The organism is Aurantimonas coralicida DSM 14790 (assembly GCF_000421645.1).
GTDB lineage: Bacteria > Pseudomonadota > Alphaproteobacteria > Rhizobiales > Rhizobiaceae > Aurantimonas > Aurantimonas coralicida.
Genome location: NZ_ATXK01000005.1, coordinates 113,080 through 166,920, shown reverse-complemented (window position 1 = coordinate 166,920; position 53,841 = coordinate 113,080). Strand labels below are relative to the sequence as shown.

Annotated in this window: 66 protein-coding genes (2 of these 66 cut by a window edge); 50 read left to right on the top strand and 16 right to left on the bottom strand. The window is 63.2% G+C overall.

The window, feature by feature from the left end; genetic code table 11:
* From H536_RS0112830 to H536_RS0112805, 6 genes are all read left to right on the top strand, one after another.
* On the top strand, positions 1–41 hold the final stretch of the coding sequence (locus H536_RS0112830; protein WP_024350851.1) for a hypothetical protein. Its footprint begins 178 nt before the window's first position; 41 of the gene's 219 nt are visible here — the last part of the coding sequence; its start codon lies off the left edge, out of view; it ends in the stop codon at positions 39–41.
* A gap of 68 nt (positions 42–109) precedes the next feature.
* Positions 110–523: a hypothetical protein gene (locus tag H536_RS0112825; protein ID WP_024350850.1), complete on the top strand. Its 414-nt coding sequence runs from the start codon at positions 110–112 to the stop codon at positions 521–523.
* Complete coding sequence (locus tag H536_RS0112820; protein WP_024350849.1) at positions 520–744, top strand: DUF6117 family protein; 225 nt, start codon at positions 520–522, stop codon at positions 742–744. Before H536_RS0112825 ends, H536_RS0112820 begins: the two co-directional genes overlap by 4 nt.
* Positions 745–969: 225 nt before the next feature.
* The gene (locus tag H536_RS0112815) at positions 970–5,292 is read left to right on the top strand and encodes a strawberry notch family protein (protein ID WP_024350848.1); all 4,323 of its coding nucleotides are present in this window, start codon (positions 970–972) and stop codon (positions 5,290–5,292) included.
* Positions 5,292–6,329: a DUF7146 domain-containing protein gene (locus H536_RS0112810; protein WP_024350847.1), complete on the top strand. Its 1,038-nt coding sequence runs from the start codon at positions 5,292–5,294 to the stop codon at positions 6,327–6,329. The genes H536_RS0112815 and H536_RS0112810 overlap by 1 nt, the downstream gene beginning before the upstream one ends.
* A gap of 297 nt (positions 6,330–6,626) precedes the next feature.
* On the top strand, positions 6,627–7,550 hold the full coding sequence (locus tag H536_RS0112805; protein ID WP_024350846.1) for a DUF2493 domain-containing protein: 924 nt from the start codon (positions 6,627–6,629) through the stop codon (positions 7,548–7,550).
* A gap of 257 nt (positions 7,551–7,807) precedes the next feature.
* On the opposite strand, the gene H536_RS0112795 is transcribed toward H536_RS0112805, so the two are convergent.
* Positions 7,808–8,017: a hypothetical protein gene (locus tag H536_RS0112795; protein ID WP_024350844.1), complete on the bottom strand. Its 210-nt coding sequence runs from the start codon at positions 8,015–8,017 to the stop codon at positions 7,808–7,810.
* Positions 8,018–8,332: 315 nt separating this feature from the next.
* Between H536_RS0112795 and H536_RS24925 the strand changes: the two genes are divergently transcribed.
* From H536_RS24925 to H536_RS0112660, 29 genes are all read left to right on the top strand, one after another.
* A complete protein-coding gene (locus H536_RS24925) occupies positions 8,333–8,500 on the top strand; it encodes a hypothetical protein (protein ID WP_167522629.1) in 168 nt (55 codons plus the stop codon).
* Positions 8,501–8,643: 143 nt separating this feature from the next.
* A complete protein-coding gene (locus H536_RS0112785) occupies positions 8,644–9,087 on the top strand; it encodes a hypothetical protein (protein ID WP_024350843.1) in 444 nt (147 codons plus the stop codon).
* A gap of 556 nt (positions 9,088–9,643) precedes the next feature.
* A complete protein-coding gene (locus H536_RS0112780; protein ID WP_024350842.1) occupies positions 9,644–9,970 on the top strand; it encodes a DUF736 domain-containing protein in 327 nt (108 codons plus the stop codon).
* A 167-nt stretch (positions 9,971–10,137) separates the two neighbouring features.
* Positions 10,138–10,380, top strand: a complete 243-nt coding sequence (locus H536_RS0112775) for a helix-turn-helix domain-containing protein (RefSeq protein ID WP_024350841.1) — start codon at positions 10,138–10,140, stop codon at positions 10,378–10,380.
* A gap of 78 nt (positions 10,381–10,458) precedes the next feature.
* Positions 10,459–10,761: a DNA -binding domain-containing protein gene (locus tag H536_RS22595; RefSeq protein ID WP_070154326.1), complete on the top strand. Its 303-nt coding sequence runs from the start codon at positions 10,459–10,461 to the stop codon at positions 10,759–10,761.
* 115 nt (positions 10,762–10,876) lie between these two features.
* Positions 10,877–11,185 carry a transcriptional regulator domain-containing protein gene (locus H536_RS25500; protein WP_354320922.1) on the top strand — a complete coding sequence of 103 codons (309 nt, stop codon included), beginning with the start codon at positions 10,877–10,879 and terminating at the stop codon, positions 11,183–11,185.
* A gap of 43 nt (positions 11,186–11,228) precedes the next feature.
* Entirely contained in the window at positions 11,229–11,633 is a 405-nt protein-coding gene (locus H536_RS23765) for a DUF2285 domain-containing protein (protein ID WP_081651913.1), read from the top strand.
* A gap of 126 nt (positions 11,634–11,759) precedes the next feature.
* Complete coding sequence (locus H536_RS0112760) at positions 11,760–12,044, top strand: helix-turn-helix transcriptional regulator (RefSeq protein WP_024350838.1); 285 nt, start codon at positions 11,760–11,762, stop codon at positions 12,042–12,044.
* Positions 12,045–12,057: 13 nt separating this feature from the next.
* Positions 12,058–12,945, top strand: a complete 888-nt coding sequence (locus H536_RS0112755; RefSeq protein WP_024350837.1) for a replication initiator protein A — start codon at positions 12,058–12,060, stop codon at positions 12,943–12,945.
* A 208-nt stretch (positions 12,946–13,153) separates the two neighbouring features.
* Positions 13,154–13,792, top strand: coding sequence for a ParA family partition ATPase (gene parA / locus H536_RS0112750; protein WP_024350836.1), 639 nt, complete (start codon positions 13,154–13,156; stop codon positions 13,790–13,792).
* Positions 13,789–14,043, top strand: a complete 255-nt coding sequence (locus H536_RS0112745; RefSeq protein WP_024350835.1) for a hypothetical protein — start codon at positions 13,789–13,791, stop codon at positions 14,041–14,043. Before parA ends, H536_RS0112745 begins: the two co-directional genes overlap by 4 nt.
* Positions 14,040–14,561 carry a DUF2840 domain-containing protein gene (locus H536_RS0112740; protein WP_024350834.1) on the top strand — a complete coding sequence of 174 codons (522 nt, stop codon included), beginning with the start codon at positions 14,040–14,042 and terminating at the stop codon, positions 14,559–14,561. Before H536_RS0112745 ends, H536_RS0112740 begins: the two co-directional genes overlap by 4 nt.
* The gene (locus H536_RS0112735) at positions 14,558–15,103 is read left to right on the top strand and encodes a S26 family signal peptidase (protein WP_024350833.1); all 546 of its coding nucleotides are present in this window, start codon (positions 14,558–14,560) and stop codon (positions 15,101–15,103) included. Before H536_RS0112740 ends, H536_RS0112735 begins: the two co-directional genes overlap by 4 nt.
* Before the next feature lie 46 nt (positions 15,104–15,149).
* The gene (locus H536_RS0112730; protein WP_024350832.1) at positions 15,150–15,497 is read left to right on the top strand and encodes a DUF736 domain-containing protein; all 348 of its coding nucleotides are present in this window, start codon (positions 15,150–15,152) and stop codon (positions 15,495–15,497) included.
* Between the two features lie 3 nt (positions 15,498–15,500).
* Positions 15,501–16,262 carry a lytic transglycosylase domain-containing protein gene (locus tag H536_RS0112725; protein ID WP_024350831.1) on the top strand — a complete coding sequence of 254 codons (762 nt, stop codon included), beginning with the start codon at positions 15,501–15,503 and terminating at the stop codon, positions 16,260–16,262.
* A 244-nt stretch (positions 16,263–16,506) separates the two neighbouring features.
* Positions 16,507–18,246, top strand: coding sequence for a relaxase/mobilization nuclease domain-containing protein (locus H536_RS0112720; protein WP_024350830.1), 1,740 nt, complete (start codon positions 16,507–16,509; stop codon positions 18,244–18,246).
* Between the two features lie 25 nt (positions 18,247–18,271).
* Positions 18,272–20,257: a conjugal transfer protein TraG gene (locus H536_RS0112715; protein ID WP_024350829.1), complete on the top strand. Its 1,986-nt coding sequence runs from the start codon at positions 18,272–18,274 to the stop codon at positions 20,255–20,257.
* A gap of 9 nt (positions 20,258–20,266) precedes the next feature.
* Positions 20,267–20,698, top strand: coding sequence for a hypothetical protein (locus tag H536_RS0112710; protein WP_024350828.1), 432 nt, complete (start codon positions 20,267–20,269; stop codon positions 20,696–20,698).
* A gap of 217 nt (positions 20,699–20,915) precedes the next feature.
* The gene (trbB, locus tag H536_RS0112705; RefSeq protein WP_194248571.1) at positions 20,916–21,848 is read left to right on the top strand and encodes a P-type conjugative transfer ATPase TrbB; all 933 of its coding nucleotides are present in this window, start codon (positions 20,916–20,918) and stop codon (positions 21,846–21,848) included.
* The gene (locus H536_RS0112700) at positions 21,848–22,180 is read left to right on the top strand and encodes a TrbC/VirB2 family type IV secretion system protein (RefSeq protein WP_024350826.1); all 333 of its coding nucleotides are present in this window, start codon (positions 21,848–21,850) and stop codon (positions 22,178–22,180) included. The genes trbB and H536_RS0112700 overlap by 1 nt, the downstream gene beginning before the upstream one ends.
* Entirely contained in the window at positions 22,180–22,461 is a 282-nt protein-coding gene (locus tag H536_RS0112695; protein ID WP_024350825.1) for a VirB3 family type IV secretion system protein, read from the top strand. Before H536_RS0112700 ends, H536_RS0112695 begins: the two co-directional genes overlap by 1 nt.
* 11 nt (positions 22,462–22,472) lie before the next feature.
* Positions 22,473–24,926 (top strand): conjugal transfer protein TrbE, encoded by a 2,454-nt coding sequence (gene trbE / locus H536_RS0112690; RefSeq protein ID WP_024350824.1) that lies wholly within the window; start codon positions 22,473–22,475, stop codon positions 24,924–24,926.
* Entirely contained in the window at positions 24,923–25,693 is a 771-nt protein-coding gene (trbJ, locus tag H536_RS0112685; RefSeq protein WP_029660577.1) for a P-type conjugative transfer protein TrbJ, read from the top strand. Before trbE ends, trbJ begins: the two co-directional genes overlap by 4 nt.
* An 11-nt stretch (positions 25,694–25,704) precedes the next feature.
* Positions 25,705–26,091: a putative entry exclusion protein TrbK-alt gene (trbK-alt, locus tag H536_RS25355; RefSeq protein WP_070154328.1), complete on the top strand. Its 387-nt coding sequence runs from the start codon at positions 25,705–25,707 to the stop codon at positions 26,089–26,091.
* A 4-nt stretch (positions 26,092–26,095) separates the two neighbouring features.
* Positions 26,096–27,451 (top strand): P-type conjugative transfer protein TrbL, encoded by a 1,356-nt coding sequence (gene trbL, locus H536_RS0112680; RefSeq protein ID WP_024350822.1) that lies wholly within the window; start codon positions 26,096–26,098, stop codon positions 27,449–27,451.
* The gene (gene trbF, locus H536_RS0112675; protein WP_024350821.1) at positions 27,451–28,134 is read left to right on the top strand and encodes a conjugal transfer protein TrbF; all 684 of its coding nucleotides are present in this window, start codon (positions 27,451–27,453) and stop codon (positions 28,132–28,134) included. The genes trbL and trbF overlap by 1 nt, the downstream gene beginning before the upstream one ends.
* A complete protein-coding gene (gene trbG / locus H536_RS0112670; protein ID WP_024350820.1) occupies positions 28,131–29,180 on the top strand; it encodes a P-type conjugative transfer protein TrbG in 1,050 nt (349 codons plus the stop codon). The genes trbF and trbG overlap by 4 nt, the downstream gene beginning before the upstream one ends.
* Positions 29,177–30,397: a TraB/TrbI/VirB10 family type IV secretion system protein gene (locus H536_RS0112665; protein WP_029660576.1), complete on the top strand. Its 1,221-nt coding sequence runs from the start codon at positions 29,177–29,179 to the stop codon at positions 30,395–30,397. The genes trbG and H536_RS0112665 overlap by 4 nt, the downstream gene beginning before the upstream one ends.
* A gap of 2 nt (positions 30,398–30,399) precedes the next feature.
* A complete protein-coding gene (locus H536_RS0112660) occupies positions 30,400–30,636 on the top strand; it encodes a DUF2274 domain-containing protein (protein ID WP_024350817.1) in 237 nt (78 codons plus the stop codon).
* On the opposite strand, the gene H536_RS0112655 is transcribed toward H536_RS0112660, so the two are convergent.
* Positions 30,633–31,535, bottom strand: a complete 903-nt coding sequence (locus H536_RS0112655) for a LysR family transcriptional regulator (protein ID WP_024350816.1) — start codon at positions 31,533–31,535, stop codon at positions 30,633–30,635. The two genes, H536_RS0112660 and H536_RS0112655, sit on opposite strands and share 4 nt — an antisense overlap.
* Positions 31,536–31,748: 213 nt before the next feature.
* Here H536_RS0112655 and H536_RS23755 point away from each other — a divergent pair, with 213 nt between their 5' ends.
* Positions 31,749–32,282, top strand: coding sequence for a MarR family winged helix-turn-helix transcriptional regulator (locus tag H536_RS23755; RefSeq protein ID WP_024588022.1), 534 nt, complete (start codon positions 31,749–31,751; stop codon positions 32,280–32,282).
* Between the two features lie 18 nt (positions 32,283–32,300).
* Positions 32,301–33,278: a YeeE/YedE thiosulfate transporter family protein gene (locus H536_RS0112650; protein WP_341462710.1), complete on the top strand. Its 978-nt coding sequence runs from the start codon at positions 32,301–32,303 to the stop codon at positions 33,276–33,278.
* Here the strand turns inward: H536_RS0112650 and H536_RS25155 are convergent.
* The 5 genes from H536_RS25155 to gap form a co-directional block, all read right to left on the bottom strand.
* Positions 33,258–33,722 (bottom strand): DUF6314 family protein, encoded by a 465-nt coding sequence (locus tag H536_RS25155; protein WP_070154329.1) that lies wholly within the window; start codon positions 33,720–33,722, stop codon positions 33,258–33,260. The two genes, H536_RS0112650 and H536_RS25155, sit on opposite strands and share 21 nt — an antisense overlap.
* A gap of 11 nt (positions 33,723–33,733) precedes the next feature.
* Positions 33,734–34,240, bottom strand: a complete 507-nt coding sequence (locus H536_RS0112645) for a YkgB family protein (protein WP_024350814.1) — start codon at positions 34,238–34,240, stop codon at positions 33,734–33,736.
* A 35-nt stretch (positions 34,241–34,275) separates the two neighbouring features.
* Entirely contained in the window at positions 34,276–34,764 is a 489-nt protein-coding gene (locus tag H536_RS0112640) for a MarR family winged helix-turn-helix transcriptional regulator (protein ID WP_205620014.1), read from the bottom strand.
* A gap of 113 nt (positions 34,765–34,877) precedes the next feature.
* Positions 34,878–35,099, bottom strand: a complete 222-nt coding sequence (locus H536_RS0112635) for a hypothetical protein (RefSeq protein ID WP_024350812.1) — start codon at positions 35,097–35,099, stop codon at positions 34,878–34,880.
* A 141-nt stretch (positions 35,100–35,240) separates the two neighbouring features.
* Positions 35,241–36,248, bottom strand: a complete 1,008-nt coding sequence (gap, locus tag H536_RS0112630) for a type I glyceraldehyde-3-phosphate dehydrogenase (RefSeq protein ID WP_024350811.1) — start codon at positions 36,246–36,248, stop codon at positions 35,241–35,243.
* 257 nt (positions 36,249–36,505) lie between these two features.
* Between gap and rpiA the strand changes: the two genes are divergently transcribed.
* The gene (gene rpiA, locus H536_RS0112625; RefSeq protein WP_024350810.1) at positions 36,506–37,207 is read left to right on the top strand and encodes a ribose-5-phosphate isomerase RpiA; all 702 of its coding nucleotides are present in this window, start codon (positions 36,506–36,508) and stop codon (positions 37,205–37,207) included.
* A gap of 311 nt (positions 37,208–37,518) precedes the next feature.
* On the top strand, positions 37,519–38,013 hold the full coding sequence (locus H536_RS0112620) for a MarR family winged helix-turn-helix transcriptional regulator (protein ID WP_230450755.1): 495 nt from the start codon (positions 37,519–37,521) through the stop codon (positions 38,011–38,013).
* Positions 38,014–38,033: 20 nt separating this feature from the next.
* On the opposite strand, the gene H536_RS0112615 is transcribed toward H536_RS0112620, so the two are convergent.
* From H536_RS0112615 to H536_RS0112605, 3 genes are all read right to left on the bottom strand, one after another.
* Positions 38,034–38,795, bottom strand: a complete 762-nt coding sequence (locus tag H536_RS0112615; protein ID WP_029660571.1) for a ZIP family metal transporter — start codon at positions 38,793–38,795, stop codon at positions 38,034–38,036.
* A gap of 76 nt (positions 38,796–38,871) precedes the next feature.
* On the bottom strand, positions 38,872–39,408 hold the full coding sequence (gene msrA, locus H536_RS0112610; protein WP_029660570.1) for a peptide-methionine (S)-S-oxide reductase MsrA: 537 nt from the start codon (positions 39,406–39,408) through the stop codon (positions 38,872–38,874).
* A gap of 28 nt (positions 39,409–39,436) precedes the next feature.
* Complete coding sequence (locus tag H536_RS0112605; protein ID WP_024350806.1) at positions 39,437–40,663, bottom strand: bifunctional alpha/beta hydrolase/OsmC family protein; 1,227 nt, start codon at positions 40,661–40,663, stop codon at positions 39,437–39,439.
* 225 nt (positions 40,664–40,888) lie between these two features.
* Between H536_RS0112605 and H536_RS0112600 the strand changes: the two genes are divergently transcribed.
* The 7 genes from H536_RS0112600 to H536_RS0112570 all read left to right on the top strand — a co-directional run bounded on the left by H536_RS0112600 (position 40,889) and on the right by H536_RS0112570 (position 45,895).
* Complete coding sequence (locus H536_RS0112600) at positions 40,889–41,764, top strand: LysR family transcriptional regulator (protein ID WP_024350805.1); 876 nt, start codon at positions 40,889–40,891, stop codon at positions 41,762–41,764.
* Between the two features lie 148 nt (positions 41,765–41,912).
* Positions 41,913–42,356 (top strand): peptide-methionine (R)-S-oxide reductase MsrB, encoded by a 444-nt coding sequence (gene msrB, locus H536_RS0112595; protein ID WP_024350804.1) that lies wholly within the window; start codon positions 41,913–41,915, stop codon positions 42,354–42,356.
* A 1-nt stretch (position 42,357) separates the two neighbouring features.
* Complete coding sequence (msrA, locus tag H536_RS0112590; protein ID WP_024350803.1) at positions 42,358–42,897, top strand: peptide-methionine (S)-S-oxide reductase MsrA; 540 nt, start codon at positions 42,358–42,360, stop codon at positions 42,895–42,897.
* Between the two features lie 134 nt (positions 42,898–43,031).
* Positions 43,032–43,736, top strand: coding sequence for a glutathione S-transferase N-terminal domain-containing protein (locus tag H536_RS0112585; RefSeq protein ID WP_024350802.1), 705 nt, complete (start codon positions 43,032–43,034; stop codon positions 43,734–43,736).
* Positions 43,733–44,701, top strand: coding sequence for a magnesium and cobalt transport protein CorA (locus H536_RS0112580; RefSeq protein ID WP_024350801.1), 969 nt, complete (start codon positions 43,733–43,735; stop codon positions 44,699–44,701). Before H536_RS0112585 ends, H536_RS0112580 begins: the two co-directional genes overlap by 4 nt.
* A 94-nt stretch (positions 44,702–44,795) precedes the next feature.
* A complete protein-coding gene (locus H536_RS0112575; RefSeq protein ID WP_024350800.1) occupies positions 44,796–45,368 on the top strand; it encodes a hypothetical protein in 573 nt (190 codons plus the stop codon).
* Positions 45,369–45,445: 77 nt separating this feature from the next.
* Positions 45,446–45,895, top strand: coding sequence for a hypothetical protein (locus H536_RS0112570; RefSeq protein ID WP_024350799.1), 450 nt, complete (start codon positions 45,446–45,448; stop codon positions 45,893–45,895).
* Positions 45,896–46,000: 105 nt separating this feature from the next.
* Here the strand turns inward: H536_RS0112570 and H536_RS0112565 are convergent, their stop codons facing one another.
* The 6 genes from H536_RS0112565 to nadE form a co-directional block, all read right to left on the bottom strand.
* Positions 46,001–46,297 (bottom strand): AzlD domain-containing protein, encoded by a 297-nt coding sequence (locus tag H536_RS0112565; protein ID WP_024350798.1) that lies wholly within the window; start codon positions 46,295–46,297, stop codon positions 46,001–46,003.
* Positions 46,294–47,019 carry an AzlC family ABC transporter permease gene (locus H536_RS0112560; protein WP_024350797.1) on the bottom strand — a complete coding sequence of 242 codons (726 nt, stop codon included), beginning with the start codon at positions 47,017–47,019 and terminating at the stop codon, positions 46,294–46,296. Before H536_RS0112560 ends, H536_RS0112565 begins: the two co-directional genes overlap by 4 nt.
* 76 nt (positions 47,020–47,095) lie before the next feature.
* Complete coding sequence (locus H536_RS0112555; protein ID WP_024350796.1) at positions 47,096–48,355, bottom strand: MFS transporter; 1,260 nt, start codon at positions 48,353–48,355, stop codon at positions 47,096–47,098.
* A gap of 8 nt (positions 48,356–48,363) precedes the next feature.
* Positions 48,364–48,855, bottom strand: a complete 492-nt coding sequence (locus tag H536_RS0112550) for a DM13 domain-containing protein (RefSeq protein ID WP_024350795.1) — start codon at positions 48,853–48,855, stop codon at positions 48,364–48,366.
* Between the two features lie 3 nt (positions 48,856–48,858).
* Positions 48,859–49,332: a peroxiredoxin family protein gene (locus tag H536_RS25150; protein WP_024350794.1), complete on the bottom strand. Its 474-nt coding sequence runs from the start codon at positions 49,330–49,332 to the stop codon at positions 48,859–48,861.
* Positions 49,333–49,566: 234 nt separating this feature from the next.
* On the bottom strand, positions 49,567–50,448 hold the full coding sequence (gene nadE, locus H536_RS0112540) for an ammonia-dependent NAD(+) synthetase (protein WP_051141593.1): 882 nt from the start codon (positions 50,446–50,448) through the stop codon (positions 49,567–49,569).
* A gap of 302 nt (positions 50,449–50,750) precedes the next feature.
* Between nadE and H536_RS0112535 the strand changes: the two genes are divergently transcribed.
* The 4 genes from H536_RS0112535 to H536_RS0112520 all read left to right on the top strand — a co-directional run.
* Positions 50,751–51,356, top strand: coding sequence for a sulfite oxidase-like oxidoreductase (locus H536_RS0112535; protein WP_024350792.1), 606 nt, complete (start codon positions 50,751–50,753; stop codon positions 51,354–51,356).
* On the top strand, positions 51,349–52,095 hold the full coding sequence (locus tag H536_RS0112530; protein ID WP_024350791.1) for a ferredoxin reductase: 747 nt from the start codon (positions 51,349–51,351) through the stop codon (positions 52,093–52,095). Before H536_RS0112535 ends, H536_RS0112530 begins: the two co-directional genes overlap by 8 nt.
* A 72-nt stretch (positions 52,096–52,167) precedes the next feature.
* A complete protein-coding gene (locus tag H536_RS0112525; protein ID WP_024350790.1) occupies positions 52,168–53,181 on the top strand; it encodes an NADP-dependent oxidoreductase in 1,014 nt (337 codons plus the stop codon).
* Between the two features lie 75 nt (positions 53,182–53,256).
* A protein-coding gene (locus H536_RS0112520; protein ID WP_024350789.1) for a thiolase family protein crosses the window boundary here: on the top strand, positions 53,257–53,841 show its 5' end (the start). 681 nt of this gene lie beyond the right edge of the window; only the first 585 of its 1,266 coding nucleotides appear in the window; it begins with the start codon at positions 53,257–53,259; the stop codon falls past the right edge of the window.

Here is a 53,841-nt window from a genome sequence, read left to right as displayed (position 1 = left end):
ACGACGGTCAAGACTGGCCGTCCTGGCGGTTCGGCTACTAGCCGGACAATCTTTCGATCCTTTCCGAGCCCGGCCTAGCGCCGGGCTCTTTTCGTTTCTGGAGCCTGCCATGACCGATTTTCTGACCCGCTTTTCCTGCCTGCTCGACGTTGGCACTGCCGCCAACGCGGCGCGCGCTTTCGAGATCTACGCAACGCTGATGGCCGAGAACGCCCGAGAGGATCCGCCGGCCGAGCCGTTCCTGCTCTCCCTTTCGCCCGAATACGGATCGGCTCGCCTGTGGCTGCGCGATCCTGGCAGCGCCGACCAGCAACTCGCGATCACCTTCGTGACGCGCTGCGCCGAGGCCTTCGGCCTGACTGGACGTTGGGGATTCCAGTGGGCGAATGTTGCCTCGGCTCCCGTCATCGACGGCTTCGCCGGCGGCGCCCACCTGCTCGATCTCTCGACCGGCCGTACGCTTGAATGGATCAGCACCGGGCGCTGGCTCGCCGACCGGCTTTCCGAGGGAGGCGCGCGATGAGCATTCCCGACCATGCCCGCGCCAATTTCGAGACGCTGCTGCACGCCGCGACCAGCGGCGACCTGGCGTTGATGGAATGCACCGAGATTGCGACGGGCGAGGTTCGCTACGTCATCTGCGCCGTTGGACGTGACGCCAGCGACTATGTTCTTACACCATTCGGCCATCTCGCCGATGGCAACCCATTTGAGCTCTACCGCCCGCCCGATGCCCCGACCTGAGGCGGGCGCTCGAATAGATCCGCGACGATAGTGCGATCCTTAGCCGGGAGCGGCGCATCGCCCGCCGGCATGACGCAACTGTCGAAGGCGAGCTTGCCGCAAGCCGGAGCGATGGCCGCTGCCCGCGTCAGAGTGAGAGGTCGGCCGGGACGGGGTTGAGCCCGTCCGGTCGAGAGAAAGCGCCGGCCCGGCTCGCCCGTCTCCCGCTCTTTCGAGGTATCCTCCATGCTCCACGCTCCCGTCTCTGGTGCCGCTCCGGCGGTCTTGCTTCCGCTCGCACCGAACGCGCCGCCGGCGGCCGCCATTCTCGCCGCCGCCGGCCATCTCCTTCCTCATCTCGAACAGGGCCGCGCGATCGATGCCGCGATACTGCGCTCGGCCATGGAACAGGCCTTCGGCGCGTCCGACGCTAGCGGCGCCTGGGACTGGAAAACGGCCTATGACGCCTGCGAAGCGGCAACCGTCCTCTTCATGCGCAAATACGGAAAGCCGCTTTTCCGCAAAGCCGCGTCTCCGGCCGCACGGCTCTCCGCGCTCGGCAAGATCGCCGGGCTGCTGCCGACGCACACGCGCCGGTCTGAGGAGGCCCAGGCGCGTCAGCAGTTCTCGACGCCGACGCCGCTCGGTCTCGCGGCCTTGACCGCCGCAGCGCTCACGCCCGCCGACCGGGTGCTGGAGCCCTCAGCCGGCACGGGCCTGCTCGCGATCCTTGCCGAGATTGCCGGGTCCGATCTCATCCTCAATGAACTGGCCGAGACCCGCGCCGATCTTCTTGCCTCTCTCTTTCCGGCCAATGCGATCACGCGTTTCGACGCCGCGCAGATCGACGATCATCTCGACCGCACCGCCATTCCCAGCGTCATCATCATGAACCCGCCGTTCTCGGTTATGGCGAATGTCTCCGGACGCGTCGCCGACGCCGCCTATCGCCATATCGCTTCCGCTCTGGCGCGGCTTGCGCCAGGCGGCCGGTTGGTCGCGATCACCGGCGCGAATTTCTCGCCCGAGCTGCCGGCCTGGCGCGACCACTTCGCCCGGCTGCAGGAGCGCGGCCGCGTCGTGTTCACTGCGGCGATCGCGGGCTCTGTCTATGCCAAGCAAGGCACGACCATCGAAACCCGCCTGACCGTCATCGACAAGGCGCCGGCCGAGGATGATGCACGCTTCCCGGCATCTCTCGGCATCGCGCCCGACGTGGCGACGCTTCTCGCTTGGATCGAACGCGACTTGCCCCCGCGCATTCCGGTCGCGCTGCCAAAGATCTCCCCGGATACGGCGCCGCGCACCGTTCGCGGCTATCTCGCCAAGGCCGCAGCATCCACGGACGGCCGGCCCACGGCTGAGATCGAAGGCCTGCCGCTTGACTATCAGACCGTGGAGCGGATGCCTCTTGAAGATGGCCGACTGTCGGACTCGATCTATGAGGCCTATGCGCTCCAGTCGGTCCGCATCCCGGAGGCGCAGCCCCATCCCACCAAATTGGTACAGTCGGCCGCCATGGCGTCGGTCGCGCCGCCGAAGCCGAGCTATCGCCCGACGCTTCCAGCCGCGATCGTCACCGGGGGCGTTCTGTCCGACGCCCAGCTCGAGACAGTGATCTATGCCGGCGAAGCTCACAGCGAACACCTCGCAGGCGCCTGGATTGTGGACGAGACCGGCGATCTCGTCACCGCCGCGCCGGACGACGCTCCAAGCGCCGTCCGCTTCCGCCGGGGCTTCATGCTCGGCGACGGCACCGGCGCCGGCAAGGGCCGTCAGTCCGCCGGCATCATCCTCGACAACTGGCTGCAGGGTCGCCGCAAGGCAGTATGGATCTCGAAGTCCGACAAGCTGCTCGAAGACGCTCAACGCGACTGGTCGGCGCTCGGTATGGAGCGCTTGTTGGTCACGCCGCTATCCCGTTTCCCTCAGGGCACGCGGATCCGTCTCAGCGAAGGCGTCCTTTTCACCACCTATTCCACGCTACGGTCCGACGACCGTGGCGAGAAGCTTTCGCGCGTCAAACAGATCGTCGAATGGTTGGGCTCCGACTTCGATGGAGTCATCATTTTCGACGAGTCGCACGCAATGCAGAACGCCGGCGGCGGCAAGGGAGAACGGGGCGATGTCGCGCCCTCACAGCAGGGCCGTGCCGGGCTGCGGCTGCAGCACGCGCTGCCGGACGCGCGTGTCGTCTACGTTTCTGCCACCGGCGCGACCACAGTCCACAATCTCGCTTACGCCCAGCGGCTCGGGCTGTGGGGCGGTGACGATTTTCCCTTCGCCAACCGCGCCGAGTTCGTGGAGGCCGTCGACAATGGCGGTGTCGCGGCCATGGAGGTGCTTGCCCGCGACCTGCGCGCGCTCGGCCTCTACACGGCCCGGTCGCTCTCCTATGACGGCGTTGAATACGAACTGGTCGAGCACCAGCTTACGCCCGAGCAAGCCCGCATCTACGATGCGTATGCCGGCGCCTTCGCCATCATCCATAACCATCTCGACGCCGCGATGCAGGCCGCCAACATCACCGGCGATAGCGGCACCCTGAACCGTCAGGCGAAGTCGGCCGCGCGTTCTGCATTCGAAAGCGCCAAGCAGCGGTTCTTCGGTCATCTGCTGACCAGCATGAAGACCCCGACGCTGATCCGCTCGATCGAGCAGGACCTGGCCGACGGGCACAGCGCCGTCATTCAGATCGTCTCGACCGGCGAGGCACTGATGGAGCGCCGACTGGCCGAGATTCCGACCGAGGAATGGAACGACGTGCGTGTCGACATCACGCCGCGGGAATATGTCCTCGACTATCTCGCCCATTCCTTCCCGGTGCAGCTCTACGAGCCGTTCTCCGACAGCGAGGGCAATCTGTCGTCGCGGCCAGTCTTCCGGGACGGTCAGCCCGTCGAGAGCAGGGAGGCCGTCGCCCGCCGTGACGAGCTGATCGAACGGCTCGCGTCGCTAGAACCCGTTCCCGGCGCCCTCGACCAGATCGTCCAGCGCTTTGGCTCCGATGTCGTCGCCGAGGTCACCGGCCGTTCACGGCGCGTTGTGCGCAAGGGCGATCGCCTTGCCGTCGAGAATCGGGCGGGCTCGGCCAATCTCGCCGAGGCCGCCGCCTTCATGGACGACCAGAAGCGCATCCTGGTCTTCTCGGATGCGGGCGGTACGGGGCGCAGCTATCACGCCGATCTTGGCGCGAAGAACCAGCGCCTGCGTATCCACTATCTGCTGGAGCCGGGCTGGAAGGCCGATGCGGCGATCCAGGGTCTCGGTCGGACCAACAGGACCAATCAAGCTCAACCGCCGCTCTTCCGCCCGATCGCCACTGACGTGAAGGCTGAGAAGCGCTTCCTCTCCACGATCGCGCGTAGGCTCGATACACTCGGCGCGATCACGCGTGGGCAGCGCCAGACCGGCGGACAGGGTCTCTTCCGGCCAGAGGACAATCTCGAAAGCCCCTATGCGCGCGGTGCGCTGCGCCAGCTCTATCTGCTGCTCGTGCGTGGCAAGGTCGAGAACTGCTCGCTCGACCGCTTTGAGTCCGCCACCGGTCTCAAGCTCACGGATGACAACGGCATCAAGGACGAGCTGCCGCCGATCACGACCTTCCTCAACCGTCTGCTCGCGCTGACCATCGACCTGCAGGGCGTGCTTTTTACGGCGTTTGAGCAGCTCCTGACGGCGAAAGTCGACGGGGCGGTTCGCAGTGGAGTCTATGACGTCGGACTCGAAACGCTGCAGGCCGAGAGCTTCATCGTCACCGGCAGCGAGGTGATCCATACGCACCCGGGCACCGGCGCGGAAACTCGGCTTCTCACCATCACCCGCCGGGAGCGCAATCGACCGACGAGCCTCGCCGACGCGCTCGATCATCTCTCCGATCCGCGCGCACGGCTCCTGGTCAATGGTCGCTCCGGCCGCGCCGCCGTGCAGATTTCCGCACCATCGATGATGCTCGACGATGGCGAGATCGAGCGCCGCGTCTGCCTGGTCCGGCCGATGGAGCAGCACTATGCGCCGCTGCGCATGATGGGTGAGAGCCAGTGGGAGGAAGCCGATCGCGCCGCCTTCGCCGCCGCGTGGTGGGCTGAGTTGAATGACGTGCCGGAGTTTTCCGACAGCACGATCCACATTGTCGCCGGCCTGTTGTTGCCGATCTGGAAGCGGCTGCCAAACGAGTCGACGCGGGTCTACCGGCTCCAGACCGATGGCGGCGAGCGCATCATCGGCCGCCGCGTCTCGCCCGCCTGGGCGGCAAACGCCGTCACCACGGGCGCAACATCGCTGACCCCTGAGCAGGCCTTCACCGCTCTGATGGACGGCACGACGATCCTCGATCTCGCTGACGGCCTTCAGCTTCGGCGCGCCCGCGTCATGAATGCCCAGCGCCTGGAGCTGACCGGCTTCACCGAGGCGATGCGGGACCGGCTGCGCACCTACGGCCTGTTCAGCGAGATCATCTCGTGGAAGCTCCGCTTTTTCGTGCCGGCCGACGCCGCCGGACCGGGCGTCCTCGCCAAGGTGCTCGATACATATCCCGTGGCGCGCATCTCCGAGCGGGAGGCCGCGTGATGGCACGTCAAGACGCTTCCGATCTCGCGCACAGTCTCGGCCGGCAGGCCGAGGCGGTGTGCCGGCATTATCTTTCCAGCGGTCGCCGCGAGGGCAACTACTGGCTCGTGGGCGATGCGCGCAACACACCCGGCCGCTCGATGTATGTCCGGCTCAAGGACACGCCGAAAGGTCCCGCCGGCAAATGGACCGACGCGGCCACCGGCGAGCATGGCGATCTCCTCGACGTCATCCGAGAAAGCTGCGGCCTCATCGACTTCAAGGATGTCGCCGACGAGGCGCGGACCTTTCTCTCGATGCCGCCGCCGGCGCCGGAGGCCCGTCAGCACGAACGGCCGAACCCAGCGCCGCATGGCTCCCCCGAAGCGGCCCGCCGACTGGTCCGCATGTCGCAGCCGATCCACGGCACGCTCGTACAAACGTATTTACGGGAACGCGGCATTACGGATTTGCGCGGAACCGGAAGCCTGCATTTCCACCCGCGCTGCTATTATCGCCCCGAAGAGCATTCGCCGACCGAGACCTGGCCGGCGATGATCGCGGCCGTCACCGACCTCGACGGCAAGATCACCGGGGCGCATCGCACCTGGCTCGATCCGCGCCGCCGCGATAAGGCGCCAATCGACACGCCGAGGCGAGCCATGGGCGATCTTCTCGGCAACGCGGTCCGCTTCGGCATAGGCAGCGATGTGATAGCGGCGGGCGAAGGCATCGAGACCGTCCTGTCGCTTCGTCAGGTCCTTCCCGACATGCCTATGCTGGCGGCGCTCTCCGCGGCCCATCTCGCTGCAATCCTGTTCCCCGACACACTGCGGCGGCTCTACATCGTCCGCGACAACGATCCGGCCGGTGACGCTGCGCGCGACACCCTCATCGAACGGGCCGACGCGGCCGGGATCGAGGCGATTGTCATCTCGCCGCAGCTGGGCGACTTCAACGAGGATCTGCGCAACCTCGGCCTGGACGCATTGAGCGTGGAAGCCCGGTTGCAGGTCGCGCCGCAGGACGTCGCGCGCTTCATGGCGTTGGCGGCATAGCCGGCAGGAGAACGGGCGTGAGGTTCGCCGCCGTGCTCGGCGGATGCATCATTCCATCGGAGGGGGCCCGCGCCTCGGCCTTCGAGAGGGCGATCGGCCCACAGGCCGGCCAACCGGGCAATGGCGGCGGCCGACTATTTTCCGGCGCGGCCGAGAGGCCGCTTTCCATCGCGAGGCAAAATAGCCGGCCTTAGCCATCGAGCCCTACGCTTTCGCTCCGGGTGCCCGGTCGTCCGGCCTGCGGGCTTCGTCGCCATGAAGGCCGCGACGGTCGCGGTCCAACCGACGGAGCATCCCATGCGCGAGCACGACGACTACGAACCGCATCACGAATCGTCACCCACCGACCATGTCCTCAACGAACTGCAACTCCACGGGTACCGCCCCTTCACCGACGAGCCCGACCAGCGGCTTCTGCCGGACGGCAATCAGGCCGCGGGCGCCGTCGCCGACATCTTCGACGCTCTGATCGGCACCCTGGCAGACACGCGTCTCGAACCTGACCTCGACGATCTCCTCTGGTCGACCGTGAACGTCTTCCACCGCGCCACCGACCGGATCGGCCGCGAACTGGATGACAATGAGCAGTCCCAGAAGCGGGCGCAGCGCGAACAGGACGGCAGCGAGGTGAAATCGGTCGAACTGGAGCGCCTGATCGCAGAGGGGATCACGCTGATAGAGCGCCAGAACGCCTTCGAGCTGATGCGCGACCAGGCCGCCGAACACTACGAACGCCACGTCGGCAAGCCTTGGCTCCCGCGCAGCGGATCGAAGGTCAACCATCGCAATCTGACTTCGGCGATGATCGACAGCCGCGACTTTCTCATGGCGAAGAAGCGCGCCGATCAGGAAGTACTACTTCCGCCCGGTCCCAAGATCATCGTCACCGGCGGCCTCGACTTCAATGATCACCAGCTTATCTGGGCAAAGCTCGATCAGGTTCACGCCAAGCACGCCGGCATGGTTCTGGTCCATGGAAAGTCGCCAAAGGGTGCCGAGAGGATCGCCTCGCTCTGGGCATCGAACCGCAACGTTCCGCAAATCGGCTTTGCACCCGATTGGACCAAGCACGGACGATCGGCACCGTTCAAGCGGAATGACCAGATGCTCGATATCGTGCCGAAGGGCGTGCTGCACTTCCCGGGCACGGGCATAAATGACAACCTCGCCGACAAGGCCAAGAAGCTCGGCATTCCGGTTTGGAAGCACGGCGGCGCGTGAGCGCCGCCACGCATGGGCCGCTGCCTAGCGCTTCATCTTCGTGACTTTGTAGACGCACCCGGAGCGATCATACGTGGTCCAATCACCGACTTGCTGACCGTCTTCAAAGTAGCCGGACCGCAGCTTCGAACCGTCGCGGCGAAACCACTCCCAGTATCCGGTAGGTTGTCCCTCCATCGTCTGGCCGACGACCCACAAGCTTCCGTCCTTGTGTCGCTTCTGGAAAGCGAGCGTCTCCGTCATCGGCAACCCCACGTTCAGTCTGGCTCGCCTGTCACTGCGATACGGGCGGATCGCGCGTAGAAGGCAAGCTCGGTGTCGTTTTCGATCAACGCGTCGAGGAGCGCTTTCATATCCGCTTGGTCCGAAGACGACTGGAAGGGGCCCGGCTGCCGCTCAATCGCCAGCACAGCGATCGTCAAAGCCTTTTTCACGAGGTGCAGATTACGTCCTGTGAACTCCGCCATCGTCCAGCCCTTCGCGACTCTACACTTGCCGCCAAGAGCATAGCGCAAATGAAGCCATCTGAGGACACGACGCGAGGCTGAGTCGAAAGCAGCGTCGAGACTGTAAAACGGGTCTCCCGACGCGAAGACCACCTCCGCCTATCAGCGCTGATCCTTGGTCCAGCCGCGGACTTGTCGCCATCAACCCATGAAGGGTCGGCTATGCGAGCATGCCGCCGCTGCGGCTGCGCCTGCGCGGTGATTGCAGTCCACGGCCGAACACTTCGGGCGCCTGTCGGCGGGGGATGGTCCCCCGCTCCAGCAGGAGCCCAGCAGATGTCCCTCAATCAAGCTCACGCCTTCGCCTTCAGCCTCGCCACCACCCTGATGGTCTCGATTGTCATCTTCCAGGCGGGCGACGGCAGCATGGGTGTCATGCCCGCGGGCGAATATGACGGCGAACTCGCCGCGATCGTCCATGAGGTTGATCCCTTCGCCCGCTGATCGCGGGCAAGGCTTCACGGCCGCAAGCGGAAGTCCGGCAGGATTTCCGCTCCCGTCCCGGCTTGTCATTCGCTATACTTCAGGCGCGCTGTGGTGGTGGTGGAGGCGCGATCGTCAGCCATGAACGATTGGAAACCACTGCCATGATCATCCTTGCCATACTCGCATCCCTCTTCGCCGTCGGCCTGCTCTGCTGGCTGGTGTTCACCTTGGCCGTTTTCACTCTGCCCGCCTTCGTCGGCGTGACGACGGGCGCCTGGGCCAACGAAGGCGGCGCCGGCATTGCCGGCGCTGTCGTCGTGGGCGCGCTCGCGGCGGCGATGACGCTCGCCATCGGGCACCTCCTGATCGCCTTCGTCCGCCCGATGTGGCTGAAACTCGTCGTGGCGATCGCCTTCGTCGCCCCGGCGGCGATCGCGGGTTTTCATGCCACCCATGGCATCGTGAAGCACCTGATGCCGTCGGAAGCGTGGCAGATGGCGTTTTCGATCTTCGGGGCCGTCGCGGTCGGGATCACCGCCTTCCTCCGGGTCGCTGGACTAGTGGCGACTCCCAGCCCATCCAGCCCGGGCCTTACTCGGGCATAATCTTTGTCGAAGTCGTTCCGGCGGATCGGAACAGCACAAGACAAAGCATATCCTCGTAGCCTCCGAGGTTGCAGATGAAGCGGTGGGTGCTGATTGTTCATCGCCCCGAAAAGCAGCCCGCGGGGGAGCGCTTTGGGCAACACCGGCAGCGCATCCGTTCGTGCACCGAAGGCTGAGACGCTCCCGGTGGCAGTCGACGGAGATGCTGGAGCGATGCCTGTAGATGGGGAACGAAGCTGCTACGCACGCCCTGCGCCAACTTGCCGATGCGGGAGGGTCGCCATCTTCTCCGTTATCTGACCGTGCCTAGACCGCTCCAAACGGCCTCTTTAATGGCCTGATCTGGCCGAAGTACGGCTTCGCCTCGATCGCCTATGACACAACAGCCGCGTCGAACTTTCTTCCCCTGCCGGCTGCGCCGTCATTCCTCGCGAGACAAGAAAGCCCTCCTAAGCTGTCAGGCCCCTTCGGGGTGCGCCGTCGACCGCCTCCGGCCTGCCGATCGCCATCGAGGCCGCAATGGTGCGGGCTCGGAAACGGAAAACGGAGAATTACAATGGCGACCATCGGCACCTTCAAGAAGACCGACTCGAACGAGTTCACCGGCGAAATCGTCACCCTCAGCGTCCAGGCCAAGGGCGTGCGCATCGTCCCCGATACCCGCGCCACCGGCGAGAACGCTCCCAGCCACCGCGTCCTGGTGGGCCGCGCCGAGATCGGCGCCGCCTGGTCGAAGCGCTCCAACGAGGGCCGCGACTATCTCGGCCTCAAGCTCGACGATCCGAGCTTCAACGCCCCGATCTACGCCAACCTCTTCGACGACGAGGACGGCGACACCTTCTCGCTGATCTGGTCCCGCCCGAGCGGGCGGCGCGGCGACTGAGGCCTCCGCGCAAGGCCCCGGCCGGAAGGTCGGGGCCTTTCAGCTTTCTGGCAACCGAATCAGCTGACGTTTCCCCGATCGGCTTTGCGGTGGCCAAACTGGCATAGGGCGACTATTATAGTCGTAGTTCTGGCGTGCGCGTAGGTCCGAGTGGGAGGTGATCATGCATGATCACCGCCCGACAATCACGGGCCGCGCGCGCGTTGCTGGGTTGGACACAGGAGACGCTCGCTGACAAGGCTCGCGTATCTCTGACCGCCCTCAAGCGCCTCGAGTCGGCCAGTGGCCTCGAGGTGTACGAGAGCACGCGGGATGAGGTTAGGCGCGCTTTCGAACAGAGTGGCGTCGTGTTCCTGAGCTCCGACCGTGGTGTGGGAGTGATGGTGGTTGATCGCAAAGGGCAAGGCTAACGGCACGCGAGGAGCGAACTCGCAAACGCCCCTCTCATCGGGTTGCGCTAGAAGCTCGCTCGTAACATCGTTAACAAAATGCTCCAGTATGGATGGATATCCGCGCCGGGGAACGCCGTGACTACAAACTTATTTCTTGATGAACCGCCAAGCAGCGCGACGCCGACCGCCTATGACGCGGCCAATGTGAAGCTTTACCTGCGTTTGCTGGATGCCGAAGCGCAAGGCGCTTCCTGGGCGGACGTCGTCGAGACGATTTTCGGGATTTCGGTCAACGCCGAGCCCGAGCGTGCCGAGCGCGTTCACCGCTCGCATCTCGCGCGCGCAAAGTGGATGACGAAGAACGGCTATAGCGGTTTGCTGGCCGGCCGCGTGAACTGAACGTGATGCAGGTTTCGCATCACGTTGCTCCGCCTTCGTTATTCCCAGCCCCCACACAACTTGGAATCGTGTCCGCAGCTCAATTCGCGCGCTAAAACTGCGGAGGCTGTGGAGGATGTCTGAAGAAGATTCTTGGCGGTCAGAGGCCGCTTACGACTATGTCGATGCTCTGTCTCCCGGAGATCTCGCCTGGGAGTTTTTGCGGAGAAACACCGAGTACCGGCGATCATACGACGAATTCCTCCAGGCAGGCGACAACACCGAAGAACTGACCCGGGAGTTTACATCCCGATGGGGGTTGCGATTTCCCGGCAGATCCTTCTGCATCTGCAATCGTCTCTCCAGTCTATTGGGACGCCCACTTCGATCCATCGATCGTCGTCCTCGGCAAAATCCCGACGGCTCACACGCCTCCCTCACTTGACGATTTCATCAGGGCGCAGGCCATAAATGGCATCGATGGCGAGATGCTGCGCCTTCAGATCCGGGGCGAAATTTTCGACGCTTCTCTGCGCGACGGTGCCGGAAGTCTCGCGGCCATGGTCCTTCTTGATGAGCTTACGCCCGACCGCCTGAGCACGCTGGCTCGTTTTTGGGCGGCTCTCGCTGGAAAAACCGTCCCGCCGGATCCGCGTATCACCCGATCCCGACAAAAGCGGGCGCGCGAAATGCTGCGCGTCCTCGACGGTCGGGCATCCGGAGCGACGTATCGTGCAATCGCCGACGCCGTCTTTCCCAAACATGATCACGACGCAGCCTCGTGGGTAGGCAGCGCAATCCGCGAGACGACCATTCGCCTGGCTAGAGACGGCGCGAAGCTCGTCCAGGGCGGCTATCGTTCGATCTTGCGCCGGCCACGCCGAGACCGCTGACGCCCCAAGGGGTGTCGAACTTATCTCCTTTACTTCGACATCGTGCCGACCGCCGCAATCGCGCCACCGTGACCGCAATCCGCCGCCTGTCCGAGGCAGGCGCCGCGAAACCACGGAGGTTCGATCATGGACGAAACGGCCGCCCCCATGCCGCCACGCTACCTCAGGACAGAGGAAGCCGCGCGCTTTCTCGGGCTGTCGGAGCGCACGCTCGAAAAGCACCGAACATATGGCACCGGACCGACCTACCGGAAGCTCGGTGGACGGGTGGTCTATTCGCTGACCGACCTGCAGGCGTGGGCCGATCGCGGCTTGGTGACCTCCACCTCGGATCCGCGTGGCGGCATCGTCGCTCCTGCGAAAGCTGCGGCCTCCCAAGGCCGCAACGCCGGCACTTCCGGCCTTCGCTGATCCGGTCTCCGTGATGTCGTCCCGCCATCAACGCAGCGACGAGCGAGCGCAACTCGACCTCTTCCGGGCGCTGCCCGGTGACCTGGCGCCTCGCGATGCGCAGGACCTGATGGCCTATCCGTTCTTCTCCCTCGCCAAGTCGAAGCGGCTTGCGCCGATCGACTTCAAGGCCGGCTCGGTCAAGATCCGTGTCGAGGCAGTGCCCGAGCATGGCATGGCGACGATCTGGGACGCCGACATCCTCATCTGGGCCGCCTCACAGATCGTCGAGGCTCGCGACGTGGGGCTCCAGCCATCGCGGCTGATGGCCACGACCCCGTATGAAATCCTGAACTTCATCGGCCGCGGCGTATCGCTGCGGGATTACGATCGGCTCAAGGCCGCACTCGACCGACTGCAGTCGACTACCGTCGCGACCTCGATCCGCCAGCCGACAGAGCGGCGGATGCACCGGTTCTCCTGGATCAACGAGTGGAAGGAACGAGCCGACCAACGCGGCAGGCCGCTCGGCCTCGAACTCATCGTTCCCGACTGGTTTTACAGCTCGGTGCTCGACGACGCGCTGGTGCTCACCATTGACCGCAACTACTTCGGCCTGACCGGAGGGCTGGAGCGCTGGCTGTACCGCTTGGTGCGCAAGCACGGCGGCAAGCAGGAGTTCGGCTGGAGCTTCGACTTTCCGCACCTCCATGCAAAGTCGGGTAGCCTCTCGCCGCTCAAGCACTTTGCCTACGACCTCCGCGAGATCGTCCGCCGGCAGCCGCTCCCTGGGTATCAGCTCACCATCGAGCGGTGCGTCGGCGGTCCCGACATCCTGTCCTTCGCACCCACCGATCCCGACGCGCTTGGCATTCCGCGCCGCCGTCGCCGCTCGAAAACTCGCCCTGGGGATAAGCTGTGAATCGTCTCGTGCTATCGGGGACCGGCACTATCGTGCCATCGAGGACCGAAGTCTCGTGCTATCGGGGACCGGATTCGACGAATCCTCGCGCTGAATCAGCGACTTGCAAGCCCTGTAACTTATCTAACCTAGATTCCTACGGAATCTTTCTAACGCGACCGTGCTTTTCGGCCGCTGTGGACGAGTCCCCGATCGCCGGGAGACCGTCATGATCGTCGCACTGCTCAACCAGAAGGGCGGCGTCGGGAAAACGACGCTCGCCCTGCACCTCGCCGGCGAATGGGCTCGCCGTGGACAGCGCGTGACGCTGATCGACGCCGACCCCCAGGGTTCGGCGCTCGACTGGTCGCAGCAGCGCAACCGAGAGGGGTTGGAGCGGCTGTTCGGTGTCGTCGGCCTGGCCCGCGACACGCTCCACCGCGAAGCGCCGGAGTTGGCCCGCGACGTTGACCATGTCGTCATCGACGGCCCGCCGCGCGTCGCTGGGCTGATGCGCTCGGCGCTGCTCGCGGCCGATCTCGTGATGATTCCGGTGCAGCCGTCGCCGCTCGATGGCTGGGCCTCCGCCGAAATGCTCTCGCTGCTCGGCGAGGCACGCATCTACCGCCCGCAACTCGCCGCCCGCTTCGTGCTGAACCGGTGCGCGGCTCGCACCGTGTTGGCGCGCGAGACCGCCGAAACGCTCGCGGATCACGACCCGCCCTTGCTCTCGACCACGATCGGCCAGCGCATCGTCTTCGCCGATGTCGTGCAGACCGGCCGGCTCGCCGCCGAGCAGGACGAGGATTGCCCTGGCGCGCGCGAGATCGCCGCGCTCGCGGCGGAAGTCGCGAGGATCGGCGCATGAGCGCGCGGTCCCCAAAACGCAGCTTCGCGGCGCGTCCGGCCGATCCGGAGAGCTGGATCAAGGCGCCCGAGCGCCACACCCCGCGCGCACAAGCCGGCGAGGACTTCTCGGCGCGACTGACGATCGACGTGACTGCGGATATGCGCGGCCGCATCAAGATCGCCGCCTTCCAGCGCGGGCAGACCGTCGCCGAAATGCTGCGCGCGCTGTTCGAGCGCCAATTCCCACCCCCGTCAGGAGAAGGATCATGACCGGCCATGTCGCCGCGCCAATGCGCGTCGGCCGCGCTGCCGCCGAGCCGCCGCCAGAAGCTTTCACCCAGGTCGAACTTACTTGGGTCGAGAAGCGAACGGAGCACTGGATACGGTTCGGTCACGAGCTACGCGAACAGATCCTCGACCGGCGCCGACGCATCCTCTTCTTCCCTCCGGGAAGCATCTTTGCGCTGGTCCGATGGGCCGCGAATGAGCACGGGACCGTGCTCTCGCGCCTCGACATCCTGCGCGCTGTTGAGCCTGCTGCGCCATGCCAGACGATGCCGACCGTCACGCCCGGAGCGGACATCCTCTTGCGCGTCGACGGCTGGCCGAAGGTGGAGCGCATGCTCCAGCTCATCGACGCCATTGAGGCGCGCGGCATCGAGCCGATCGAGGTCTCGCCGGACCATTGGCGCCACGTCCACAACCGAATGACCGTCGGCGAAACGCCACGCGCTTATGGTCTTCGGCAGCATCGCGCCTTTCTCCTGCGCCAGGAGATCGGCGCATGACGCGGCTCTCCTACGCCATCGCCACAACGGCGGCGGTGTCGCTTCTAGGCCTCGCCTCGATCGCCTCATTCGCGCCGCGCCTCATCTGGAACGCTTCAGCCAGCACGCCGGTCGGCTTCTACACGATCGGCGATGTGCGCGCCCTCGACGTGACCGATCTGGTGGCGGTCGACGCGCCCGAGCCGCTCGCGACATTCCTGTCCGATGGCGACTACCTGCCACGCGGCGTGCCGCTCTTGAAGCGCGTCGCCGCGCTCCCGGGTCAACGGGTTTGCCGGACCGGGCTCGCCATCACGGTCGACGGCGTGCCGATCGGCGACGCCCTCGATCGCGATCGTCGCGGTCGCCCGCTCCCCGTTTGGCAGGGCTGCCGCTTGGTCGCAGCTGGCGAGTTGTTCCTGATGAACTGGCAGGTCCGCGACAGCCTCGACGGCCGCTACTTCGGCCCGCTTCCGGCCACCGCCGTGATCGGCCGGGCCACCCCTCTCTACACCGACGAGGACGGCGATGGCCGCTTCGTCTGGCGCGCGCCGACGCGGTGACGGCGAGCCCATGACCCTGTCCACCGCAACCTGAAGGAGACGACCAATGCCCGTGATCGGTCAATTCATGCGCGAGAATGATGGCTTCATCGGCCATCTGACGACACTTTCCCTGCACCAGGACATCATCGTCGTCGCGGCCGAGCCGTCCGATGCCGAGAACGCGCCGGACTATCGCGTTCATGTGCTCGACACCATGAGCAACGAGACCGGCGCGGAGATCGGCGCAGGCTGGAAGCGCACCGGCGAGAAGGCCGGCGAATACGTCTCGCTGCAGCTTGACGATCCGACCTTCGAACATCCGATCCGCGCCAACCTGTTCCAGTCGGCCGACGACAAGTCCGCCTGGGCCCTACACTGGAACCGCCCGCCAAAGCGCGGCGAGCGGGACTGAACGATGCCCGCCACACGCATCAAACCTGTCGTCGGAGGGAGGATCGCCCTCCGACGTGCAGCTCTCCTTCTCCTTTCCGGCCTGGTCCTCGCCGGATCCGCCGCGAGCACTGCCTACGCCCAGCAGGCGCAGGTCGAGCATCCATCACGCAGCGATCCCTATGGCGCGTACATTGCAGAGGCGTCTCAGCGGTTTGGCGTTCCAGAAACGTGGATACGTGCCGTCATGCGCGTCGAGAGCGCGGGCGATGTGCGCGCGATCTCGTCGGCCGGCGCAATGAGCCTGATGCAAATCATGCCCGCCACGTGGGAGGAGTTGCGCGTCCGGCATCGGCTCGGCGGCAACCCCTACGACCCCCGGGACAACATTCTGGCGGGTGCTGCATATCTGCGCGAGATGCACGACCGTTACGGATCGCCGGGGTTTTTGGCGGCCTACAACGCGGGTCCGGGCCGCTACGAAGAGTATCTCGCCGGCCGCCCATTGCCGGCCGAAACGCGCGCCTATGTCGCGACGCTCGCCCCCATCGTCGGGGGCGGTGAACTGACCGGTCCTGTCATGGTGGCGGCCGCCGATCCACTGACCTGGACGAGAGCGCCGCTCTTCGTCGTACAGTCGGCCGGCAGAGAGTCTGCCGTGCCGTTACAGTCTGACGGCAAGCCGGACACCGCCACGGCGGCGGAACCGGTGCGCGATCAGGGCCCCGTCGCTGCGCCCACCGATGGCCTTTTCGTTGCGCGCAGCGTTTCCGGGGGACCGCGATGACCGCGTTCGCACCCGTTCGTACCGTGGCGTGCCTTGGCGGAAGATGGGCAGTCTGCGGAGGGGGAGCAGTCAGCACAACCGAAAGATGGCGAGATAAAAGCCGGCGATGTGCGGCTTGGTGCGGTCGTGTGTTTTCAGGGGCTTATGGCGCATTTGCGCGAGGTGCACCTTGCCGGCGCAGCCTGCGCATTCGCCATTTTTCCAAGTGTTTCCTTCGCTTTGCGCGATGTGCGGAGCTTTGGCGATGAGCGGCGAGGACGATTTCCGCATCCGGCCTGGCCGCATCCGCTCGACCCGCGCGCAACAGGCACGGCCCTTCATCGCTCAGGCACTTGCGGCCGCACAGCGGGCTGGCGGCCGCGTCTCGCGATCCGGCCAGATCACCAAGAGCAATCGCTCGCGGTTCGGTCGCGGGCAGCGCGCGACAGTGCAGGCCAACCGGCTCCTGACCAGCCGGTCGCGCAACGTGGTTTTCAAGACGCGCGTCGTGCGGCACACCGCCAAGGCCGCGCCGCTTAGCGCCCACCTCAGCTACCTCAGGCGCGAGGGTGTTACCCGGGACGGGGAGAAGGCCCAGCTGTTCGGTCCCGAGACCGGAGACGCCGATCCCAAGGCCTTCGCTGAGCGAACCCAGGACGACCGCCATCATTTCCGCTTCATCGTCTCACCGGAGGACGCAACGGAGATGTCCGACCTCAGGACATACGCCCGCGACCTGATGGGGCAGATGGAAAAGGACCTCGGCACCAAGCTCGACTGGGTCGGCGTCGATCATTGGAACACCGACAATCCCCATGTCCACATCATCCTGCGGGGACGTACCGACGACAGCCAGGACCTCGTAATCTCCCGCGACTACATCAAGGAGGGCATGCGCGCCCGCGCGCAGGACCTCGTCACCCAGGAACTGGGGCCCCGCACCGAGCAGGAGATCCGTCGTAACCTCGGACGTCAGGTCGAGGCGGAACGCTGGACCGATCTCGATCGGCAGATCTCCCGCGACAGCTATCGCAGCGGCATCGTCGACCTCGCGCCACGTCCCGATCAGAAGCCTGACGAGTTCCACGCGTTGAAGGTCGGCAGGCTGCGCAAGCTGGAGACGCTTGGTCTCGCCGATCAGGTCGGTCCCGGTCAATGGGTTGTGTCGGAGACTGCGGAGAAGACTCTACGCGCCCTCGGTGAACGCGGCGACATCATCAAGCGCATCCATCGTGGCCTGACCGAGCGCGGCATCGAGCGTGGCGCCGCGAGCTATGTGCTCGCGGGCGAAAGCATCGATGACCCTGTTATCGGGCGTCTGGTCGATCGCGGTCTCGACGACGAACTGAAGGGCACGGCCTACGCCGTCGTCGACGGCACCGACGGGCGAACCCATCATATTAAGCTCCCCGATCTCGACGCGGCTGCCGACAGCGCGCCGGGTTCGATCGTCGAGCTGCGCAAGTTCGACGACGTGCAGGGCCGCCGCCGTGTCGCACTCGCTGTTCGATCCGATCTCGATATCGAACAGCAGGTCCATGCGACCGGCGCCACCTGGCTCGACCGGCAGGCTATCGCCCGCGAACCGGTGGCTCTCGGTGGAGGCGGCTTTGGCGCGGAGGTGCGGCAGGCAATGGACCGACGCGCCGAGCATCTTATCCACCAAGGGCTCGCCGAGCGTCAGACCCGCGGCGTCAGCTTCTCGCCGGGGCTGATCGAAACTTTGCGCCAGCGCGAGGTCGAAGCGCTCGGGGAGAAGCTCGCGGCCGAGACCGGCCGGCCATTCTCGAAGGCCGGAACGGGCGAGTATGTGGCGGGCACCTATCGCCAGCGCTTCGCGCTCGCCTCCGGCCGCTTCGCCATGATCGACGACGGGCTCGGCTTCCAGCTCGTGCCCTGGTCGCCGTCCCTCGAACGTCAACTCGGCCAGCACGTCTCCGGGGTCTCGCGCGGGGGCGGCGGCGTCGACTGGAGCTTCGGCCGCAATCGCGGCCTCGGCATGTAGCCCCACCAAGAAAGGAGTACCTGCCATGTCGGCGACGAAAATCCTCTGGGGGCAGATCCTCACCGTTTTCCTGATCGTGTTGATGACGACCTGGGGCGCCACGCAATGGACAGCCTACCGTCTCGGCTTCCAGCCCCAGCTCGGTCAGCCTTGGTTCGAACTGGCCGGATGGCCGATCTATTATCCCCCGGCCTTCTTCTGGTGGTGGTATTTCTACGACGCCTATGCGCCGCCGATCTTTGTCGAGGGCGCCTATATCGCCGCGTCGGGTGGCTTCATCTCCATCGCCGTCGCGATCGGCATGTCGGTATGGCGGGCGCGTGAAGCCAAGAACGTCGAGACCTATGGCTCGGCCCGCTGGGCACGACCGGAAGAGGTGAAGGCGGCAGGACTGCTCGGCCCCGACGGAGTCGTACTCGGCAGGCATGAGCGCGAGTATCTCCGCCATGACGGTCCGGAGCATGTGCTGTGCTTCGCGCCGACCCGTTCCGGCAAGGGCGTTGGCCTGGTGGTGCCTTCGCTCTTGACGTGGCCGGGGTCGGCGATCGTCCACGACATCAAGGGCGAGAACTGGACGCTCACCGCCGGCTATCGCGCACGGCATGGCCGCGTGCTGCTCTTCGATCCGACGAACGCGAAGTCGGCGGCCTACAACCCGCTGCTCGAAGTGCGCCGCGGCGAATGGGAAGTCCGCGACGTGCAGAACATCGCCGACATTCTCGTCGACCCGGAAGGCTCGCTCGAAAAGCGAAACCACTGGGAGAAGACATCGCACGCGCTTCTGGTCGGCGCGATCCTGCATGTCCTGTACGCAGAGGCCGACAAGACATTGGCCGGCGTCGCCGCCTTTCTCTCCGATCCGAAGCGCCCGATCGAGTCGACCCTCGCGGCGATGATGAAGACCGCCCATCTCGGCGAGGCCGGTCCACATCCGGTGATCGCCAGCGCCGCCCGCGAACTGCTCAACAAGTCCGATAACGAGCGCTCCGGGGTGCTGTCGACAGCGATGTCGTTCCTCGGCCTGTATCGCGATCCCGTCGTGGCCGAGGTCACCCGTCGCTGCGACTGGCGTATCGCCGACATGGTTGGAGGCAAGTATCCGACCACGCTCTACCTCGTGGTGCCGCCATCGGACATCAACCGGACCAAGCCGCTGATCCGCCTGATCCTCAATCAGGTCGGCCGTCGCCTCACCGAGGACCTGCAGGCGAAGAGCAATCGACACCGGCTGCTGCTCATGCTCGACGAATTTCCCGCCCTTGGGCGCCTGGACTTTTTCGAGAGCGCGCTCGCCTTCATGGCAGGCTACGGTCTGAAGGCGTTCCTCATCGCGCAATCGCTGAACCAAATCGAGAAAGCTTACGGTCCGAACAACTCGATCCTCGATAACTGCCATGTGCGCGTCAGCTTCGCCACCAACGACGAGCGAACTGCGAAGCGCGTTTCGGATGCGCTTGGCACCGCGACCGAAATGAAGGCCATGAAGAACTATGCCGGCCACCGGCTATCGCCCTGGCTCGGCCACCTGATGGTGTCGCGCTCGGAGACTGCACGGCAATTGCTCACGCCGGGCGAGATCATGCAGCTCCCGCCGTCAGACGAGATCGTCATGGTCGCCGGCATCCCGCCTATCCGCGCAAAGAAGGCACGCTATTACGAGGATCGTCGGCTTCAGGAGCGCATCCTTACGCCCCCCGCACTCACGAAGCCCGCAAGCGCTCGAGCCGACGATTGGAGCGCGCTCGCCATACCGGAACCTCCCGTACTGAGTGCGCCAGCTCCGGCAGATAACCTAGCCGACGACGACCCGACGGACTCCGAGCAGCGGCATCAGCCTGAACTGAGCCGCATCAAAACAGTCGAACGCAAGGCGATCGTCGACAACGAATTCGAGATCGATCCTCGCGACGACGTCGATGAGGATGCTGCGCGCCTCAGCCGCATGACGCAGACCATGCGCCAAGTCGCTCGGCAGGCATCGCTCGATCCTGGCGATGGCATCGAGCTATAGGAGGCGGGGGTGACCAAACCTTTGAAGAAGCAGCGGCTGTCGGTCTATCTCGACCCGGACGTCATGAAGGCGCTCGCAGCCCATGCTGCCCGGCGCGATCTGTCCCTGTCACTGGTAGCCGAGGCCGGTATCGCTTCATTCCTCTCGCCGGACGCTGCCGAGCGTCAGGAGGCCGCGACGACGAAGCGGCTTGACCAGCTCGACCGACGCATGGCGCGCATGGAGCGCGATCTGGGAATATCGGTCGAGACGCTCGCCGTGTTCATCCGCTTCTGGCTGACCTCCAACCCGCCGTTGCCGGAGCCGGCGCAAGTTGCGGCTCGCGCCAAAGCGTCGGAGCGCTACGAAGCCTTCGTGACCGCGCTCGGCAGACGACTCGCGCAAGGTCCGAAGCTCAGGCAGGAAATCGCGGAAGACATCCCCGCGCGCGACGCGGAATAATCACTGGTTGACGTATCACAAGTATTCGACCGTTCCGCCGTTTCCCTGTCTTTGTACGCCACAGTACGACGGCCACATGATGGTTGTTGTCACGCCATGATTTCTGCCTCTTCTACTCATCCCCGATCCAGGGCCGCCCGCGGCGGTCCCGCAAAAGAACGGGGACAGCGTGACGGCAGCTCACCAGAAATCGGAGGCGATCCTTCGCGGGGCTCGGATGCTGCGCACTGCGCTCGGCCCGGCGATCGCCACGTTTCTGGAAGACCCCGCAATCGTCGAGGTGATGCTCAACCCCGACGGGCGGCTCTGGGTCGACCGGTTGTCGGAAGGTCTCTCCGACACCGGTGAACGGCTATCTCCAGCCGACGGCGAACGCATAGTTCGACTTGTCGCACATCACGTCGGGGCCGAGGTTCATGCCGGGGCGCCCCGCGTCTCCGCCGAACTGCCTGAAACAGAGGAGCGGTTTGAGGGCCTTCTGCCGCCGGTGGTGTCCGCGCCGGCTTTCGCGATCCGGAAGCCAGCCGTCGCCGTGTTCACGCTCGATGACTATGTCGCGGCTGGCATCATGCTGTCCGACCAAGCCGAAACACTGCGTCAGGCCGTTCTTCATAGGCGGAACATTCTCGTCGCCGGCGGCACCTCCACCGGTAAGACCACGCTCACGAACGCCCTGTTAGCGGAGGTATCGAAGACATCCGATCGCGTCGTGTTGATCGAGGACACCCGTGAACTGCAATGCGCCGCGCCAAACCTGGTCGCAATGCGCACGAAGGACGGCGTCGCTTCTCTCTCCGATCTTGTCCGTTCCTCGTTGCGTCTTCGTCCCGACCGCATCCCGATCGGCGAAGTGCGCGGTGCAGAGGCGCTCGATCTGCTGAAGGCCTGGGGCACCGGCCATCCCGGCGGCGTCGGCACGATCCACGCCGGCACCGCCATCGGCGCTCTTCGCCGGATGGAGCAACTCATCCAGGAAGCCGTCGTCACGGTTCCGCGCGCGCTGATCGCCGAGACCATTGATCTGGTTGCGGTGCTCTCCGGCCGCGGCTCCTCGCGCCGCCTTGCCGAGCTTGCCCGCGTCGAAGGCCTGGGCCCCGACGGCGACTACTGCGTCACTCCAACAATTCCGTCCATCTCAGGAGACAGGTAATGATCAAGCATGCCCTGCGCATCCGCCGTCACATCGCCACGGCGGCTTCCGTCACTTTCATTTCCATAGCCCTCGCACCTGCCGCTCATGCGTCCGGTTCGTCGATGCCATGGGAAGCTCCTCTGCAGTCGATCCTCGAATCGATCGAGGGCCCGGTCGCAAAGATCATCGCGGTGATGATCATCATCATCACCGGCCTGACTCTCGCCTTCGGCGACACGTCGGGCGGAGCGCGCCGCCTGATCCAGATCGTGTTCGGCCTGTCGATCGCCTTCGCCGCGTCGAGCTTCTTCCTCTCGTTCTTCTCGTTCGGCGGCGGGGCGCTTGTCTGATGGCCGTTGGAGCGGATCATAGCGCGGACGTACCGGGCTTTTCCGTGCCGGTTCATCGTGCGCTGACCGAGCACATCCTGCTCGGCGGTGCGCCGCGCTCGCTCGCGATCCTCAATGGCACCCTGGCCGCCGCGCTTGGCTTGGGCCTTCGCCTTTGGCTGGTCGGGCTGGCGCTATGGGCGGTCGGCCACTTCGCCGCCGTCTGGGCGGCCAAACGTGATCCGCAATTTGTCGACGTCGTGCGCAAGCATCTGCGCATCCCCGGCCACTTGGCAACGTGAGGAGCCGGGCAATGATGAACCTAGCCGAATACCGCAATCGGAATACCCGGCTCGCCGACTTCCTACCCTGGGCGGCGCTCGCCGGCGACGGCGTCGTCCTCAACAAAGACGGCAGCCTGCAGCGCTCGGCCCGCTTTCGCGGTCCTGACCTCGACAGCGCAGTGCCAGCCGAGCTCGTCGCCGTCGCTGGCCGGCTGAACAACGCCTTCCGTCGCCTTGGTTCCGGCTGGGCCATATTCGTCGAAGCGCAGCGCCATGGCGCGGTGTCATATCCGGCAAGCACATTTGCCGACAGCGCTTCGGCGCTTGTCGATGCCGAGCGCAAGGCAGACTTTGAAGAAGCCGGCGCCCATTTCGAATCCAGCTACTTTCTCACATTCCTTTATCTACCGCCGGCCGAGGATGCCGCCCGTGCCGAGACCTGGCTTTACGAGGGTCGGGACCATGCCGGCGTCGATGCGCGCGAAGTGCTCCGAAGTTTTGTCGATCGCACCGACCGTATCCTCAACCTGATAGACGCCTTCATGCCGGAGTGCGTATGGCTCGATGACGCCGAAACGCTCACCTACCTGCATTCGACGATCTCGACGAAGCGCCATCGCGTCCGCGTGCCCGAAACGCCGATGTACCTCGACGCTTTGCTCGCCGATCAGCCGCTCACCGGCGGGCTGGAGCCCCGGCTTGGAGATGCGCACGTACGCATCCTCACTATCGTCGGCTTCCCGACCGCGACGACGCCCGGCATCCTCGACGAGCTGAACCGACTTGCCTTTCCCTATCGCTGGTCGACCCGAGCGATCCTGCTCGACAAGACCGACGCGACCAAGCTGCTGACAAAGATCCGGCGGCAGTGGTTCGCAAAGCGCAAGTCGATCGCCGCCATTCTCAAGGAGGTGATGACCAACGAGGCATCGGCGCTCGTTGACACTGACGCAGCCAACAAGGCCGCTGACGCTGATATGGCGCTACAGGAACTGGGCGCCGACTATGCCGGCCAAGCCTACGTGACCGCGACCATCACCGTCTGGGACGATGATCCCCGCGTCGCGGCCGAGAAGCTCCGGCTGGTGGAGAAGGTCATTCAGGGCCGCGACTTCACGGCGATGACTGAGACCATCAATGCTGTCGACGCCTGGCTGGGCTCACTCCCCGGGCATGTCTACGCCAACGTCCGCCAGCCGCCCATCAGCACATTGAATCTCGCTCACATGATCCCGCTGTCAGCGGTGTGGGCGGGACCGGAACGGGACGAGCACTTCGATGCACCCCCACTGCTTTACGGCAGAACGGAGGGCTCGACCCCGTTCCGGCTTTCCATCCACGTCGGCGATGTCGGTCATACGCTGATCGTCGGGCCGACCGGCGCCGGTAAATCGGTGCTTCTCGCACTCATGGCGCTCCAGTTCCGCCGCTATCAACAATCTCAGGTCTTCGCCTTCGACTTCGGCGGATCGATCCGCGCCGCGGCGCTCGCCATGCAGGGCGACTGGCATGATCTCGGCGGCGGTTTGACTGAGGGTTCCGAGGAGAGTGTGTCGCTCCAGCCGCTCGCCCGCATCGACGACGTCGCCGAGCGCGCCTGGGCCTCCGACTGGCTGATCGCGATCCTCTCCCGAGAGAGCGTGCCGGTCACGCCCGAGGTCAAGGAGCATCTGTGGTCGGCGCTTTCGTCGTTGGCGTCAGCGCCGGTCGCCGAGCGCACGTTGACCGGGCTGTCGGTCCTTCTCCAGTCCAATGACCTGAAACAGGCGCTGCGACCCTACTGCGTCGGCGGCCCCTATGGCCGGCTGTTGGACGCTGAGGCCGAGCATCTCGGCGAGGCGCATGTCCAGGCTTTCGAGACCGAAGGTCTGATCGGCACCGGTGCAGCGGCAGCGGTGCTCGCCTATCTCTTCCATCGCATCGAGGACCGCCTCGACGGCCGGCCGACACTCCTGATCGTGGATGAAGGTTGGCTCGCCCTCGACGACGACGGCTTCGCCGGACAACTCCGCGAATGGCTGAAGACGCTGCGCAAGAAAAACGCCAGCGTCATCTTCGCCACCCAGTCGCTCTCCGACATCGACGGCTCTGCGATAGCGCCGGCGATTATCGAGAGCTGCCAAACGCGCATCCTCCTGCCGAACGAGCGCGCGGTCGAGCCGCAGATCACCGCTATTTACCGCCGCTTCGGTCTCAACGACCGGCAGATCGAAATCCTCGCGCGGGCAACGCCCAAGCGAGACTATTACTGCCAGTCGCGACGGGGCAATCGCCTGTTCGAGCTGGGCCTGTCGGATGTGGCCCTGGCGCTGTGCGCAGCCTCATCCAAACAGCATCAAGCGATGATCGCCGACGTCCACGCCCGAAGCGGCACCGGGGGATTCCTCGCCGAGTGGCTGGCGGCCAACCGACTCGACTGGGCTGCCGACCTGATCACCGACCTCACCAACGTCAATCAACAAGACCCGGAGGCACGTCCATGACACGTCTGATTCAAACCCACAGTCGCGCACTGCGCGTGACGGCCGCACTCCTCGCGGTCCCGCTCGCACTTTCACCGGTCCTCAGCACCCCGGCTGCCGCTCAGTGGATCGTCTACGACCCAACGAACTATGCCCAGAACGTCCTCACTGCGGCGCGGACCCTCCAGCAGGTGAATCAGCAGATCACTCAGCTTCAGAACGAAGCTCAGATGCTGATCAATCAGGCGCGCAATCTTGCCAGCCTCCCGCACTCTTCGCTTCAGCAGCTTCAACAGTCGGTTCAGCGGACGCAACAGCTTCTGAGCGAGGCGCAGGGGATAGCCCTTAACGTCCAACAGATCGACCGAGCATTCCAGACCACCTATGGCAATGCCTCGATGTCCGCCTCGGATCAGGCGCTCGTCACACAGGCGCGGGAGCGCTGGCAGAACACTGTCGGTGGTCTGCAGGACGCTATGCGAGTCCAGGCGGGTGTTGTCGGCAACATCGACACCAACCGTACGGAGATGTCAGCGCTTATCGGCCAAAGCCAGGGCGCGACGGGGGCGTTGCAGGCGACGCAGGCCGGCAATCAACTGCTCGCACTGCAGGCCCAACAGCTCGCCGACCTCACCGCCGTCGTCGCCGCTAACGGGCGCGCTCAGAGCCTATCCGAAGCCGAGCGCGCCGCAGCGGCGGAACAGGGTCGTGAGCAGCGCCGTCGCTTTCTCACGCCCGGCAGCGGCTACCAGCCGGGCAATGCGCGCATGTTCCCGAACGGCAATTGAGAGGACCGACCGTGGACGGCAAATTGGTCGCTCGGATGGGCGCCGTGATTTTCGTCGCGGTTGCGGTCACCGCGACCGCGATCGAGATGTCCCGGAAAGAGGAAGTGCCTGAGGCTTGGTCGTCCGGACGAACGCCTCAAGAAACTGCGGATCCCCTGCGCGACGCGCTCATCCGCTGCCAGGCACTCGGTGAAGAAGGTCCGCGAGACCCCGCCTGCCGCCGGGCCTGGGCCGAGAACCGACACCGCTTTCTCGCGCCCGGTTCTCGTCCCGTCGAGCGCTTGCCGGACGTAGCATCACCCATCGGTGACGTCTTCAGCCCTCAACCACGAGGGACAGACGCGCAAGATCACGCGCCGACCGCGCCGAGCACGCCACAGATCAACGAAGCGCGATAGCATCATGGGCAACACCGGCGTCATCGACCACTTCCTCGAGGTCTTCACTCGCTACATCGACAGCGGGTTCGGCCTGCTTAGCGGAGAGGTCGCCTTCATCGCCACGACCCTGATCGTCATCGACGTGACGCTCGCGGCACTGTTCTGGAGCTGGGGCGCCGACGACGACATCATGGCGCGGCTGGTGAAGAAAACGCTCTTCGTCGGCGTCTTCGCCTACATCATCGGCAACTGGAACAACCTCGCACGTATCGTCTTCGAGAGCTTCGCCGGTCTCGGGCTGAAGGCGAGTGGCACCGGATTTTCAACTGCGGACCTCATGCGCCCGGGAAGAGTCGCGCAGACCGGCCTAGACGCCGGTCGACCATTGCTCGACTCCATCTCCAGCCTGATGGGCTACTGGTCGTTCTTCGAGAACTTCATCCAGATTGCCTGCATGTTTCTTGCCTGGGCGCTGGTCCTGCTCGCCTTCTTCATTCTCGCCATCCAGCTGTTCGTCACCCTCATTGAATTCAAGCTGACGACGCTCGCCGGCTTCGTCCTGATCCCGTTCGGCCTGTTCGGCAAATCCGCGTTTATGGCCGAGCGCGTGCTCGGCAACGTCATCTCCTCCGGCATCAAGGTTCTGGTCCTCGCTGTCATCATCGGCATCGGGTCAACGCTCTTCTCAGAGTTCACTTCCGGTTTTGGCGGGCAGAATCCGTCGATCGACGAAGCCATGGCGATCGTGCTGGCCGCGTTGTCACTTCTCGGCCTCGGCATTTTTGGTCCCGGAATCGCCACCGGGCTCGTTTCTGGCGGCCCGCAGCTCAGTGCAGGCGCGGCGATAGGAACCGGCCTCGCAGCGGGCGGCGTGGTCGCTCTTGGCGCCGGCGCCGTCGGTGCAGCAGCCTCCGGCGGCGCGGCCTTGGCAGGCGGTGCGGCAGCCGCAGCTCGTGGTGGCGCCGCCATCGCGGGTGGAGCGTCCACAGCCTACAGCCTTGGCGCAGCCGGACAGTCCGGCGCGGCCGGGGTGGCCTCCGGCCTCGGAGGCGTTGCGCGTGCAGGCGGCAGCGCGGCTGTCTCACCTCTGCGCCGTGCCGCATCGCGCGCTGCCGACACAATGAGGTCAAGCTTCAACGCAGGCGGCAAAGCGGCGTTCGAAGCGACAGGCGGAACATCCACCATGGGCTCAATAGGGGGTGATGCCGCCAGCGATGGCGCGGCGCCTGCGAGCGCTGGCGGGCCGCCGGCTTGGGCGCAGAGAATGCGCCGGTCCCAGCAAATGACTCACGCCGCCCAGGCCACGGCTCATGCCGTCCGCTCTGGCGACGCCCATGGCGGCGGTTCCTCGGTAAATCTGACTCAAGGCGACCGCTAATGTTCAAACGACCATCCACTCACTACGGCAAGGCACCCGAGCCGGAGACGCCGTATCAACGTGCTGCCCAAGTCTGGGACGATCGGATCGGGGCCTCCAGGATCCAGGCGAAAAACTGGCGGCTGATGGCTTTCGGCTCGCTGATCCTTACGGCGGGGTTCGCCACCGCCCTCGTCGTGCAATCAGCTCGCGGGACCGTCGTGCCGTGGGTCGTGCAGGTCGATCGACTGGGTCAGTCCCAGGCGGTCGCACCCGCCGAGGCCGACTTCCGGCCCACCGATCCACAAATCGCCTTTCATCTCGCGCGCTTCATCGAACAGGTTCGCAGCATCCCGGCGGACGCGATCATCGTGCGTCAGAACTGGCTACGGGCGTACGACTTCACAACTGATCGCGGCGCCATGGCGCTCAACGACTATGCTCGCTCGAACGACCCGTTCACGCGGGTCGGCCGACAGCAGGTTGCTGTCGATGTCTCAAGCGTCATCCGCGCCTCGCCCGACAGCTTCCGCGTCGCCTGGGTCGAGCGCCGCTATGAGAACGGCCAGCTCGCCGAGACCACGCGCTGGACCGCGATCCTGACGATCGTCGTGCAGGTCCCCCGCAACGCCGATCGGCTGAGGGCAAATCCGCTCGGCATCTATGTCAACGCCATCAATTGGTCACGGGAGCTTGGGCAATGAAGCCGTCTTTCCGTAAAGCCGGAAACCCGGCTTCACACGCACTTGTAATCCCGGCTCTCCGCCGAGCCGCAATCCCGATGGTCCTGCTGGCGACAACTGCGCTCGCGGGCTGCGCCACCACGAACCCACCGCCCGAGATCTCCTACGACAACGCGGCTCCCGCCGTGCAGACCGTCGATCCGCCAGCGCCCGTCACCGTGGTCGAACTGCCGCGGCCGCTGCCGCTACCCGGCCAGTTGCAGCGTGTGCCGGAGACGCGACGCGCGCCCGAGCCCGCCAACCCAACGGCGCGCGTCAACCAGGCTAATGAGGCGGCCCGCGTCCAGCCGGTGCGCGACGGCTTCATCAACTCCATGCAGGTCTATCCCTGGACGCAAGGCGCGCTCTATCAGGTATATACCGCTGTCGGTCAGATCACCGACATCGCGCTTCAGCCCGGCGAACAGCTCGTCGGCGCAGGCCCTGTTGCGGCCGGGGACACGGTGCGCTGGATCATCGGCGACACCGAGAGCGGATCGGGCGCGACGCGCCAGATCCACATCCTCGTGAAGCCCACACGGGCCGACCTGATGACGAACCTGGTCATCAACACCAACATGCGCACCTATCACATGGAGTTGCGGTCGACAGAGCGAACCTACATGGCTTCAGTGTCCTGGCAGTATCCGCAGGATCAACTCATCGCGCTGCGCCGGCAGAATGCCGACGCGCAGGCCGCTCAACCGGTTGCGAGCGGTGTCGATCTCGCGAACGTCAATTTCCGCTATGCCATCGAGGGTGACCGCGCTCCTTGGCGCCCACTGCGCGCCTTCGACGACGGTCGCCAGGTCTTCATCGAGTTTCCGCGAGGCATTGGTCAGGGCGAGATGCCGCCGCTCTTCGTCGTCGGGCCCGAGGGCAACACCTCAGAACTGGTGAACTACCGCGTTCGCGGCCACCACATGATCGTCGATCGACTCTTCGCGGCGGCGGAACTGCGGTTCGGTTCCGGTCGCGAGCAGAAGCGCGTCAGGATCGTCCGAACAGACGGGAGGCCCACCTCGTGAGCGCGAACTCGCCCACAAATGAGGAAGTGCCAGACGATGATGCACAGCCCCTGACCGGCGAGCCGGTCGGGCCAGCGCCGATGCGTCTGCGCGCCGAACCGCCCCGCGTCACTCGACTATCGCGCAAGGTCCTCGCCGGCCTTGGTCTTGTCGCCAGCGTCGGCCTTGGTGGTGCACTGCTCTACGCGCTCCAGACGCGCGACGCCGGTCGGCCCAACGACGAACTCTATTCGACCGAGAATCGCTCGACGGCTGAGGGCTTGGCCGGCCTGCCGCGAGATTACAGTGGCGTGCCCCAACTCGGTCCGCCCCTTCCCGGTGACCTCGGCCGACCGATCCTCAGCACCCAGGATCGCGGACAGCCGGTGCCCGCTCCCGTTATCGCCACACCCAACCCCGGTATCAGCGCGGAAGAGCAGCGCCGCCTTCAGGAGATCGAGACCGCGCGGACCAGCCGCCTCTTCTCCGGATCGGACAGCCGGGGCGCTCCCGCTGCAGCGGGAGCTGCCCCAGCACTCCCGCACGCTCCGGATTTGGCGAGCCTCGGCCTCGCACCTCCGCCGGCCACACCCTCCGCGCAGGAGCGTCAGAACGCTTTCCTGAACGCAGCGACCGATCGACGGACGGTGTCGCCCGATCGCGTCGTTGCTCCAGCGTCGCCAAATGTACTTCAGGCCGGCGCAGTTATCGCGGCAGCTCTTATAACCGGCATCCGATCCGACCTCCCGGGCCAGATCACCGCTCAGGTGACCGAAAACATCTACGACAGCCCGACAGGGCGCATTCTGCTCGTGCCACAAGGCACGCGCATTATCGGCCAGTACGATAACAATGTGCAATTCGGTCAAAGCCGCGTCCTGCTAGTCTGGAATCGACTGATCTTCCCAAATGGCCGTTCGATAGTGCTCGAGCGCCAGCCCGGCGCAGACGTCGAAGGCTATGCCGGCCTGCAGGATGGCGTCGATTACCACTGGTGGGATCTTGCCAAGGCCGCCGGTCTGTCGACTCTTCTCGGAGTCGGCGCCGAGCTCGCCGCCGACAATGACGACCGTCTCATCCAGGCGATCCGGAATGGCGGTCAAGACACGATCAACGATGCCGGTCAGCAGATCGTCAGACGGCAGCTCAACGTGGCTCCAACATTGACGATCCGGCCGGGATTTCCTGTCCGTGTCGTCGTGACCCGTGATCTCGTTCTCGAACCTTATGGGGGCTGATGATGTCGAAGCTCAAGCTAGGTCCCATCGCCGACGAGAAGCCGATCAAGGTTCAGGTGGAGCTGCCGGCGGCTCTCCACCAAGACCTTTCCGACTACGCGGATTTGTTAGGGCGCGAACAAGGTATGCCTGCTGTCGAGCCCGCGCGGTTGATCGTACCGATGTTGCAGCGGTTCATCGCAACCGATCGAGGGTTCTCGAAGGCTAGGCGTACGAAGACCCAGAACGCCTCCGATTAGCTGGCGCTGCTCCGCGTGAAGGCTGGCAGGACATCGAAGCACTTCAGCAGCAGCGGCAGAGCCGGATTGTCGTTATCGCTCGACGAAATCATAGCCGCCGTCGGCGCCCGCGCGGGTGTGAGCGGAACCAATGCAATATCAGGCCGATGCACGACGCTCGTTATCGTCAGCCCGAAGCCTTGCTCGACCATGGTCAGAAGTGTTTCCCTGCTGACCTGCTGGATAGACAGTTGGATCGCCTCTTCGGCAGCGCCCAGCATCCGCCGGAGAATAGCTGCGAGTTCGCGCCCGGCACCATCGGAGCGGACAAGAAAGACTTCGTCGCAAACGTCCTCCCAGGCGAGCCGCGGTCGCGACGCGAGTTGGTGTATGGGTGATAGGGCAACGAAGAGGTCGGGTTCGCACAACCGTCGAATCTGAAACGGAGGGCCCTTCGTTGCGGCCAGGCTGATCGCCGCGTCTAGCAGCCCGCGCTCCACGCCGAGGGTGTTCTGCTCTGACGTGCCTTCTTCGAGCTTCACCTCGATCGTCGGGTGTCGCTGTCTAAAGGTCGCCAAGAGGTCGATTATGGGACATGCCGGAAACGCCTCGAGCATCCCGAACCTGACTAGTCCAGTCGTAAGTTTACGGACCGATCGCATCTCAGTGGCGGCCTCGCGAAGATACCTCGCCCCGACCGCAGCTTGCTGCAGAAATCGCTCTCCTTCCGGCGTCAATCCAGCGCCCGATCGCGTGCGCTTGAACAGGGAAACGCCAAGCTGCCGTTCGAGCATCTGAACGCGGCGGCTGACCGTTGATTGCGATATCGAAAGGCGATCCGCCGCCCTGCGGAAACTACCCGCTTCGGCGACATGGATAGCATACTTAAGGTATCGAAGATCGAGCGTCAGATCAGGCATGACGCGCATTCCCGGTTCCCGGCTTCCGTTCGCACGAGCAGCGCGCGATGCTCCAAAGCCTTTGCTGGAGGCCCCGCTTTTCGATCTCAGATGGGGAATCCAAGCCGAGCCCATCAGTGAGCATGACCATCTCCGAATCCGTGATAGATGTATGCGCCGGTCATACATATTCGAGCGCTTGATGTCTATGCGTGACGCATATATTCTTTCCGGATGGAGCCCGAGGCCGCCAAATATCATTTTGGTGCACTTGCGCTCGCGGTAGCTGACAGCATCGCGAGCGCATCAGCCTCGCTTTCGCCGAGCGGCCCCGCGGCTGCATTGATGGTCTTCCTTAGCTTCGAGCCGGGATTACCTATCAGTGTCCTTGCGAGCCGGATCCGGCTTTCGCATGCGGGAACGGTCCGATTGATCGATAGGCTCGAATCCGATCACCTGGTGGAAAGGCGGCGACACACGGCGGACAAGAGGGCGCGCTTTATCCACTTGACCAATGCAGGTGTGAAAATGACCGGCGCTCTGCTCAGAGCGCGCGAACAAGTGATTGCAGCGTGTGTCTCGCCGCTGTCGCCGGCTGACCTGAACAAACTAGGCCGATTGTCCGAGCGGCTCCTTATCGCAAACGGTTACGAGAAATCTGGTGTCGAAACTATGTGGCCCGTGGTTGGCTACCGGGGACAGACACCGGCTGAAAATGCATCTCAGCCCGCCCGCCAGCTGCGCCGGCGCCCTTCGCACAAGGGCTGACGAGAAACCGAGGCAGGCTTGATATCTTTGGCATCGATCGCGTTCGACTTTCTCATATGCATACTGGCCTTCTGGTTCGGGTATTCTGCGAACCGAGGCGGCACGTGCTTGGTCGTAGCGGCTCATGAGTTGCAGCAACGGCGCCGACCAAGAATGTTCGTCGGATTTGTTGCGGCGTCTGCGGCTGCTGGCCTTATTGCGATACCGCTCGCTTGGTCGGGGACGCTGAACGCGACCCTCCCACTCTCGACGAGCGTCAACGGCCTCCTCATCATCGGCGCCATCGCCTTCGGCCTCGGCGCGCTCATAAATGACACCTGCCTGCTAGGTTCACTGGCACGGTTAGGGGATGGAGAGATGCGGTTGCTTGCCCTTCCTGCCGGACTGGCAATCGGCATCTTGGCCGCTGATTTCGGCCGGTTTGGCGCCGTCGCGACATGGCCAAGTTTCATCGCTAGGCCGAGTGTCCCTGGGGCCGCGACGCTTCTTGCCTTAGCCGTCGTGCTCGCGCTGGCGGTGATCTTCGTATCGCGGAAGACCCCACCGCGAAGAAGGCAGAGCTGGGCATTTGGCGCTTCAATGATCGGCCTCGGTATCACTGGTGGGCTTCTCTACGCGCTTTCGCCAGCATGGACATTCGCTGACCTTATCCAACGCGGCCTTCCTCTTCGAATGTCGCCAACAGGCGAGGTCGCACTGGTTGCGGTCATTGCCTCAGTTGCGGGAGCCATCACGGCATCCGTGCGCCAGGGTCGCTTGCGTTTCCAGCGGCCGACGGCCGCCGGCATCCTGCGGTCGATCGCCGGCGGCGCGTTGATGGGAATAGGCATCGGCCTGATACCCGGTGGCAACGACGCTTTAATCCTTGCCGCAATGCCTACGCTTTCTCCGGGCGGCATAGTCGCCTACCTCGTGATGACGACCACGATCGTTTTCGGATTCGAAGCGCGTGACAGACTGGCCAGGAACGGCGCGTCAGGCCAGGGGAAAAAGTAGACGGTCCGGCGTCGTTCGTGACACCTTTGAGTACCGGCTCCGCAGGTCGTACGCCTTTCGTGGACCAATGACCCTGATAACTGTCTCGAAAGATCCTGCGTCGAGAATTCGGTAAAAAGCGTGATAGGCGTCGTCACCGCAGAAGTGGGTGTCTGTTGCCTCGTACCCCCAATTCTTGCGCGAGAATGCAAGGTTGAGAAACAGCTTCCCGGTGTTCGGTCCGTCTGCGAACTGAACGTCTACTCGGTGGCCGACCGCGCAGTACCGATATTGCCGAGACGCTGAGAGTTCGCGGCCATCCCGAAGCCGAAGTATCCCGCTTTCTCGATAGGTGAGCGCGGATTCACCTGTCGAAGCGAAATCCGCGTCGCCAATCAGTTGTTCGCCCGTCGGATCGACGTTGCGACGAAGCGCCCACTCTCCACGGAGCGTGTCCAAGACCATCGTGCCTATGTTCACGACCGATCGATGGTCATCGGCCCAAGGCGCTCATTTTTGGGTTGGACCGACGCAAACAGCAGCACAAGTGATGCCGCAAGCAAAACTGCGTCCTTCAGCAAAAACTGGCCAGGAGCGGCGGATATCGCAGGAAAGCCTCCGGCAGTTGGCTCCCCGACCCCAGGCGTCGTAAAAAAGAAGGTCAGGGTGATGAAGTAGGTCGCCGCCGACATAAGCGCGCCAAGCGCTGAGAAGGATGGGCGGAAAGCCCCTAAGGCCAGCACGACTGCGGTCGACAGCTCGATGACGCCGACAAAGTAACTTTGGCCCTGTACCCCGAACATACCCAGCCAACTCATGATCGGACTATGGCCGATGAAAGGGGCGATGCCATCGGCCTCGTAAGCCGTGAATTTCATCGCGCCGAACCAAGAGAAAACGATCACGAGCGCCCATCTCAACAGCGCCAGTTCCTTCCGACTGCGCTCGGGCACAAGCAATTCATACCGATCGAAAATACTCATATCGAACTCCTCAAAAGGGGATGATCGTCAGGGCGTCACGGACGATGGTGGCCGACTGGGCAATCGGCACACCGGGCCTGATCGCACAGACGACAGATTGCCAAGCCGCCGTGGAGGTCCGAGAACAGCGACGACAGGATGTTGTCCGCGGCCCGCTCCAGCACGACGCGATCGTCAGCCGACACTTTGCTCAGCAGCTCGGACACCGCCGCGTTCCGCAGACCTAGCAGCTTGGTCCGCTCCACCTGACCACGCGAGGTCAGCGAGACATGAACTACCCGGCGGTCAGAGGGCGACGGCGATTTCGCCACCAGGCCTTGCTCGCCTAGCCTCTCGACGACGCGAACTGCACCTGCATGCGAAAGCCGGAGAGTTTGCCGTACCTGGCCGATCGACATTCCTGGCGCGTGACCGATCGCGATCAAAGCCGCGGCCGTCTCGCCCCCCGCATTGAATGCTTCAGCGATCGCCAAGCGCACGCGGTCAGACACCGCTTGAGACAGCGCGCCAAAGATGTTGATCAAGCGATCCGAGGGGTCATCCATCGCCGCGACTCACGCAATATATGCGTCGCGCATACAATATCTGTGGGCCGGTGTCGAGCCTCGTGCCGGAGTACAAGCGTTCGCTGGAAGGCTTAGACGTCGTCGGTGCCTACCGGCCCACCTTCGCCCTCCATCCGATTGATCGCACGCACATCCTTGGCGTTGAACTTGAGCCTTACGCCGAGCCCTCCGCTATTGTCCTCGCTGATGAAAACCGCGCCGCCGCGTTCGAGCGCGTCCCGCAGCCGCGTCAAATCCGAGGCTGCAAACACGCTGGCGCCGGCTTCGAATTGAGCTAGCGCCTCTTCCTCCAAGCCTGCGATCTTGGCGACATGTGATCGCGGCCACTGAATGAGCGCTCTCGCTGCACGTGCTAGTGGCCCATTCATGTTTAATGCCTCCGTTTCGCGAACGCATCCTGTCGCCAAGATACGACCTTTCCCGCAACCGATCCGCTAGATGAGCTTCGCCATCACCACGGCGACATCCGCCATGCGTGTCGCGAAGCTCCACTCGTTGTCGTACCAAGCAAGCACGCGAACCATCCGGCCATCGACGACATCGGTCTGGGGGAGCGCGACGATCGAGGATTCGGTCCGGTGGGTCAGATCCACAGACACCAGAGGCTCTGTCGTGAATGCGAGCACCCCACTCATCGGACCACTCGCAGCCTGACGAATGGCGTCGTTCACTTCGTCGATCGTCACCTCCCGGGATGCGGAAATAGCGAGATCGACGACCGATACGTTCGGCGTTGGCACGCGGATTGACGAGCCATGGAGCTTGCCTTTCAGTTCTGGCAGCACGCGTCCGATTGCGTTCGCGGCTCCGGTCGAGGTTGGGATCATCGACAGCGCGGCTGCCCGTGCGCGGTAGAGATCCTTATGCACCGTATCCAGCGTCGGTTGGTCACCGGTATAGGCGTGAACCGTGGTCATGTAGCCCCGCTCAATGCCACATAGATCGTTCAGTATCTTCGCGACGGGCGCGAGGACATTCGTGGTGCATGAGCCATTCGATACGACGACATCTTCGGTTGTCAGCGTTTCGTGATTGACCTTGAAGACGATCGTCTTGTCTGCGCCCTCGCTGGGCGCGGAGACGAGCACGCGCTTTGCTCCTGCACGGATGTGCGATTCAGCCTTCTCCTTGGAGGTGAACAAACCCGTGCATTCGAGCGCCACGTCGACTCCAAGCTCGTTATGCGGAAGCTTTGATGGATCGCGCTCCGAAAACACTTTGATTTTACCGGACCCGATGTCGATCCAGTCTTCGCCGGTGGCTATCGATCCTTGAAAGGGGCCGTGAACTGAATCGTACTTCAGGAGGTGCGCCAACGTAGCAACCGGCCCGAGGTCGTTGATCGCAACCACCTCGATGTCATCACGCCGTAGTTCGACGATCGACCGTAAGGCCAGTCGTCCGATCCGACCGAAACCGTTGATTGCGACCTTGACCGTCATGCCTGTGTCCCCTGGTTCGCCGAACTGGCTACGGCATACGCACTTCGCTCAGTGCCGCCTGGCACGCGGTGGTCGTCTCCAGCAGCGAAAGCTTGCCGATCAGACCATCCTCATTATGTATGCGCCACGCATAGACCTATCCGTCTGTTGGCTGCAGGTCAACGAGGCAATGTCGGCATGGAGGATTAGGTTTGCGCCGCCCGGTTTCACAATCGACCTGGTGAAGGCACGCATACCGGCGAGATGAAGTGGCGTTGATGTTTACCCAAGAAGAAGAGAGGAGGCTGGCTGCGGCTAGAGCAGTCGACGAGATCGAAGACGGCATGTTCGTTGGCCTTGGGACCGGAAGCACAACAGCCTATGCCATTAAGAGCCTGAGCGACCGCATTCGGCAGGGCCTTCGCATCACCGCTGTCGCCACCTCCCGAGCGACCGAAATGTTGGCTCGTCGTCTCGCGGTGCCGCTCGTTCCTTTTGAGCAGTTCAGTTCGATAGACCTCACGATCGACGGCGCTGACGAGATCGACTGCCACTTTCAGGCGATCAAAGGCGGCGGCGGCGCCTTGCTCCGAGAGAAGGTCGTGGCCGCCGCTTCTAGCCGGATGATCGTGATCGTAGACGCTAGCAAAGTCGTTCAACGACTCGGCGGGTTTCCTTTGGCGGTCGAAGTCGTGCCCTTCGCGAGCGAGTTCGTTCGAACGCATCTTGCCAACCTCGGAGCCAGTGTGACGCTTCGCTCGGTCGGCGGAGAACCATTCATCACAGACCAGAGCAATCACATCTTGGATGCAGCCTTCGGCAAGGCCCTTAGGCCGATCGAGATCGCCGGAGCGATCGATGCCATCCCCGGCGTAATGGAGCACGGCTTGTTTCTCAGCGAGATTGACACTGTGGTGGTCGGACGCGGTGAGACGGTCGAGGTGCATCTCAGAGAGCAAGCCCCCGGATCCCTCCGTTAGGTGCCGACGAGGGGTGGCACCTGGCGCAGGCGTGATGTGATTCGGCCGTCGGGCAGCCAAAATCACGACAGCCCACCCCGATCTATAGCCGCCAGGTATCGCCATTTTGTGTGTCCCGACGATCGAAGTCCTGTATTCCAATCGTCCGCGCCATCCGCAGCATATCCTAAGCCACTGTAAAGGCGCACCTTTCGGCTTGCCAGAATCCCCCGGCGCCGCAGGGGTATGGCTTGCTGTCTATGCTTCGCGCACATATAGATGGGGCAATGGATGGACCTCGAGATCGAAATATCTTCGGGGCGTTCGCACTCATGATCAGCGACGACATCGTTCGCGCTAGTTCATCGCGGGCGCCAGAAGCTGGACCCGCCGCCTCGGCGCTTGCGTTGATTGCCCATAAGCCAGGGCTATCGATCCGCATGCTGTCAGTTGGGGTGGGACTTTCCCATGCCGCGACCGTCCGCTTGGTGGACCGTTTGTCGACGGAGGGATTGGTCGAGCGGCGTGAGCATTCGACTGACGGGCGCACGCGGTCCCTCCATCTTACAGAGGCTGGCAAGGTCGCGAGCGATGCGGTCCTGGCCTCGCGAGACAAGGTGATCGCTGAGGGACTATCGATCCTCACCCCTACCGAGTTGGACGCTCTTTATAGCATTGCTGAACGCGTGCTGCGCGATCGCCTGGAAAACCTCGAGCATTCCTACCGCATCTGCCGCTTGTGCTGTTACGAGGGCTGCACGAATTGCCCGATCGATGCCGAGTTGCACGAGCGCGGCGTAGACCGCGAGAACGGCGGCGAGGCTTAGAGCTCCGGAAGTCGCAGGTTTCAGTGTTGAGCGATGAGATACGCCGCCAGAAACCCCACGACCGTGATCAGGCCTATGAACGGCGGCGCCTTCTCGAAAGCTTCGGGAATCATAGCCTCCGCCAGCATCGCGATGACCGCGCCGGCTGCGAACGACAGAATGGCAGGGGCTTGAGTGGACGCCGAGCCGAGCAGAAGGTTTCCCGTACCGGCGGCGATGCAGACAAGTAGCGGAATACCGATCCAGACCGCGTAGATATAGCTTCGCGATCGGCCCGCGACCTTCATTCCGGAAGTGCTCGATAGACCCTGTGGCACATTAGCCAAAAAGAAGCCTGCCACTACTGCAAGGCTGATCCTGCCTCCACCAGCCACGGACATCCCAATCACGAGGGCCTCTGGAATGCCGTCGAGGACGCTGCCAAGCGCAATCGCAGCACCGCTACCGCGGTGCTCCTGTTCAGTGGCCTGCTCGGTGCATTCACCGCATCGCTTTCGATGCTTCGCGCCCCTGCGAGAGAGAAACCAGTTTGTGCCGCTGAAGATTGCGGCCCCTGCGAGCAGCGCAAAGATCGCTAAGGGTCCCAGGCCAGCCGACACGCGATCACCGATGAGTTCGGTAGCGACCACGGCAATCAACACACCACCACCGAAGCCCATCACCGCTGAGATCATGCGGTGAGTGAGTCGCCCGTACAGCACGTCCGCAAGAACCGCCCCCACCAGAAGTCCGCTTCCTGACAAAAGCCCCCACAAGCCGGCGATTACGTATTCGGGTATCATCGCAAGAACCCGGCTGACCTAGCGACGCGGGGCGAGCGCCTTAGCGTCCGTATCGTTGATGACCGTCCCTGCGTGCTCATCGTTTCGCTCGGTCCAATCGCCAGGCCGGTCGCTCGAAGTGGCAGCTATAGCCGCCGGGTCGACGCTGGAGGTACTTCTGATGCTCTGGCTCGGCCTCCCAGAACGGCTCTTCCGGGTTGATCTCGGATACGACAGGTCCCGGCCAGCGCCCCGACGCTTCGATCTCGGCGATTGTCTCCAGAGCAACGTCCATCTGCTTCTCAGACGTGTAGAAAATCGCGGACCGATAGCTTGGTCCGACGTCGTTACCTTGTTGCTCGTATGTCGTCGGATCGTGGATTTGGAAGAAGAGTTCCAGGAGAGCACGATATGTCAGTATCGAAGGATCAAACGTGACCTCCACCGCTTCCGCATGACCATGGTGTCTCGTGTAAGTCGGGTCCGGCATTTCGCCGCCGATGTAGCCGACACGCGTCGTCACGACGCCCTTCGCGCGGCGAAGTAAATCTTCGAGGCCCCAGAAACACCCACCCGCAAGTATCGCTCGCTCGGTTCGCGTCGGCGTCTGGTCAGTAGTGGGCAGACTCTGCATTCGATCAACCTCCGCTCTGTGCACCACATCAGTTCGCCGGCGCCGCACCTGCAGGCTGCGCATCGCTCGAAAGTTCGGTCTGCACATCCGAGCCTCGGACGAGTGTCAGGTCGACCGGACACCGATCCGCGATTTCCAGAATGCGCGCCCGCTGTTCATCGCTGAGCGGCCCATCGAGAGAGACGGTGCGCGTGAAGCGGTCGGGAGGCATCATGTCCGCCACTTTCTCGTGTCGCACGGTCGTCGTCGCTCGCTCCAGCGGGAAGCCTTTGCGGTTCGCGTAAAGACGCATTGTCATCACCGTGCAGGCGGCCAGTCCGGCCGACACCAGTTCGTAAGGAGACAGGCCGCTGCCGAGACCTCCGACCGATTCTGGTTCATCGGCGAACAGCGTGTGCTCGCCACTACGGACCGTGAGTTGGAACTTCCCCGCCAACGTTTCCGACGCCACGACTCCATTCGCTAACTCGACTTGCGGAAGGTCCGCCGCGAGCGGCGGCAGGAAGCGGCTTGCCCACGCTGCGACCATAGCTGAGGCGTAGTTCGCATCTTCGACATCGGTGAGAAGGTGATCGGCCGTGTCGAGCGAAACAAAGCTCTTGGGATGGCGCGACGCGACGAAGATGCGCGAGGCGTGCTCGATACCCACGACTTGATCCACCGGTGAATGCATCACAAGCACCGGACGTCGAAGGGCAGCGATAGACCTCTCGATGTCCACTTCGTCGACCGTTTCAAGGAAACTGCGGCGGATCAGGAAGGGCCTGCCAGCAATCTCCACCGATGCCTCGCCCTCGCTCGCTATCGCGTCTAGGTCGGCAGGTTGAAAGACGCGCAATATATGCTGAAGATCAGCCGGGGCGCCGATCGTCACTACCGCTGCGATATCCGGCAAGTCGGCGGCGGCTACGATCGCAGCCGTGCCGCCCAGGCTGTGTCCGACAAGGAGGGAGGGGGCCTTACCGGCGACAGCCATGGCCTCCGCGGCGGCCTTAAGATCATCGACGTCGGAAGCGAAGCTTATCGCTTCATCCGCAGAACTCTCGATCCCGGTGCCGGCGAAGTCGAACCGCAAGACGCCGATGCCAGCCCGCGAGAGGGCGCGTGCGATGTACACGGCGGCGCGGCTGTCTTTCCCGCAAGTGAAGCAATGGGCGAAAATAGCCCAGCCGCGAGGCGTACCTTCGGGCGCCTCCAAATACCCGGCTAGATCAGAGCCTCCACCACCGGGAAACGTGAACGGTCTTCCTGTCATAAGCGTCGAGCCTCCCACGGCGACTTAGTGGGTGCACCGGAACCCTTGGGCCCTGGCGGAAGCGCCATCAGGCCCGGACTAGCCGTCCAAGACATTCTTTTTATATGCGTGGCGCATATAGACAAGCCCCTAAAGCGTGATTATATGCGTCGCGCATACTTCTGGTGGCGGTCGAAAAGACCGGTCCTGAAGCGGCATCATTCACGGCGTGCAGGCCGAAGGGCTATGGAACTCAATCAGGTCAGCTATTTCATCAACTTGGCCGAGACGCTGAATTTTACAGCAGCGGCGCGGTTGAGCGGTGTGTCCCAGCCAAGCCTGACACGCGCGATCCGCCGCTTGGAGGAAGAGCTCGGCGGTCCGCTCATTTATCGCGATGGGAAGAACAGCCGTCTCACCGGCCTTGGCCAGGACGTGGAGGCTGAGTTTCGGCGCATGTTAGTCGCGATGAAAAGTGTTCGGCATCATTCTGAAAACTGGGCCATGGGGAGGCACCGGGTGCTGGACGTCGCCGTCGCCCCGACCGTCGGGCCGAAGCTTTTTACAGCCTTCTTCGAAAGCGCGTTGGCAGAAGTGCCATCGATCGAGATCAAGATGCATTCGCTCGGGGCGAGTGAAGACACATCGGAGGTGCTGTCGGGCAAGTATCACGCATGCATCCTGCCGCGCGAGACGCGGCCGGACCGCAAGCTTGATGTGCGACCTCTGTTCCGTGAGCGCTTCGTACTCGGCTGTTCCGCGAAACACCCGCTCGCGGCGAGCGATATCGTGCGAGGCGAGGACTTGTTGGAGTTCCCGTTCGTTGATCGTCTGAAGTGTGAGTTTCGCGAGCAGATCCTAGACCATTTCGCACGACGGGAGGTACTGATGCGGCCGCGCTTCCGGGCCGATCGTGACGATTGGGTGCAACGGGTCGTCGCAGACGGCGAGGCCATATGCATCCTTCCGGAGCGGTCGGCTACAGCCCAAGGTTTGGTTACGCGTCCGATCGATGGGTTTGTCCTCGAGCGAGAGGTCGTGATCGCGACGGTCTCTGGCTCCACGGCGCCGGTTGAGATCAGGAAGATCGCGCAGATGGCGGCCAGATACGCGTGGAACTGAACGCCGCTGATCACAGCGGAGCTATCGAAACTATACGCACAGCGTATTGGATAAATATAATTGGCACTGCGATAGTCGAGGTGACCGTCAAGCAAGATAAGATGTCCGTAATGTGCCTTGGCCCTGAAACCAAGTATTGGAGACGATCATGAAGTTTGAAAAGTCTCAGGCAGCGATCGACCGCCTGACCCCCGAGCAACGCCGGATCACCCAGGAAGACGGCACGGAGCGAGCCTTCACCGGTGAATACAACGATAACAAAGAACCGGGCATCTACGTCGATGTCGTGTCCGGAGAGCCGCTTTTCGCATCGACGGACAAGTTCGAGTCGAAATCCGGCTGGCCCAGCTTCACCAAGCCCATCGTCCCCGCGCACGTGAACGAGGTGCGGGACAGTTCGCACGGCATGGTCCGGACGGAAGTTCGATCGGTCCATGGCGACAGCCATCTCGGCCACGTGTTCCCCGACGGTCCGGCCGACCGTGGCGGACTACGCTATTGCATTAACTCGGCCGCCCTTCGCTTCATCCCGCGCGATGAGATGGAAGCCGAGGGCTACGGCGAATATCTCGATCAGGTGGAGGAGGCGTAACATGCATCAGCGCGCTGTTCTCGCAGGCGGATGTTTTTGGGGCATGCAGGATCTGATCCGCAAGCAGCCCGGCATCGTGTCGACCCGCGTCGGATACACCGGTGGCGACGTCCCGAACGCCACCTATCGCAATCACGGTACTCACGCTGAAGGGATCGAGATCATTTTCGACCCGGCAGCGACAAGTTACCGTAACATCCTGGAATACTTCTTCCAGATCCACGACCCGACGACGAAAGATCGGCAAGGCAACGATCGCGGCCTCTCCTATCGATCCGGCATCTACTATGTGGACGATGAGCAGAAACGGGTCGCCGAGGAGACGATCGCCGACGTCGACGCCTCCGGACTGTGGGACGGCAAAGTCGTCACCGAAGTCGAGCCTGTCGGCGATTTCTGGGAAGCGGAGCCGGAGCACCAAGACTATCTCGAGAAGCGCCCGGGCGGTTACACGTGCCATTTCCCGCGCGCGAATTGGGTGCTCCCCAAGCGTCAAGACGCTGATGCTACCCAGCCTACCACCGGAGCGGCAGCAGAATAGCTGCAGCGCCTATCGCGACATAGCGCTCTGCATCGCAAGCAATGGGACCGCATCGGCGAACGATGCGGTCCTCGTACGGCCCCTCAAGCGGTCATGCCGCTTGCCGGCCATCGATTTGGTAGGATTGCCCCAGCATGCCAGACCTTTCGTCATATCCGATCACCAAGCGCTGGCCTGCCTCCAATCCCGATCTCCTGCAGTTCTATGCAGCGCCCACGCCCAACGGCGTCAAGGTCTCCATCATGCTCGAGGAGACCGGCCTGCCATACGAGCCCCACTTTATCGACATCAGCACAAACGAGGCCAAAGACCCCGCTTTCGTGTCGCTGAACCCAAACGGGCGGATCCCTGCGATCATCGATCCGTCAGGCCCCGATGGTGAGCCGCTCGGCGTTTGGGAGTCCGGTGCGATCCTCGTTTACCTCGCCGAGAAGACGGGCCGATTGATTCCACCGGGACAAGCCAGGCGTTATGAGGTGCTGAGTTGGGTATTCTTCCAGATGTCGGCGATCGGCCCGATGTTCGGTCAGCTGGGCTTCTTTCTGCGTTGGGGCGGAAAGGACTACGAGGACAAGCGGCCTCAGCAACGGTTCGCCGACGAGTCCAAGCGCCTGCTGGGGATCTTGGATCGCCAGCTGGATGGGCGCGAGTGGATCGTCGACGACTATTCCATCGCCGACATCGCGACGCTCGGCTGGGTCAATGCCCTGGTCAGCACCTATGACGCCGGCGACCTGTTGCGCATCGCCGAACACCGGAACGTCCGGGGTTGGTTGGATCGCGGCCTCGCTCGACCAGCCGTGCAGCGGGGCCTGGTCATCCCTGCGAGGCCCGCATGAGCGTCATCGCCGCTTACTATTACAACGAGGGTCGCCGCATCCGCGAAGTCGCTATCGACGAGCGGGTTGAGCTCGACAAGAACCGATCTGGCTTCTGCTGGATTGGGCTCAGCGAGCCTTCGGAAAGCGAACTCAGGGCGCTTCAGTCGACCTACAATCTGCATCCATTGGCGATTGATAACGCGATGCATCCGATGTGCCCGCCGAAGCTCGAAGTCTATAACGGCGAGCTTTACGTCGTCGCTCAGACGGCCGAGCTGGTTGGGGACCGCATACGCTACGGCAAGACCGCGATCTTCACTGGTCACAACCATCTGATCACCGTGCGTCACGGCAACGCCGGAGCGCTTGGCAATCTTCGCGAGCAGCTTGAGGGTTCGCCTGCTCAGTTTGGTAAGGGTGTCGACTACGTCCTGCATGCCATCCTTCACCGCATCGTCGATCAGTATCTGCCGATCTTCGAAATGATCGAGGACGACGTGCTCGCGATGGAGAGGCGATCGCTCGACGACTTCCTGGGGCGGGCGGAGGTCGCGCGCATCTTCGGCTTGCGATGCGAATTGACGCGTTTCCAGCGAACCCTTGGCGCTATGGCGGAACTGGTGCGCAAGCTCGTTCGCGGACATTTCCCGTGCATCAGCGCTGAGGTGCGGCCGTACTTCAACGATGTCGCCGACCATGTCGATCGGGTCCAGTCCATGGTCGATGGCCTCCTCCAGGTGCTGTCCACGGTCTTCGAATTCAGCAGCCTTCTTGAGGCGCAGAGGACAGGCGTCATCACGCGCCAGCTCGCTGCCTGGGCGGCGATCCTCGCGGTCCCTACGGCCATCGCGGGCATATATGGAATGAACTTCAGGAACATGCCGGAGCTGGACACAGCTTACGGCTATTTCGTCGTGCTCGGCCTAATGCTGACGTTCTGTCTTTTCCTGTTCGTCCGCTTCAAGCGAGCCAAGTGGCTATGATGGTGCTCCGCATCTTCAGTGCTGGTCGGTCGCGGAGCCAAAGCGCGCCTTCGGTCGGCGCGCAACCCCTACAATCCGAACTCGAGGTGCATTGATGACAACTCAAGTGAGAGACGTTCTGGACGCCGTACAGTCCTTCGTGGCTAAGGGCTATGACCGAGAGTACCGTGTGAAGGACGGCGCTCTTGTCGATCTCGAACTCGGATCGACCCTCGACGCGTGCAGCATTCGTGTCGATGCCGCATTACGCCTTGAGAGCGGCGATGGAGCCGAAGACGCTTCGAACATCTACGCCATCACAGATCCGGCGACCGAGCATAAAGGTCTGCTTATCGATGCCTTCGATGTGTTCGACGAGATATGTCACCGTGACCTGTCCGAACGGCTTCTTGAGCATCGTGAAACAGCTCCGGCCGGTGACGCCGACGTGCCGAGCAAGCATGGGCTGCGCAAAGTCTACAAAAGCGAGTTTGATCGCGACCCTGAGCGTTACGTTTTGCGGGAAGGCTTCCCTGACTTTCCGGCATGCCCGTTCGGGGGAGCCTTCAGCATCCTCGGCTTCGATACAGCAGAACAATCATACGTCTGGCTCGTGACGAGCATTATTCGGGATCCCCGGCTGATCAGGATTCCCTACCAGGGCGAAGACGTTATTACCGACGAATGATGTCGGCGGAGCGCGGGAAAACCCAGACCCCAACGATGGATGGGATGCCCCTTAAGGTCAAAAATAACGAGGCAGAGATGGACTGGAACAAGGACCATATTCGCGAGACAATGCTGTCGCTTGAAACCGCGGCGCTGCAAAGCGCTCGCAAGAAGTATCTGGATTACGTCTCCACCGCGCGCCTCGATCGCAGCGAGCCGATCGAGAACGACGAGCAGGCGCAAGCCGAGGTGGCGAGCGACTTTGCTGAGGCGCTCGATGACACTCTCGATGACTATGTTGATAAGCTCGACAAACTCCGGACAATCGATTTTGGACCAAAGTCAGAAGTCTCGGAAGGCGCCGTCGTCAAGCTGTCCGGTAAGCACTTCGTCATTTCGGTCTCGACTGGCAGGTTCATTTGTCATGGGCAGGAACTGATGGGCATCTCGACGATGGCCCCGATCTACGAGGCGATCGAAGGCGCGCGAGCCGGGGAAACGGTGCAGTTCAATGGCCGCGATTTGACCGTGGAGGCTGTTGCGTAGGCGGGACCCGCGGTCCTCGGATCGTGAGTGCGGGCCATCGACGTTCGCAGCCTTACTGGACGACCTCCGGCCTCCCCATTGCCGCTTCTCTCAGATGATCGGCACTTACGAGCTAAGCCACCCCAGACCTGCGTAGGCGAGCATTCCCAATACCATCGCCACGATGACCTGGTTCGTGGCGATCGCTGCACCCAGCGCGACACCGGCCGCGATCCAGGTTGGAGGTGGCTGACCGATCAACGACGACGCGACCAAGCTGACCACGATCAGCCCAGGCAACTCGTCCAGAACCCAAGCCTGCCTGGAAACCCTAATTCGTTCACCGGCAATCAATCCGGCGACCCGGATCGCAAACGCAGCCACAACGAGCAAACTGACAACAACCCAGTGCGAAGCGCTCATCGGGCTGCCGCCTCGATCCTGCGCTTCAAGAAGGTCACCACCAAGCCGAAGAATGCGCCGACGATGATCCCGTAAGCTTTGGGCATGCCGAGCGAGATGACGGCCATGGTCGCTGCCGCGGCCATGGTCCATGGCAGAACTTGGGAACGTCCCCGCCACAGACCTCGCGCCATCGCAATGAAGGCCGCCGTGAACGCGAAGCTCAGGCCAAAGCGTCCGAGATCGGGCAGCGCGGCGCCAAGCAAGGCCCCGAGCGTCGTGGAGGCTGTCCACATGGAGATGTTCACCAGCCCTGAGCCTATGAGGAATGGTGCTCCGACATCGGGGGACTTCGCCCGCTCGGACATCGTCAAAGCCCAGTTCTCGTCGCCAGTAATGTGGATGGCGAAGAGCTTCTTCCTCAGCGACAAGCCGGCCAACACCTCGGATAAAGAGGCGATGATGCCGACATAGCGCAGGTTGAGCGACGCACCGGCCAGAACCGCGCCCAACACGACACCTGTGGAAGCGAACTGCTCAACCGCGATGATTTGCGAAGAGCCCGCATGGGTAGAGGCGCTCATGATCGCGACGCCCCACCACGGGAAACCTACCTGTACGGCCAGGAAACCAAAGGCCAAGCCGTACACGCTGGCCCCCAAGGCCAACGGGAGGATGGCGATCGCCCCCCGTTTAGCCTCGTATGCGTTTCTCGCGGCTAGAGCGTTCACGCTCTCATCCATGACACGTTCCGCCTTGTTCTCAGCCAGGCTCCTCTAACAGCCGACTGGCAATCCTTCGGTCGTCGGCATAGGCGTCTCAGCGGCGCTGATCCGCCGGGGTTCGTATCATCGCGTCGAGCGACCCGGTGATCATCGCCGTGCTCGGGCAGCGTGTTGCTCTCGTCTTGACCGAGCGGTCTGAGTGCCTGCGGACACCGGCCAAGACCGCCAGGGCAGTCAGCAGTGCCGCTGCGTAGAGGAACAGGCCGCCAGGGCCGAGGAGGTCCATCACCAGGCCTCCGATGAGCGGCCCGGCGGCGGTTCCGATCCCGTTGAGTAGGAGAAGTCCGCGAGCGGTCCCCAGCAGCCGACCCGCAGGAAGGTCGTCATTCGCAACGGCAAGGCATAGCGAATAGATGGGAATACCGAAGCCGCCGAACAGCGCGCCCGCCGCAAGTAGCACAGGCAGAGGCGCCTCCGCAGCCAGCGCTACGCCGATCGCAGCCGCCGCGGAAGCCAGGGCGGCGCCGGCAATGACGAGTGTCCGCGACACGCGGTCCGATAGCCATCCCAATGGCCACTGCAGCACGAGCGTTCCACCAAGGACCGCAGCCATGAACGCAGAAATGCCGCCCACATCGAGGCCAATCCTCTGCGCAAAATTGGGGCCTAGTCCCCAGAAGCCGCCGATGGCCAGGCCGGCTAGGAAAACGCCGACCGACGGAAGGGGCGAAATTGCAACGAGATCGCGAAAGGCGACGGGCTCCTGTTGAACCTCGGCCGGGGGATGACTGGGCAGTAGCGTGACGGGGACGACGGCCGCAGATATCAGCAGCGAGACGAACAGGAATAGCGTCACGTCTGTAGGCGGCGCGATGTTGAGCAGCGCTTGACCAAGGGCCCATGAACCCATCGAAACAACGCCGAAGATCGACAAAAGCTGACCGCGCGTGGATTGAATCGCGTGCGCGTTGAGCCAACTCTCAGTCGCTAGGATCATGCCTGCATAGGCGAAGCCGGTCACAAGGCGAAGCGGCATCCATACGTTTGCCTCCACGAATGCGACATGAAGAAGAGCCGTCATTGAAGCCATCGCGGCGAAGCCAGCGAAAGTCCTCACATGGCCCACGGACACGATCATCTTGGGCAGCGTGAGAGCGCCAATGGTGAAGCCCGCAAAGTATAGGGACATCATCGCGCTGATCGTTTGAGCTGAAAAGCCTTCCTCCCCAGCCCTCACGATCAGGAGCGTACCCAGTAGACCATTGCCCAAGAGCAACGTGGCGACGCTCAACAATAGCGCTGCGACCGGCGCCAAAACGAGCCCCCGCGCGCAGGCCGCCTTCACGCTGTTCATCGCCTGACTCATTTCCGAGCCTGGCGCGGAGGCTGATACGCCGCAGAACTGATGAACTGATCAAAGGCTTCGCACCAGATGACAACGGCGCTGTAGTCGCGAACGTCGATGTCGGCGGGCACCTCCATAATGAAGCCGTTGAACGTCCTCACATCGCCGACCCGGGCCGACGCGTCCTTGATCGCGAGGAACGCTTCCTCGGTCTCGACGAAGTGCGGGGCGAGATAAAGCTTGTAGTCCGGCCCGGGAGAGAGACGGCCGATGTGTGCGATCCGGTGAGGCAGGATCTGCACTTCGCCTTCACCCCAGTGCAGCAGGTCGCTGCCGGCTAGATCACGAGAAAGCTTTCCCGAATAGAGCGCCTCAGGCGTCGAACTCCTCAACGCAGCTTCAGTGGGCGACGCCGGCGCGGTGAGGATAGGCAGCGTGTAGATGCCGGCAGCAAAGCCTGTGATGCCAACGACGAAGTGGGTGCAGGCTAGAATAAGCCACCGTGGCATGTTTCACGAGCTCTCCAAATTTGCCACCAAACGATCCGCGTCCAGGTGGAAATCCGAAAAGACGATGCGACCGTCGGCATTGATGACCGTGAACCACGGCGTTCCCCGTGTCCGGTAATCCTCCATGAACGTTGGAAACGCAGCACCAGGCGGCGGTTCGTCGTGCCCGAAGGCGACGGGGAGACGGTACTCCACCTGATTGATGCGCAACTTGTCGAATGTATTTTCGTGCGCTCCTTCGAAGACCGTCTGGATCACTGCGAATCCGACGCCTCTGGACTCCAGCGCACCATGCAATTTCTGCAGTGTGGGAAACCCATGCAGATGGCAGCCCCTGCACCAGTGCTGAAACGCGAAAAGGATCTTCGGCCCTACGCCAAGATCCGATAGCTTGATCGGCGTCTGGAGGTCGCTTCCATCCACGGCGATCCACCGATGAATGCGAAGCTCTGGCGCTTGACGATCGGCCGCGCTCATCCCTCTCTCCGAACACGAAGCATGTGCCCGACGTGCAGCGAAAACTCGCGAGCGCAGGGGAACTGCTATACTTCACCGCCCCACGGCCCGAGCGTCAAATAGTCGATAAGACCAAAATCTTGTCTCGACTATACCCGACGAGGCCACGAGTTTACGTGGATGACTATGAATTCCAACGCCGGTCTTTTCCAATAGCGGCGTGACATAGTTTCTATGTCCTAGGCGGGAGCAAATTTAGCGTCCGTTCGACCCTTGCGGCGCCAGAAGCTGCACGTTGGAGGCCACAGGCAGCGCGCGCTTATGCGCGGTGGCTCGGTACGCTCTTTGGATCGTCTCGACCGCCGCCTGGGCCACACCCCTTCCTTCGAGGTAATCGTCTATCTCATCATAGGTCACGCCGTAGGCGTCTTCGTCGGGGTGTAACGGCATCGCGTCATCCAAATCTGCCGTGGGAACCTTACTGATCAGTTCCGCCGGGGCGCCCAGATGAGACGCGATCGCGCGAACGCGCCGCTTATTGAGACCGGCGAGAGGGAGAACATCGGCCGCGCCATCGCCGAACTTTGTGAAGAAACCCATCACCGCTTCGGCTGCATGGTCCGTGCCAATCACAAGGCCGCCCAGGGTCCCCGCGAGAGCAAACTGGGCGACCATCCGTTGGCGTGCCTTGATGTTCCCGAGCACCGTACTGCGCAGGCCGGGGTCGGCGGACTCGTAATTGGAGCCTGTCATCTCGCTCCACAGCGCGTCGGTCGCGGGCTTTATATTGATCACCGCAACGCGGTCGGGCCTGATGGCTGACAAGGCAAGCTGAGCATCGCGCTCGTCCATCTGTTCGCCATAGGGCAGCCGCACCGCTACAAACTCGCATTCGTACCCGATCTGACGCAGATCCTTCACGGCCGATTGCGCGATTAGGCCCGCCGTCAGGGAATCGACGCCGCCGCTGATTCCAAGCACATACGCTCGCTGCCCCGACGACCTCAGATAGTCGCGGAGGAAGGCGGCGCGTTCTGCCGCCTCGCGTCGGGCATCGAACGACGCCGAAACGCCGAGCGCTGCGATAATCTCGTCTTGGATGGGAATGACGACCTCCTGGGCACGCCGCAGTCGCATGCTGGCGACCTCACCTCGCGAAGCTTCTCTGTCCCACGAGCCATAACGCTCACGCAACACCGATTCAAAGCTATCGAAACTATAGCGACAGGGCATTGGGAAAGCAGTCTGATATAAAGCTATAGTCGAGGCGGGATTATCGCGAGTCATAGTGATGAATTGCGTGTCTCTACTGATTTAACACCCGGTTGTCTGAACATCAGCTTTGCGATCCGCTCGATATCTTTCCTTTGCGAGGGTCATCTACGCATTAGCCTGAGATGAAGTCGGTCGGTCTGTCGTGACGAGCAAGGGGGTTCGGCATGGTCACCAGAGGTTTCACCGGCCGCGGTTCAGGCGGCGACCACGAGGGCCGTATTCCGCCAGGTCAACATCTCGTGGAGAACTTTCCCGTTCTTACCGCTGGGCCAACGCCTCGTATCGAGACGTCCGACTGGAAGTTCACGGTCAAGATCGGTCCGAGACCCGTGAAGGTCTGGAGTTGGAGTGAATTCAACGCCCTTCCAAAGACCAAAGTGACCAAAGACATTCACTGCGTCACGTCCTGGTCCAAGCTCGACACGAAGTGGGAAGGCGTGCTGATCGAGGACATCCTCGCTGACGCTGAAGTTAAACAGCCAACAGACTTCGTTCTCGCGCACTGCTACGATGGCTATTCGACGAATGTTCCGCTCGCGGACATGTTGTCCGGCAAAGCTATGGTCGCGCTGAGCTACGCGGGCCAGCCGCTTCCCCGCGACCATGGCGGACCGGCGCGCCTTCTTGTTCCGCATCTCTACTTCTGGAAGTCCGCCAAGTGGGTGAATGCGCTGCAGTTCACCACTCGCGACGAGGCCGGGTTCTGGGAGTTGCGCGGTTATCACATCTACGGTGATCCGTGGCGCGAGCAACGGTACACCCATGACTGAGTTCGATGCGCAACCCGCGTCGTGGCAGTCAGGCGTGATCGACGAAATCGTCCAACAGACACCGAGTATCAAGAGCTTTTTCCTGCGATTGCAGGAACCATTCGTCCATACAGCAGGCCAGCACGTCGACGTCCGGCTGACCGCCCCAGACGGCTATCAGGCGATGCGCAGTTATTCGATCGCATCGTCGGCGGGCTCTTCACCGATCCTGGAACTCGCCATCGAGCGCCTGCCGAATGGCGAAGTTTCGCCATTCTTCCACGACGTCGCCGCAGCCGGCGACGAGATCGAACTCAGGGGACCGCTTGGAGGCCACTTTCTTTGGCCCGAGCCTACCGACAAGCCGGTGCTGCTGATCGGCGCAGGTTCAGGCGTGGTGCCGCTGATGGCGATGATCCGGCAGCGTCGGGCATCGGCACAGGCCGTTCCAGTCGCTCTGCTCTTGTCGGCGCGAACCGCTGAGGACGTGCTCTTCTCCAGCGAACTCCACTCAATCGAGATGAGCGATCCCACGTTCATCTTGACGCTCGCGATTACGCGAGAAGCGCCAAAGCGCGCCTCGGACTATGGCCGACGGATCGACGATGGGATGGTCCAGGCGACAATCGCACGTCTCGGTCGCGACCCGGGCCACGTGTTCGTTTGCGGGTCGAACGGTTTCGTCAACATCGCGACGGACGGCGCATTGTCGGCAGGGCTGGGCGTCTCGATCATCAAGACCGAGCGCTACGGTGGGTAGGGGCGGCCAGATGATCGCATCCCATCACGCGGGAGCGCCCAGCTCAAGCTCTGTCCGGGAAAGGCTTCGCCCATGACCATCATGGCCCGTCAATTTCACCTTAAAAGTCGTCCCGAAGGGCTACCGCAGGCCAACAACTTCGAACTCGTCGAGCAGGATCTCCCCGCGCCAGAGCGAGGACAACTGCTCGTCGCCAACCGGTGGCTCTCCGTTGACCCTTACATGCGCGGCCGCATGACCGGTCGAGAAAGCTATATGCCGCCCTTCCAAGTTGGCGAGCCTCTGGATGGCGCCGCGATCGGCGTCATAGTCGAAAGCAAGGATGAACGGTTCAGCCCTGGCGAGGTCGTGAGCCACTTTGCCGGCTGGCGCGACCGCGCGATCATCGACGCCGCATCCGCTACTAGGATCGATACGACGATTCCAGAGCAGGCGTATCTGGGCCCGCTCGGTTTCCCAGGCTTCGCCGCCTACATCGGCATGCTCCAGATCGGAAAGCCGCGAGCTGGCGAAACTGTGTTCGTGTCAGCAGCAGCGGGTTCTGTCGGATCGCTCGCTGTCCAAATCGCAAAGATCAAGGAATGCCGAGTCGTTGCGTCCGCGGGCGGCGAGGACAAATTGCGTTGGCTGCGCGAGGAAGCAGGCGCTGATGCCACGATAAACTACAAGAATACGGACGACATGGTCGCAGCACTTCGCGAAGCTGCGCCTAAGGGTGTCGACATCTATTTCGACAACGTCGGTGGCACGCACCTGGAAGCGGCGCTTGAGGCGGCCAATGACTTCGCACGCTTCGCTCTGTGCGGAATGATCGAGCAATACAACAGCGAGCCGGTCGGTCCCCGCAATATCTATGCGGTTATTGAGAAGAGCCTCCTGCTGCAAGGCTTCGTCACCATCCACAACATGTCGGTTTGGGAGGATTTCCAGCGCGACGTCACCCGGTGGATCGCCGATGGGAAGGTCAAATGGCAGGAGACGGTTGTTCACGGCCTCGAGAGAACCCCGTCGGCGTTCCTCGATCTCTTCGCCGGAAAAAACATCGGAAAGATGGTTATCGACCTCAGGGATGGGGAGACGCCCTGACGGGCGGCGCCTGCCGTCAGCGGACCGCACCACGCCACCTCGTCTAATTAGAATCTTTTGCTTTGGGAGATCACCGTGAGCCGCTTCGCTGAACCAGTTTTCATAGCCGCAGGCTTGCGGACACCATTCGGCCGTGGCGGAGGAGCGCTGGCAAATTATGACGCGGCCTCATTGTCAGTGCCAGTCGTCCAAGAAATGGCGAAGCTTGCGGAGCCCGATCTGACGATCTGGGGAACCGTCATCCCGAACCTGGGCTGGAGCAATATCGCTCGCGAAATCTGGCTGGACGCGAAGCTCAACCCCAACGTTCCAGCATTCTCCGTAGTCCTAGCGTGCTCGACCAGCATGACCGCGAGCTTCGCCGCAGCCGGGATGCTCGGCGGCGGGCTCAACCTGATACTGGTCGGCGGGTCTGAGGTCATGAGCCGACCATCGCTCGCTCTCACCGCTGAGGCATCTAAACGACTCACCGATCTCTTCGCGCAGGATCCGGCCGCAGCACTTGCCGCCCTGGGGGCGTTGACCCCTCAAGACTATGTGCTCCCCACGAAGGGCTGGGCCAACCGCCTTACGGGCAGGACGATGGGCGATCACATGGAGGAGACCGCCAAGGCGTGGCGCATCTCGCGTGAGGCTCAGGATGACTGGGCTCTAAAAAGC

Excerpts from the sequence above, each read along its gene's own strand:
- H536_RS23755 (WP_024588022.1), top strand. The coding sequence starts at position 31,749 with ATGGAGCCCGAGGCCGCCAAATATCATTTTGGTGCACTTGCGCTCGCG.
- H536_RS22595 (WP_070154326.1), top strand. The coding sequence starts at position 10,459 with ATGCTCCAGTATGGATGGATATCCGCGCCGGGGAACGCCGTGACTACA.
- H536_RS0112660 (WP_024350817.1), top strand. The coding sequence starts at position 30,400 with ATGTCGAAGCTCAAGCTAGGTCCCATCGCCGACGAGAAGCCGATCAAG.
- parA (WP_024350836.1), top strand. The coding sequence starts at position 13,154 with ATGATCGTCGCACTGCTCAACCAGAAGGGCGGCGTCGGGAAAACGACG.
- H536_RS0112730 (WP_024350832.1), top strand. The coding sequence starts at position 15,150 with ATGCCCGTGATCGGTCAATTCATGCGCGAGAATGATGGCTTCATCGGC.
- H536_RS0112585 (WP_024350802.1), top strand. The coding sequence starts at position 43,032 with ATGCCAGACCTTTCGTCATATCCGATCACCAAGCGCTGGCCTGCCTCC.
- H536_RS0112715 (WP_024350829.1), top strand. The coding sequence starts at position 18,272 with ATGTCGGCGACGAAAATCCTCTGGGGGCAGATCCTCACCGTTTTCCTG.
- H536_RS0112720 (WP_024350830.1), top strand. The coding sequence starts at position 16,507 with ATGAGCGGCGAGGACGATTTCCGCATCCGGCCTGGCCGCATCCGCTCG.
- H536_RS0112535 (WP_024350792.1), top strand. The coding sequence starts at position 50,751 with ATGGTCACCAGAGGTTTCACCGGCCGCGGTTCAGGCGGCGACCACGAG.
- H536_RS0112775 (WP_024350841.1), top strand. The coding sequence starts at position 10,138 with ATGATCACCGCCCGACAATCACGGGCCGCGCGCGCGTTGCTGGGTTGG.
- H536_RS0112570 (WP_024350799.1), top strand. The coding sequence starts at position 45,446 with ATGGACTGGAACAAGGACCATATTCGCGAGACAATGCTGTCGCTTGAA.
- H536_RS0112810 (WP_024350847.1), top strand. The coding sequence starts at position 5,292 with ATGGCACGTCAAGACGCTTCCGATCTCGCGCACAGTCTCGGCCGGCAG.
- H536_RS0112600 (WP_024350805.1), top strand. The coding sequence starts at position 40,889 with ATGGAACTCAATCAGGTCAGCTATTTCATCAACTTGGCCGAGACGCTG.
- H536_RS23765 (WP_081651913.1), top strand. The coding sequence starts at position 11,229 with ATGCTGCGCCTTCAGATCCGGGGCGAAATTTTCGACGCTTCTCTGCGC.
- msrB (WP_024350804.1), top strand. The coding sequence starts at position 41,913 with ATGAAGTTTGAAAAGTCTCAGGCAGCGATCGACCGCCTGACCCCCGAG.
- H536_RS25155 (WP_070154329.1), bottom strand. The coding sequence starts at position 33,722 with ATGGTCTTGGACACGCTCCGTGGAGAGTGGGCGCTTCGTCGCAACGTC.
- H536_RS0112735 (WP_024350833.1), top strand. The coding sequence starts at position 14,558 with ATGACGCGGCTCTCCTACGCCATCGCCACAACGGCGGCGGTGTCGCTT.
- H536_RS0112700 (WP_024350826.1), top strand. The coding sequence starts at position 21,848 with ATGATCAAGCATGCCCTGCGCATCCGCCGTCACATCGCCACGGCGGCT.
- H536_RS0112785 (WP_024350843.1), top strand. The coding sequence starts at position 8,644 with ATGATCATCCTTGCCATACTCGCATCCCTCTTCGCCGTCGGCCTGCTC.
- H536_RS0112525 (WP_024350790.1), top strand. The coding sequence starts at position 52,168 with ATGACCATCATGGCCCGTCAATTTCACCTTAAAAGTCGTCCCGAAGGG.
- H536_RS0112615 (WP_029660571.1), bottom strand. The coding sequence starts at position 38,795 with ATGATACCCGAATACGTAATCGCCGGCTTGTGGGGGCTTTTGTCAGGA.
- H536_RS25150 (WP_024350794.1), bottom strand. The coding sequence starts at position 49,332 with ATGAGCGCGGCCGATCGTCAAGCGCCAGAGCTTCGCATTCATCGGTGG.
- trbE (WP_024350824.1), top strand. The coding sequence starts at position 22,473 with ATGATGAACCTAGCCGAATACCGCAATCGGAATACCCGGCTCGCCGAC.
- trbF (WP_024350821.1), top strand. The coding sequence starts at position 27,451 with ATGTTCAAACGACCATCCACTCACTACGGCAAGGCACCCGAGCCGGAG.
- H536_RS0112745 (WP_024350835.1), top strand. The coding sequence starts at position 13,789 with ATGAGCGCGCGGTCCCCAAAACGCAGCTTCGCGGCGCGTCCGGCCGAT.
- H536_RS0112755 (WP_024350837.1), top strand. The coding sequence starts at position 12,058 with ATGTCGTCCCGCCATCAACGCAGCGACGAGCGAGCGCAACTCGACCTC.
- H536_RS0112725 (WP_024350831.1), top strand. The coding sequence starts at position 15,501 with ATGCCCGCCACACGCATCAAACCTGTCGTCGGAGGGAGGATCGCCCTC.
- trbJ (WP_029660577.1), top strand. The coding sequence starts at position 24,923 with ATGACACGTCTGATTCAAACCCACAGTCGCGCACTGCGCGTGACGGCC.
- H536_RS0112815 (WP_024350848.1), top strand. The coding sequence starts at position 970 with ATGCTCCACGCTCCCGTCTCTGGTGCCGCTCCGGCGGTCTTGCTTCCG.
- trbB (WP_194248571.1), top strand. The coding sequence starts at position 20,916 with ATGCTGCGCACTGCGCTCGGCCCGGCGATCGCCACGTTTCTGGAAGAC.
- H536_RS0112575 (WP_024350800.1), top strand. The coding sequence starts at position 44,796 with ATGACAACTCAAGTGAGAGACGTTCTGGACGCCGTACAGTCCTTCGTG.
- H536_RS0112780 (WP_024350842.1), top strand. The coding sequence starts at position 9,644 with ATGGCGACCATCGGCACCTTCAAGAAGACCGACTCGAACGAGTTCACC.
- trbL (WP_024350822.1), top strand. The coding sequence starts at position 26,096 with ATGGGCAACACCGGCGTCATCGACCACTTCCTCGAGGTCTTCACTCGC.
- H536_RS0112560 (WP_024350797.1), bottom strand. The coding sequence starts at position 47,019 with ATGGATGAGAGCGTGAACGCTCTAGCCGCGAGAAACGCATACGAGGCT.
- H536_RS0112740 (WP_024350834.1), top strand. The coding sequence starts at position 14,040 with ATGACCGGCCATGTCGCCGCGCCAATGCGCGTCGGCCGCGCTGCCGCC.
- H536_RS0112760 (WP_024350838.1), top strand. The coding sequence starts at position 11,760 with ATGGACGAAACGGCCGCCCCCATGCCGCCACGCTACCTCAGGACAGAG.
- nadE (WP_051141593.1), bottom strand. The coding sequence starts at position 50,448 with ATGCGACTGCGGCGTGCCCAGGAGGTCGTCATTCCCATCCAAGACGAG.
- gap (WP_024350811.1), bottom strand. The coding sequence starts at position 36,248 with ATGACGGTCAAGGTCGCAATCAACGGTTTCGGTCGGATCGGACGACTG.
- H536_RS0112565 (WP_024350798.1), bottom strand. The coding sequence starts at position 46,297 with ATGAGCGCTTCGCACTGGGTTGTTGTCAGTTTGCTCGTTGTGGCTGCG.
- trbG (WP_024350820.1), top strand. The coding sequence starts at position 28,131 with ATGAAGCCGTCTTTCCGTAAAGCCGGAAACCCGGCTTCACACGCACTT.
- H536_RS0112655 (WP_024350816.1), bottom strand. The coding sequence starts at position 31,535 with ATGCCTGATCTGACGCTCGATCTTCGATACCTTAAGTATGCTATCCAT.
- H536_RS0112580 (WP_024350801.1), top strand. The coding sequence starts at position 43,733 with ATGAGCGTCATCGCCGCTTACTATTACAACGAGGGTCGCCGCATCCGC.
- H536_RS0112805 (WP_024350846.1), top strand. The coding sequence starts at position 6,627 with ATGCGCGAGCACGACGACTACGAACCGCATCACGAATCGTCACCCACC.
- H536_RS0112695 (WP_024350825.1), top strand. The coding sequence starts at position 22,180 with ATGGCCGTTGGAGCGGATCATAGCGCGGACGTACCGGGCTTTTCCGTG.
- H536_RS0112795 (WP_024350844.1), bottom strand. The coding sequence starts at position 8,017 with ATGGCGGAGTTCACAGGACGTAATCTGCACCTCGTGAAAAAGGCTTTG.
- H536_RS0112620 (WP_230450755.1), top strand. The coding sequence starts at position 37,519 with ATGATCAGCGACGACATCGTTCGCGCTAGTTCATCGCGGGCGCCAGAA.
- H536_RS24925 (WP_167522629.1), top strand. The coding sequence starts at position 8,333 with ATGTCCCTCAATCAAGCTCACGCCTTCGCCTTCAGCCTCGCCACCACC.
- H536_RS25500 (WP_354320922.1), top strand. The coding sequence starts at position 10,877 with ATGTCTGAAGAAGATTCTTGGCGGTCAGAGGCCGCTTACGACTATGTC.
- H536_RS0112530 (WP_024350791.1), top strand. The coding sequence starts at position 51,349 with ATGACTGAGTTCGATGCGCAACCCGCGTCGTGGCAGTCAGGCGTGATC.
- H536_RS0112550 (WP_024350795.1), bottom strand. The coding sequence starts at position 48,855 with ATGCCACGGTGGCTTATTCTAGCCTGCACCCACTTCGTCGTTGGCATC.
- H536_RS0112820 (WP_024350849.1), top strand. The coding sequence starts at position 520 with ATGAGCATTCCCGACCATGCCCGCGCCAATTTCGAGACGCTGCTGCAC.
- rpiA (WP_024350810.1), top strand. The coding sequence starts at position 36,506 with ATGTTTACCCAAGAAGAAGAGAGGAGGCTGGCTGCGGCTAGAGCAGTC.
- H536_RS0112605 (WP_024350806.1), bottom strand. The coding sequence starts at position 40,663 with ATGACAGGAAGACCGTTCACGTTTCCCGGTGGTGGAGGCTCTGATCTA.
- H536_RS0112825 (WP_024350850.1), top strand. The coding sequence starts at position 110 with ATGACCGATTTTCTGACCCGCTTTTCCTGCCTGCTCGACGTTGGCACT.
- H536_RS0112645 (WP_024350814.1), bottom strand. The coding sequence starts at position 34,240 with ATGAGTATTTTCGATCGGTATGAATTGCTTGTGCCCGAGCGCAGTCGG.
- H536_RS0112555 (WP_024350796.1), bottom strand. The coding sequence starts at position 48,355 with ATGAACAGCGTGAAGGCGGCCTGCGCGCGGGGGCTCGTTTTGGCGCCG.
- msrA (WP_029660570.1), bottom strand. The coding sequence starts at position 39,408 with ATGCAGAGTCTGCCCACTACTGACCAGACGCCGACGCGAACCGAGCGA.
- msrA (WP_024350803.1), top strand. The coding sequence starts at position 42,358 with ATGCATCAGCGCGCTGTTCTCGCAGGCGGATGTTTTTGGGGCATGCAG.